At 62.2% G+C, this 56286-nt stretch carries 54 protein-coding genes, 1 pseudogene and 1 riboswitch (2 of these 56 cut by a window edge); of the genes and pseudogenes, 28 read left to right on the plus strand and 27 right to left on the minus strand.

Going from position 1 to position 56286, the window contains the following annotated elements:
• Positions 1–987: the 3' portion of a methionine adenosyltransferase gene (metK, locus tag EPZ47_RS27790; RefSeq protein WP_135847579.1), read on the plus strand. The gene continues 204 nt to the left of window position 1, outside the view; 987 of the gene's 1191 nt are visible here — the last part of the coding sequence; the start codon falls outside the window, past its left edge; its stop codon occupies positions 985–987.
• 81 nt (positions 988–1068) lie between these two features.
• On the opposite strand, the gene EPZ47_RS27795 is transcribed toward metK, so the two are convergent.
• Complete coding sequence (locus tag EPZ47_RS27795; protein ID WP_135847580.1) at positions 1069–1689, minus strand: LysE family translocator; 621 nt, start codon at positions 1687–1689, stop codon at positions 1069–1071.
• A 207-nt stretch (positions 1690–1896) separates the two neighbouring features.
• Here EPZ47_RS27795 and ligB point away from each other — a divergent pair, with 207 nt between their 5' ends.
• Together ligB and EPZ47_RS27805 are read left to right on the plus strand one after the other, a co-directional pair.
• Positions 1897–3570: an NAD-dependent DNA ligase LigB gene (gene ligB / locus EPZ47_RS27800; protein WP_135847581.1), complete on the plus strand. Its 1674-nt coding sequence runs from the start codon at positions 1897–1899 to the stop codon at positions 3568–3570.
• A 92-nt stretch (positions 3571–3662) separates the two neighbouring features.
• Positions 3663–4058, plus strand: coding sequence for a DUF1090 domain-containing protein (locus EPZ47_RS27805; protein WP_135847582.1), 396 nt, complete (start codon positions 3663–3665; stop codon positions 4056–4058).
• Positions 4059–4149: 91 nt separating this feature from the next.
• On the opposite strand, the gene EPZ47_RS27810 is transcribed toward EPZ47_RS27805, so the two are convergent.
• On the minus strand, positions 4150–4599 hold the full coding sequence (locus EPZ47_RS27810) for a c-type cytochrome (protein WP_135847583.1): 450 nt from the start codon (positions 4597–4599) through the stop codon (positions 4150–4152).
• 125 nt (positions 4600–4724) lie between these two features.
• Here EPZ47_RS27810 and mltA point away from each other — a divergent pair, with 125 nt between their 5' ends.
• Complete coding sequence (gene mltA, locus EPZ47_RS27815) at positions 4725–5912, plus strand: murein transglycosylase A (protein ID WP_135847584.1); 1188 nt, start codon at positions 4725–4727, stop codon at positions 5910–5912.
• Positions 5913–6064: 152 nt separating this feature from the next.
• On the opposite strand, the gene EPZ47_RS27820 is transcribed toward mltA, so the two are convergent.
• Both EPZ47_RS27820 and EPZ47_RS27825 read right to left on the minus strand, forming a co-directional pair.
• Positions 6065–6448: an MAPEG family protein gene (locus tag EPZ47_RS27820; protein WP_135847585.1), complete on the minus strand. Its 384-nt coding sequence runs from the start codon at positions 6446–6448 to the stop codon at positions 6065–6067.
• Positions 6449–6499: 51 nt separating this feature from the next.
• Complete coding sequence (locus tag EPZ47_RS27825; RefSeq protein ID WP_135847586.1) at positions 6500–7333, minus strand: EamA family transporter; 834 nt, start codon at positions 7331–7333, stop codon at positions 6500–6502.
• A 197-nt stretch (positions 7334–7530) separates the two neighbouring features.
• Between EPZ47_RS27825 and EPZ47_RS27830 the strand changes: the two genes are divergently transcribed.
• Entirely contained in the window at positions 7531–8700 is a 1170-nt protein-coding gene (locus EPZ47_RS27830) for an MFS transporter (protein WP_135847587.1), read from the plus strand.
• Here the strand turns inward: EPZ47_RS27830 and EPZ47_RS27835 are convergent.
• Positions 8651–9532, minus strand: coding sequence for a formate/nitrite transporter family protein (locus EPZ47_RS27835; protein ID WP_135847588.1), 882 nt, complete (start codon positions 9530–9532; stop codon positions 8651–8653). The two genes, EPZ47_RS27830 and EPZ47_RS27835, sit on opposite strands and share 50 nt — an antisense overlap.
• A gap of 143 nt (positions 9533–9675) precedes the next feature.
• Positions 9676–10080, minus strand: a complete 405-nt coding sequence (locus tag EPZ47_RS27840) for an acyl-CoA thioesterase (RefSeq protein ID WP_135847589.1) — start codon at positions 10078–10080, stop codon at positions 9676–9678.
• Between the two features lie 191 nt (positions 10081–10271).
• A riboswitch (S-adenosyl-L-homocysteine riboswitch) is annotated at positions 10272–10378 on the plus strand.
• Between the two features lie 23 nt (positions 10379–10401).
• Here EPZ47_RS27840 and ahcY point away from each other — a divergent pair.
• The 4 genes and pseudogenes from ahcY (at position 10402) to EPZ47_RS27865 (ending at position 15935) form a co-directional block, all read left to right on the plus strand.
• Positions 10402–11811 carry an adenosylhomocysteinase gene (gene ahcY / locus EPZ47_RS27845; protein ID WP_135847590.1) on the plus strand — a complete coding sequence of 470 codons (1410 nt, stop codon included), beginning with the start codon at positions 10402–10404 and terminating at the stop codon, positions 11809–11811.
• A 161-nt stretch (positions 11812–11972) separates the two neighbouring features.
• Positions 11973–12818: a methylenetetrahydrofolate reductase [NAD(P)H] gene (gene metF, locus EPZ47_RS27855; RefSeq protein ID WP_135847592.1), complete on the plus strand. Its 846-nt coding sequence runs from the start codon at positions 11973–11975 to the stop codon at positions 12816–12818.
• A 210-nt stretch (positions 12819–13028) separates the two neighbouring features.
• Positions 13029–13839, plus strand: a pseudogene (locus EPZ47_RS27860) (substrate-binding periplasmic protein); the annotation flags it as partial.
• 233 nt (positions 13840–14072) lie between these two features.
• Positions 14073–15935: an RNA helicase RhlE2 gene (locus tag EPZ47_RS27865; protein ID WP_135847594.1), complete on the plus strand. Its 1863-nt coding sequence runs from the start codon at positions 14073–14075 to the stop codon at positions 15933–15935.
• A gap of 254 nt (positions 15936–16189) precedes the next feature.
• On the opposite strand, the gene EPZ47_RS27870 is transcribed toward EPZ47_RS27865, so the two are convergent.
• From EPZ47_RS27870 to EPZ47_RS27880, 3 genes are all read right to left on the minus strand, one after another.
• A complete protein-coding gene (locus tag EPZ47_RS27870) occupies positions 16190–16786 on the minus strand; it encodes a YceI family protein (RefSeq protein ID WP_135847595.1) in 597 nt (198 codons plus the stop codon).
• Positions 16787–16818: 32 nt separating this feature from the next.
• Positions 16819–17370: a cytochrome b gene (locus EPZ47_RS27875; protein ID WP_135847596.1), complete on the minus strand. Its 552-nt coding sequence runs from the start codon at positions 17368–17370 to the stop codon at positions 16819–16821.
• Positions 17371–18038: 668 nt separating this feature from the next.
• Positions 18039–19796, minus strand: a complete 1758-nt coding sequence (locus EPZ47_RS27880) for a flavin monoamine oxidase family protein (protein ID WP_135847597.1) — start codon at positions 19794–19796, stop codon at positions 18039–18041.
• Between the two features lie 245 nt (positions 19797–20041).
• Between EPZ47_RS27880 and EPZ47_RS27885 the strand changes: the two genes are divergently transcribed.
• The gene (locus EPZ47_RS27885) at positions 20042–21448 is read left to right on the plus strand and encodes an adenosylmethionine--8-amino-7-oxononanoate transaminase (RefSeq protein ID WP_135847598.1); all 1407 of its coding nucleotides are present in this window, start codon (positions 20042–20044) and stop codon (positions 21446–21448) included.
• 74 nt (positions 21449–21522) lie between these two features.
• A complete protein-coding gene (locus EPZ47_RS27890; RefSeq protein ID WP_135847599.1) occupies positions 21523–22242 on the plus strand; it encodes a 16S rRNA (uracil(1498)-N(3))-methyltransferase in 720 nt (239 codons plus the stop codon).
• A gap of 158 nt (positions 22243–22400) precedes the next feature.
• On the opposite strand, the gene trhA is transcribed toward EPZ47_RS27890, so the two are convergent.
• On the minus strand, positions 22401–23018 hold the full coding sequence (gene trhA / locus EPZ47_RS27895; RefSeq protein WP_135847600.1) for a PAQR family membrane homeostasis protein TrhA: 618 nt from the start codon (positions 23016–23018) through the stop codon (positions 22401–22403).
• A 285-nt stretch (positions 23019–23303) separates the two neighbouring features.
• On the opposite strand from trhA, the gene EPZ47_RS27900 reads away from it, so the two are divergent.
• Positions 23304–24218 carry a LysR family transcriptional regulator gene (locus tag EPZ47_RS27900; RefSeq protein WP_135847601.1) on the plus strand — a complete coding sequence of 305 codons (915 nt, stop codon included), beginning with the start codon at positions 23304–23306 and terminating at the stop codon, positions 24216–24218.
• A 111-nt stretch (positions 24219–24329) separates the two neighbouring features.
• Here EPZ47_RS27900 and madM read toward each other — a convergent pair whose 3' ends face one another.
• The 15 genes from madM to EPZ47_RS27980 all read right to left on the minus strand — a co-directional run bounded on the left by madM (position 24330) and on the right by EPZ47_RS27980 (position 42095).
• Positions 24330–25094 (minus strand): malonate transporter subunit MadM, encoded by a 765-nt coding sequence (madM, locus tag EPZ47_RS27905; protein WP_135847602.1) that lies wholly within the window; start codon positions 25092–25094, stop codon positions 24330–24332.
• Between the two features lie 5 nt (positions 25095–25099).
• The gene (gene madL / locus EPZ47_RS27910) at positions 25100–25492 is read right to left on the minus strand and encodes a malonate transporter subunit MadL (RefSeq protein ID WP_135847603.1); all 393 of its coding nucleotides are present in this window, start codon (positions 25490–25492) and stop codon (positions 25100–25102) included.
• Between the two features lie 67 nt (positions 25493–25559).
• Complete coding sequence (gene mdcH / locus EPZ47_RS27915; RefSeq protein WP_135847604.1) at positions 25560–26480, minus strand: malonate decarboxylase subunit epsilon; 921 nt, start codon at positions 26478–26480, stop codon at positions 25560–25562.
• The gene (locus tag EPZ47_RS27920; RefSeq protein ID WP_238346690.1) at positions 26477–27100 is read right to left on the minus strand and encodes a malonate decarboxylase holo-ACP synthase; all 624 of its coding nucleotides are present in this window, start codon (positions 27098–27100) and stop codon (positions 26477–26479) included. The genes mdcH and EPZ47_RS27920 overlap by 4 nt, the downstream gene beginning before the upstream one ends.
• Positions 27094–27897 carry a biotin-independent malonate decarboxylase subunit gamma gene (gene mdcE, locus EPZ47_RS27925; protein WP_135847606.1) on the minus strand — a complete coding sequence of 268 codons (804 nt, stop codon included), beginning with the start codon at positions 27895–27897 and terminating at the stop codon, positions 27094–27096. Before mdcE ends, EPZ47_RS27920 begins: the two co-directional genes overlap by 7 nt.
• Positions 27894–28745, minus strand: coding sequence for a biotin-independent malonate decarboxylase subunit beta (locus tag EPZ47_RS27930; RefSeq protein ID WP_135847607.1), 852 nt, complete (start codon positions 28743–28745; stop codon positions 27894–27896). The genes mdcE and EPZ47_RS27930 overlap by 4 nt, the downstream gene beginning before the upstream one ends.
• Complete coding sequence (locus EPZ47_RS27935) at positions 28738–29037, minus strand: malonate decarboxylase subunit delta (protein WP_003206454.1); 300 nt, start codon at positions 29035–29037, stop codon at positions 28738–28740. The genes EPZ47_RS27930 and EPZ47_RS27935 overlap by 8 nt, the downstream gene beginning before the upstream one ends.
• Positions 29037–29912, minus strand: a complete 876-nt coding sequence (locus EPZ47_RS27940) for a triphosphoribosyl-dephospho-CoA synthase (protein WP_135847608.1) — start codon at positions 29910–29912, stop codon at positions 29037–29039. Before EPZ47_RS27940 ends, EPZ47_RS27935 begins: the two co-directional genes overlap by 1 nt.
• Positions 29913–31583: a malonate decarboxylase subunit alpha gene (mdcA, locus tag EPZ47_RS27945; RefSeq protein WP_135847609.1), complete on the minus strand. Its 1671-nt coding sequence runs from the start codon at positions 31581–31583 to the stop codon at positions 29913–29915.
• 322 nt (positions 31584–31905) lie between these two features.
• Complete coding sequence (locus EPZ47_RS27955; RefSeq protein ID WP_135847610.1) at positions 31906–32376, minus strand: chemotaxis protein CheW; 471 nt, start codon at positions 32374–32376, stop codon at positions 31906–31908.
• Positions 32369–38302 (minus strand): Hpt domain-containing protein, encoded by a 5934-nt coding sequence (locus EPZ47_RS27960; RefSeq protein ID WP_135847611.1) that lies wholly within the window; start codon positions 38300–38302, stop codon positions 32369–32371. The genes EPZ47_RS27955 and EPZ47_RS27960 overlap by 8 nt, the downstream gene beginning before the upstream one ends.
• 185 nt (positions 38303–38487) lie before the next feature.
• The gene (locus EPZ47_RS27965; protein ID WP_135847612.1) at positions 38488–40548 is read right to left on the minus strand and encodes a methyl-accepting chemotaxis protein; all 2061 of its coding nucleotides are present in this window, start codon (positions 40546–40548) and stop codon (positions 38488–38490) included.
• A 156-nt stretch (positions 40549–40704) separates the two neighbouring features.
• The gene (locus EPZ47_RS27970; RefSeq protein WP_135847613.1) at positions 40705–41244 is read right to left on the minus strand and encodes a chemotaxis protein CheW; all 540 of its coding nucleotides are present in this window, start codon (positions 41242–41244) and stop codon (positions 40705–40707) included.
• A 10-nt stretch (positions 41245–41254) separates the two neighbouring features.
• A complete protein-coding gene (pilH, locus tag EPZ47_RS27975) occupies positions 41255–41620 on the minus strand; it encodes a twitching motility response regulator PilH (RefSeq protein WP_058544375.1) in 366 nt (121 codons plus the stop codon).
• A 46-nt stretch (positions 41621–41666) separates the two neighbouring features.
• The gene (locus EPZ47_RS27980; protein ID WP_135847614.1) at positions 41667–42095 is read right to left on the minus strand and encodes a response regulator; all 429 of its coding nucleotides are present in this window, start codon (positions 42093–42095) and stop codon (positions 41667–41669) included.
• Positions 42096–42319: 224 nt separating this feature from the next.
• On the opposite strand from EPZ47_RS27980, the gene gshB reads away from it, so the two are divergent.
• From gshB to EPZ47_RS28015, 7 genes are all read left to right on the plus strand, one after another.
• Positions 42320–43273: a glutathione synthase gene (gshB, locus tag EPZ47_RS27985; RefSeq protein WP_135847615.1), complete on the plus strand. Its 954-nt coding sequence runs from the start codon at positions 42320–42322 to the stop codon at positions 43271–43273.
• A 77-nt stretch (positions 43274–43350) separates the two neighbouring features.
• The gene (locus EPZ47_RS27990; protein WP_135847616.1) at positions 43351–44247 is read left to right on the plus strand and encodes an energy transducer TonB; all 897 of its coding nucleotides are present in this window, start codon (positions 43351–43353) and stop codon (positions 44245–44247) included.
• Positions 44248–44481: 234 nt separating this feature from the next.
• Positions 44482–45051, plus strand: coding sequence for a YqgE/AlgH family protein (locus EPZ47_RS27995; RefSeq protein WP_135847617.1), 570 nt, complete (start codon positions 44482–44484; stop codon positions 45049–45051).
• Entirely contained in the window at positions 45051–45488 is a 438-nt protein-coding gene (gene ruvX / locus EPZ47_RS28000) for a Holliday junction resolvase RuvX (protein WP_030137904.1), read from the plus strand. The genes EPZ47_RS27995 and ruvX overlap by 1 nt, the downstream gene beginning before the upstream one ends.
• Before the next feature lie 86 nt (positions 45489–45574).
• On the plus strand, positions 45575–46081 hold the full coding sequence (pyrR, locus tag EPZ47_RS28005; protein ID WP_135847618.1) for a bifunctional pyr operon transcriptional regulator/uracil phosphoribosyltransferase PyrR: 507 nt from the start codon (positions 45575–45577) through the stop codon (positions 46079–46081).
• Between the two features lie 24 nt (positions 46082–46105).
• A complete protein-coding gene (locus EPZ47_RS28010; protein ID WP_003177495.1) occupies positions 46106–47110 on the plus strand; it encodes an aspartate carbamoyltransferase catalytic subunit in 1005 nt (334 codons plus the stop codon).
• Complete coding sequence (locus EPZ47_RS28015) at positions 47107–48378, plus strand: dihydroorotase (protein ID WP_135847619.1); 1272 nt, start codon at positions 47107–47109, stop codon at positions 48376–48378. The genes EPZ47_RS28010 and EPZ47_RS28015 overlap by 4 nt, the downstream gene beginning before the upstream one ends.
• A gap of 132 nt (positions 48379–48510) precedes the next feature.
• On the opposite strand, the gene EPZ47_RS28020 is transcribed toward EPZ47_RS28015, so the two are convergent.
• Positions 48511–48939: an NINE protein gene (locus EPZ47_RS28020; RefSeq protein WP_135847620.1), complete on the minus strand. Its 429-nt coding sequence runs from the start codon at positions 48937–48939 to the stop codon at positions 48511–48513.
• 250 nt (positions 48940–49189) lie between these two features.
• Here EPZ47_RS28020 and EPZ47_RS28025 point away from each other — a divergent pair, with 250 nt between their 5' ends.
• Positions 49190–49801, plus strand: a complete 612-nt coding sequence (locus tag EPZ47_RS28025) for a C40 family peptidase (RefSeq protein ID WP_135847621.1) — start codon at positions 49190–49192, stop codon at positions 49799–49801.
• A gap of 146 nt (positions 49802–49947) precedes the next feature.
• On the opposite strand, the gene EPZ47_RS28035 is transcribed toward EPZ47_RS28025, so the two are convergent.
• Positions 49948–50982 (minus strand): type IV pilus twitching motility protein PilT, encoded by a 1035-nt coding sequence (locus tag EPZ47_RS28035; RefSeq protein ID WP_135847622.1) that lies wholly within the window; start codon positions 50980–50982, stop codon positions 49948–49950.
• Positions 50983–51035: 53 nt separating this feature from the next.
• Here EPZ47_RS28035 and EPZ47_RS28040 point away from each other — a divergent pair, with 53 nt between their 5' ends.
• From EPZ47_RS28040 to hemW, 8 genes are all read left to right on the plus strand, one after another.
• A complete protein-coding gene (locus EPZ47_RS28040) occupies positions 51036–51716 on the plus strand; it encodes a YggS family pyridoxal phosphate-dependent enzyme (protein WP_135847623.1) in 681 nt (226 codons plus the stop codon).
• 36 nt (positions 51717–51752) lie between these two features.
• Positions 51753–52571, plus strand: a complete 819-nt coding sequence (gene proC / locus EPZ47_RS28045) for a pyrroline-5-carboxylate reductase (RefSeq protein WP_135847624.1) — start codon at positions 51753–51755, stop codon at positions 52569–52571.
• Positions 52572–52581: 10 nt separating this feature from the next.
• Positions 52582–53172, plus strand: coding sequence for a YggT family protein (locus EPZ47_RS28050; protein WP_135847625.1), 591 nt, complete (start codon positions 52582–52584; stop codon positions 53170–53172).
• Positions 53173–53389: 217 nt separating this feature from the next.
• Entirely contained in the window at positions 53390–54529 is a 1140-nt protein-coding gene (gene metX, locus EPZ47_RS28060) for a homoserine O-succinyltransferase MetX (protein ID WP_135847626.1), read from the plus strand.
• Between the two features lie 7 nt (positions 54530–54536).
• Complete coding sequence (metW, locus tag EPZ47_RS28065; protein ID WP_122567402.1) at positions 54537–55157, plus strand: methionine biosynthesis protein MetW; 621 nt, start codon at positions 54537–54539, stop codon at positions 55155–55157.
• Positions 55158–55182: 25 nt separating this feature from the next.
• The gene (locus EPZ47_RS28070) at positions 55183–55617 is read left to right on the plus strand and encodes a DUF4426 domain-containing protein (protein ID WP_135847627.1); all 435 of its coding nucleotides are present in this window, start codon (positions 55183–55185) and stop codon (positions 55615–55617) included.
• A complete protein-coding gene (gene rdgB, locus EPZ47_RS28075; protein ID WP_135847628.1) occupies positions 55614–56210 on the plus strand; it encodes an RdgB/HAM1 family non-canonical purine NTP pyrophosphatase in 597 nt (198 codons plus the stop codon). The genes EPZ47_RS28070 and rdgB overlap by 4 nt, the downstream gene beginning before the upstream one ends.
• Positions 56207–56286, plus strand: the 5' end (the start) of a protein-coding gene (hemW, locus tag EPZ47_RS28080) for a radical SAM family heme chaperone HemW (protein ID WP_135847629.1). It continues 1120 nt past the right edge of the window; the window shows 80 of its 1200 coding nt (coding positions 1–80); it begins with the start codon at positions 56207–56209; its stop codon lies beyond the right edge, outside the window. The genes rdgB and hemW overlap by 4 nt, the downstream gene beginning before the upstream one ends.

Here is a 56286-nt window from a genome sequence, read left to right on the forward strand (position 1 = left end):
ATCGTTCGCGACGTCATCCTGGGCATCGGCTACAACAGCTCCGACGTCGGTTTCGATGGCGCGACCTGCGGCGTGATGAACATCATCGGCAAGCAGTCGCCCGACATCAACCAAGGTGTTGATCGTGCCAAGCCTGAAGATCAGGGCGCCGGCGACCAGGGCCTGATGTTCGGCTACGCCAGCAACGAAACCGACGTGCTGATGCCAGCCCCGATCACCTTCTCGCACCAACTGGTTCAACGCCAGGCCGAAGCCCGTAAATCCGGTCTGTTGCCTTGGCTGCGCCCGGACGCCAAGTCCCAAGTGACCTGCCGTTACGAAGGCGGCAAGGTGGTCGGTATCGACGCCGTTGTACTGTCGACCCAGCACAACCCGGAAGTGTCCTACAAAGATCTGCGCGAAGGCGTGATGGAGCTGATCGTCAAGCACGTACTGCCTGCCGAGTTGCTGTCCAAGGACACTCAGTTCCACATCAACCCGACCGGCCAGTTCATCATCGGCGGCCCGGTGGGCGACTGCGGCCTGACCGGTCGCAAGATCATCGTCGACAGCTACGGCGGCATGGCCCGTCACGGCGGCGGCGCGTTCTCCGGCAAGGATCCATCGAAGGTTGACCGCTCGGCGGCCTATGCAGGTCGTTATGTCGCCAAGAACATCGTGGCTGCCGGCCTGGCCGAGCGCTGCGAGATTCAGGTGTCCTACGCCATTGGCGTCGCCCAGCCTACGTCGATCTCGCTGAACACCTTCGGCACCGGCAAGATCAGCGATGACAAGATCGTCAAGCTGGTTCGTGATGTGTTCGACCTGCGTCCATACGCCATCACCACCATGCTCGACCTGCTGCACCCGATGTACCAGGACACAGCAGCCTACGGTCACTTTGGCCGCACGCCGCAAACCAAGACGGTCGGTGACGATACCTTCACCACCTTCACCTGGGAAAAAACCGACCGCGCCGACGCCCTGCGCGCCGCTGCCGGCCTGTAAGGCCTGCTGTACGAAAAGCCCCTGGCGACCTCGTTGCCAGGGGCTTTTTCATGCCCGTGTTGTGGCGAGGGACCATCGAACTCAAGATCGGCGGGCCACCAGCAAAAACGAAGCCGCACTGGCCAGCAACCCCGCGCACATCCGATTGAACAGACGCTTGCCACTGGGCCGGGCAAACAGCCGCCGCGCATAAATGCCCATGTAGCAATACAACCCGATGGCGATGCACTCCAGCGCCAGGAACAGACCACCCAGCACGGCGAACTGCTGGGTAACGGTGCCCGCACGGTCGACGAACTGTGGCAGGAACGCAGTAAACAACAGGATCGCCTTCGGATTGCCGATCGCCACCAGGAATTCCTGGCGCGCCAGGCTGGTCATGCTCATCGACGTGACCGTTGCCTCGCCGCCCGCCTCGGGCTGCGCCCGCCACAACTGCACGGCGAGGTAGAACAGATAGCCGGCACCGACGAACTTGATCCCCAGGAACAACAGCTCCGAGGTGTGCAGCACAGCGGTCAGCCCTACTGCAGCCAAGGCAATCATGATTGCAAATGCCAATAGCCGACCGATGCCGCCGCTGCACGCCCGGACGAAGCCATAACGCGAGGCGTTACTGATGGACAGCAGGTTGTTCGGCCCTGGCGCCATGTTCAGCGCGAAGCAGGCCGGAATGAAAACGGCGAGGGTTGTCAGGTCCATCGGGGGCGCTCCTGGCAGAGGCGAATCGAAGGTCCATTCTGCACCGGCCTTTGATCGGTTCAAGGGACAGTTGCACGGCTAAATCACGCCGCACTGTACCGCCGCACCTTCGCCATCAGACGTTGCAAAATCCGGTAACGCTCCAGGCCTCGCACCTTGCGCCACAGTGGCTAGCCTTCAAGCACACCACCAAGCAAGGATGCTTCGATGCTGCCGTTACTCCGTACAATCGCCTGTTTCATGTTCATCGTTTCCCCCGTCCTCGCCACGCCCTGCCCCGATTGGCCCACCGAACGCGCCCAGGCGGAGATCATCGCGCTGCAGCAGCAAATCGACGCCTGGGATGACACGTATCACCGTCTCGGCCGCTCACTGGTAGCCGACGAACTGTACGATCAGTCCCGCCTGCAATTGGGCCAATGGCGCAGTTGTTTCGGTCTTGACGCACCAGGCAACCCTTTACGCTCGGCGGGTGGGAAGGTGCCGCACCCTGTCCTTCATACCGGCCTGGACAAACTGAAAGATGCCGATGCCGTGAAGGCCTGGTTGCACGGCCGGGCGGACGTCTGGGCCCAACCGAAAGTCGATGGTGTAGCGGTGACCCTGATTTATCGGGAGGGTCGCCTGCACCAGGCGATCAGCCGCGGCGATGGCGTCCAAGGGCAAGACTGGACCTGGGCGGTGCACAAGATCAGCAGCATCCCCCAACGGCTGCGCCAGCCTTTGGACCTGCTCGTTCAGGGCGAGCTGTACTGGCGACTGAACGCCCATGTCCAGGCCGCCAACGGTAGCCTCAACGCCCGGGCGACCGTGGCGGGCCTGATGGCGCGCACAAACCTGACCGCGCAAGAGGGCACGGACATCGGCCTGTTTGTCTGGGACTGGCCCGAAGGACCGGACACCTTGCCCGAGAGGATGGCCGCGCTAAGTGAGCTGGGCTTCGCTGACACCCTCGACTACAACCAGCCCGTCCAGACATTGACCGAGGCCCAACACTGGCGCGACCACTGGTATCGCACACCGCTGCCATTCGCCAGCGACGGGATCGTCCTGCGCCAGAGCCGCCGCCCACCCGCCGACCGCTGGCAGGCCAGGGCGCCGTTCTGGAGCATGGCCTGGAAATACCCGTACGCCCAAGTCCTGGCCGAGGTGCGCAAGGTGCGTTTCAACGTCGGCCGTACCGGGCGCATCACGCCCGTGCTGGAGTTGGAGCCCGTCATGCTCGACGACCGGCGAATCCGCCGGGTGAGTGTCAGTTCCCTCAAGCGCTGGGAGGAGATGGACATCCGCCCGGGCGATCGAGTCGCCATCAGCCTGGCCGGGCTGACCATTCCACGCCTCGACAGCGTCGTGCTGCGCAGCGTCGAGCGCCGGGACCTCAACGCCCCGACGGCAGCCGATTATCACTTCTTGAGTTGCTGGCAACCCACACCCGGTTGCGAAAGCCAGTTCCTCGCGCGCTTGAATTGGCTTAGCGGCAAGCACGGACTAGCCCTGCCCCATATAGGCCCGGGTACCTGGGAAAAACTCCTGGCCGCCGGCCAACTCGACGGATTACTCGATTGGTTGACCCTCGATGCCGCCGAGCTTGCTAACATTGCCGGCTTCGGCGAGCGCAGCAGCGCCCGCCTGCTCGCCAGCTTGCACAGTGCTCGGCAACGCCCTTTCGAGCAATGGCTCAAGGCCCTTGGCCTGCCGCCTGTCGGTCAAGCCCGACTGGAAGGGCCGTGGCAGAAGCTGGCCGAGCGCAACACCGAGCAATGGCAAGCCGAAGCCGGCATCGGGCCGGGACGCGCCGAGCAATTGAGCGCTTTCTTCCGCGACCCGCAGGTGTTGGCTTTGAGTGAAGTATTACGCACTGCCGGGGTCGACGGTTTTTGACTCAAACTCCGCGCAGTTGAACCCAAGGGGCAAACGTGCGTTCCAACAGCGCATCTGTACCGACCGCTCGCGAGCTTTTTTACGGAGTTGCTATGAATTTCCTGTCCCCCGTAGCCCTGCTGGTCTTATGCAGCGCCATGGCCGCCCCTTTACTGGCGGACGAGCAGACGCCGGAGCTCACTGGCTGTGCGGCCAAGCGCCAGGGCATCATCAATCAGATCGAACTGGCCAAATCCCGTGGCAACAACGACCAGCAGGCCGGGTTGGAAACAGCGCTGAATGAAGTCACCACCCATTGCACCGACGCTTCCTTGCGCAAGGAGCGTGAAAACAAAGTGCTCGACGCCAAACATGAAGTCAGTCGGCGTCAGGCCGACCTGGAAAAAGCCATGAAAAAAGGCGACTCGGAGCGGATCAACAAACGCAAGGAAAAGCTGGCGGCCTCTCGCAAGGAACTGCAGGAAGCGGTGGATGAGCTGGATAAGTGAACATTGAAAAGATCGCAGGCTTCGCCAGCGCCTACAGGTTGAATGCAATCCCCTGTAGGCGCTGGCAAGGCCTGCGATCTTTCAAGGGATATCAATGATCCCGAAATTCTTTATGACAGGCACTGCACGCATCTTCGACCTTCTGCACCGCTGGCCCGAGGTAGCTGGCCTTGTAGGGCTGGACTTTGCTGGCGACCACCAATTCACCGGTGGCGGTTTCAAGACTGCGGGCCAGGTCCTGGAAACGCGTCTGTTGTTGCCAGACCGCATCCCTGGCACTGGTGTGGTCTTCCTCGCGTACTTGCGGGAAGTGTTTCCACGGTTCGCGGGAGAGTTGATCCAGTTGCGCCGCGCCCTCGGCGAAGCGCGCGCCGTCGAACGGAACGCGACCGCGCAGCATGCCGCCCAACTCTTCGTTGGTCTTGAGCATCTGCTTGAAAATCGCCTTGCGCTGGCCCAGGGGAGAATTGGGATCGACGCCACCACAGGCGGACAGCATCAGGCAGGCCAGTACTGCCATGGAAAATCGTTTTACAAACATCTTGGCCTCGGGACAGGGAACGGCGGTTAGTATCCTCGGGTCATCGGTAAAGACCAATGACCCTATCAACAATACGGGTTGTTTGAGTGCCTGACAGCGCTCGAATGACTGCAAAGGAAATCTTCATGAACAGCCGCTTCAAGACCTGGCACAAAGGCCTGGCATTGACCCTACCGTTGATCGCAGTGCTGGCCGGCTGCAATCGCGGTGACAAGGTCGAAGAGCCTCAAACCCACGCCCTCGCCACGTATGTCAGCGCGCCGTGGGAAGCCTTGCCGTCGGTGTCCGATGAAGACCTGCTGGCCGGTTTCGGCTCCTGGCGCAGCGCTTGCACCCGGCTCAAGGCTGATGCGACCTGGGGTCCGACCTGCGCGGCAGCGGCCAATGTGCCGCAGACCGCCCCGGATGTGCGCAATTTCCTGAAACAGAACCTGGACGTCTATGGCCTGCGCTCAGGAGACAACAGCCCCAACGGCCTGATTACCGGCTACTACGAGCCGGTCTACCCCGGCAGCCTCACCCAGACAGCCACCGCGAATATTCCGGTCTACGGCGTGCCGGACGACATGATCATTGTGTCGCTGGACAGCATCTACCCCGAACTCAAGGGCAAACGCCTGCGCGGTCGCCTCGAAGGCCGGGTACTCAAGCCCTACGACGACGCGGCCACCATCGAAACCAACGGGGTGAAAGCACCGGTGATTGCCTGGCTGACCGACCCGATGAACCTGCAGTTCCTGCAAATCCAAGGCTCGGGTCGCATCCGCCTCAATGACGGCCGCCAGTTGCGCATCGGCTATGCCGACCAGAACGGCCACCCTTACCGGCCCATCGGGCGCTGGCTGGTCGAACAGGGCGAACTGAAGAAAGAAGACGTGACCATGGGTACCATCAGTGCCTGGGCCAAGGCCAACCCGAACCGGATTCCCGAATTGCTGGGCAGCAATCCCAGCTACGTGTTTTTCAACCGCAACCCCGACAGCAACGAAGGCCCGCGGGGCTCATTGAATGTGCCACTGACCGCTGGCTACAGCGTGGCGGTGGATCGCAAGGTGATTCCACTGGGCAGCCTGTTGTGGCTATCGACCACGCGCCCCGATGGCAGCGCATTGAACCGGCCGGTCGCCGCCCAGGACACCGGCGGCGCAATTGCCGGCGAGGTGCGCGCGGACCTGTTCTGGGGCACGGGCGAAGCGGCGGGGCAATTGGCCGGGGACATGAAGCAACAGGGGCAGATCTGGATGTTGTGGCCCAAGGGCGCGGCGTTGCCGCAAGTGCCGCAGGTGGCGAATGCGGTTAGCGCCAATCCCTGAAGATGGGCTGACTGTACCGGCCCCCATCGCGAGCAAGCTCGCTCCCACAGGGAATCTCAGTGAACACCTGTTTTGTGTACACAGCCGATCCAATGTGTGGCCAGCTTGCTCGCGGTGGGGCCAGCACAGACACAGGGATTCAACCGTCAGGCTCAGACCGAAACGAAGAAGAAACTCAGTACCAACCCCACCCCCACGAACCACACCAGCGACCGCAAGATGTCCCAATCCGCCAGATAACAAATGATGTAAAGCAGGCGACTGGTGATGAACAGCACCGCCAGCACGTTGATGGTCACCAGCTCGGCATTGCCGGCCAAGTGCGCGACGATCACCGCGGCGGCGAAAAACGGGCTGATTTCAAAGCTGTTCAGTTGCGCGGCGTAAGCGCGCCGGGGAGCGCCTTCGAGTGTTTCCAGGAAGTCCCGAGGGTCGTGGTTATCTGCCAGCCTGTATTTGCCGCCGATCTTGGCGATAGCAATGCACAGGTAAGGCAGGAGAAAGGCAATCAAAATACACCACAGGGCAACCGTCATGACGCAGTTCCTTCTTTGAGTTTTATAGAGAATCGAGAATGGGGGCTTCGGTCAAAGTTTCATCACCAGCATGCCAACCAGCACCAAGGCGCAAGCTAAGAGCCGCGGCCGTCCAAAAGGTTCTTTCAAGTAGCGCATGCCAAACAGTACAACCAGTATCACGCTGATCTCCCGCAGCGCCGCTGCTTCGGCGATCGACCCCAGTTGCATGGCCCACAGCACCAGAGCGTAGCTGAACAATACGCAGAATCCGACCGCCAACCCCAACCGCCACTGCTCGCGCCAAAACAGCAAGAACGCCGGTCGCTTGCCCACCAACGCCAGCAACGGAAACGGCCAGGCGCTGAGCAGCGTGACCCAGACCAGGTAATCCAGCGGATGGGGCCAGCGCCGCAGGGCGTGACCGTCGATAAAAGTGTAGCAACCGATGCACAGGCCGATCAGTGCCACCACCGGTAGCATCGACCAGGGCAGCCGCTCGCCACCACCGCCCTGCCACAACAGGCATAGCATGCCGAACGGGATCAACAGAATGCCGATGATCTGCTGGCTCGTCAGCACTTCCCCGGCGAAGATCAACGTCAGGGCCAACACCACCAACGGCGACAGGCCGCGCATCAGCGGATAGACCAGCCCCAGGTCACCGACCCGATAAGCCTGGATCAGCAAATAGCGATACAGCAGCTCAAACGCCGCCGACGCCAGGATCCACGGCCAGATCTCCAACGGCGGCAGTGCCACGAAGCCCAGGGCCAACGCTCCAAACAGCAGCGCGACGCTGTCCATGCACGCCACCACCAGCAAACGCTCGGCGCTGAACTTGATCAGCGTATTCCACGCCGCATGCAACAGCGCCGCAACCAACACCAGGGCCGTTGCAAGCACGGCACGCTCCTTATTCCATCCAGAGAATTGATTCGCCATCCATCCGCAGCCGTTTATACTGCAAACCGACCACGCCGCACTCAGTTGCGCATACACCTATTCCAATAATTTCGCCGTTGCCCCGTTCACTCGAACCGGTGGTGCCGGCATGCGTATGCCTGATCAGAGCGTCAAGACTACAGACAGAGACCCTGCGCATGCCACTCGCCTTGCTTGCTTTGGCCGTCGCCGCTTTTGGCATCGGCACGACTGAATTCGTCATCATGGGCCTGTTGCCCGATGTCGCCCGAGACCTGGCCGTGAGTATTCCCCAGGCCGGGCTACTGATCACCGGCTATGCCCTGGGGGTGGTGTTCGGCGCGCCGATCCTGGCGGTCGGCACCGCCAACATGCCGCGCAAGGCGACGCTGCTGGGCATGACGCTGATGTTCATCCTCGGCAACGTGCTCTGCGCTCTGGCACCGAATTACGCCACGCTGATGGCCGCGCGCGTCATCACCGCGTTGTGCCATGGGGCATTCTTCGGCATCGGCTCGGTGGTAGCGGCCGGGCTGGTAGCGCCGAACAAACGGGCCCAGGCCATTGCAATGATGTTCACCGGCCTGACCCTGGCCAACGTGTTGGGCGTGCCGTTGGGCACGGCCTTGGGCCAATACGCCGGCTGGCGCTCGACCTTCTGGGCCGTGTCGGTGATCGGGGTGATCGCGGCCATCGCCCAATGGGTCTGGCTGCCCAAGGAAATCCCCATGGACAAGGCCAACCTGGCCAGCGAGTTCAAGGTGCTGGGCAAGGCCAACGTACTGCTGGCCCTGGGCATGAGTGTGCTGGCCTCCACCAGCCTGTTCAGCGTGTTCACCTACATCGCGCCGATCCTGCAGGACATTACCGGTGTCAGCCCCCACGGCATCACTATCATGCTGCTGTTGTTCGGCGTCGGCCTGACGGCGGGCAGTTTCCTCGGTGGGCGCTTGGCCGACCGACGCCTGCTGCCCTCACTGGTGGGCATGGCCCTGGCTGTGGTGCTGGTGCTGGCCGCGTTCAGCCAGACCAGTCAATCGGTGATTCCGGCGGCGATTACCCTGGTGCTATGGGGCATCTTCGCCTTCGCCCTGTGCCCGATCCTGCAATTGCTGATCATCGACCAGGCCTTTGAGGCGCCGAACCTCGGCTCGACCCTGAACCAGAGCGCGTTCAATCTCGGCAACGCGGCCGGGGCGTGGATTGGCGGGTTGGTGGTGGCCAGTGGTGCGGATCTGGCAGATTTGCCGTGGACCGGTGCCTTCGTCGGCATGCTGACCGTACTGACGGCGCTGTACTTTATTTATCGTCAGCGTCGTCATGGCGTCCTGGTGGGTGCGGCCGACTAGGCGAGCCGCTCTCGCTACGCACCTGGGCATGGCTGAGCAATGCGAAGATGAAGCTGCCACCGATGATGTTCCCCGCCAGGGTCGGCGCGGCGAACACCATCCAGAAGTCCTCCCACGACAGCTGGCCGGCGAATACCAGGTAAGACACCTCGGCCGAGCCAACGACAATGTGGGTGAAATCCCCGAGCGCCATCAGGTAGGTAATCAGGATGATGATCCACATCTTGGCGCTTTCCATGGACGGGATCATCCAGACCATGGTGGCGATCATCCAGCCAGAAATGATGCCTTTGGCGAACATCTGGCCGGTGTCGTTTTCCATGACCTTGCGACCGATTTCCAGAAAGGCCTGGTCAGTGCGCTGGTCGAAAATCGGCAGGTGCAGCATCACGTACGCCACCAGCAAGGTGCCGCACAGGTTGCCCACCAGCACCACGCCCCATAGCCGAAACAACCGACCGAAATTGCCCAGCGTGGGCTTGCTCATGATTGGCAACACCGCGGTCAGCGTATTTTCGGTGAACAACTGCTGGCGGGCGAGGATCACCGCGAGAAAACCGGCGCAGTAGCCGAAACTGGCGATCACTTTAAAGCCTTCGTGGTCCGGCAGCCGGGAATTGAGCAACCCCATCGCCATCAGCGACAGGCCCATGGTCAACCCGGCCGCCAGGGCCGACCACCACAGCGCGGCGACACTGCGCTCCAGTTCCTGGTTGCCCTGGGTGCGGATGATCTCATGCAGCACCGCCGCTCGTGGCGGCTGGTTGCGGTCAACTTCGTGCTTTTCCTGTGCCGAAAGATCAGGGGTCTTACCGTCTTTTTGAGTGTCCATGGAGCTCCTGAACCGGTGGCGTGATGTACCTACGACACGCGGCGTTCGGAGCTGTTCAGTCTCCCACAGGGGATGGATGCCCCATGCCCCAGCCGAATTCATTGTGGGAGCGAGCCTGCTCGCGACTGGAGACACCGCCAATCTCACTGACCGGCAATGTCATCCTGGAACTGATCCTTGACGTACCTGATCTCGGTCCGGCCATGGGGCGCTGGCAAGCCGTCTTCACCAAGATTGACGAAAACCATCTTCTCCACGGTCAGGATGCTCTTGCGGGTGATTTTGTTGCGCACCTCGCAGGTCAGGGTGATGGAGGTGCGACCAAATTCGGTGGCGGTGATGCCCAGCTCGATGATATCGCCCTGGCGCGAGGCGCTGACGAAGTTGATTTCCGAGATGTACTTGGTGACCACGCGCTGGTTGCCGAGCTGGACGATGGCGTAGATCGCCGCTTCTTCGTCGATCCAGCGCAACAGGCTGCCGCCGAACAGCGTGCCGTTGGGGTTGAGGTCTTCGGGCTTGACCCATTTGCGGGTGTGGAAATTCATGTTCACTCCTGAGCGTCTGGCCAATGAATGGCTGCATCATGGCAGACCGGGCAGCCAGGCTCTACGTCGCGGCCCCTATAACGATCATCGGCAATTTTGATTTGCCGACAGAAACCCTTTTGGAAGATCCGATTAGCCCGTTATAATCGCCCCCGTTTTATCCGGTCCACGCTTTGGACCGTTCCCGCCACCTGTCCGAGGGGCGCTGCAGCAGGCTCGACCTGTCAGGCTCGGATGGGGCGTTGTTCGTACGGGGCTCCCCGCACGGACACTAAACGCACAACGGCGCCCATTCGCATACATTACGAATGGAGGCTCTTCATGAGCGCTGTTATTACGCCTGCAGATTTTACCGATTACAAAGTCGCCGACATGTCCCTGGCCGCCTGGGGCCGTCGCGAAATCATCATCGCCGAATCCGAAATGCCAGCCCTGATGGGCCTGCGTCGCAAATACGCCGGCGAGCAACCGCTCAAGGGTGCCAAGATCCTCGGCTGCATCCACATGACCATCCAGACTGCCGTGCTGATCGAAACCCTGGTTGCCCTGGGTGCCGAAGTGCGCTGGTCGTCCTGCAACATCTTCTCGACTCAAGACCAGGCCGCTGCCGCCATCGCCGCCGCGGGTGTTCCGGTATTCGCCTGGAAAGGCGAGACCGAGCAAGAGTACGAGTGGTGCCTGGAGCAAACCATCCTCAAGGATGGCCAGCCATGGGACACCAACATGATCCTCGACGACGGCGGCGACCTGACCGAGCTGCTGCACAAGAAATACCCGGCCGTGCTGGACAAAGTCCACGGCGTGACCGAAGAGACCACCACCGGCGTACACCGCCTGCTGGACATGCTGGCCAAGGGCGAACTGAAGATCCCGGCCATCAACGTCAACGACTCGGTGACCAAGAGCAAGAACGACAACAAGTACGGCTGCCGTCACAGCCTCAACGACGCCATCAAGCGCGGCACCGACCACCTGTTGTCGGGCAAGCAGGCGTTGGTGATCGGCTACGGTGACGTGGGCAAGGGTTCGGCCCAGTCCCTGCGCCAGGAAGGCATGATCGTCAAGGTGTCGGAAGTCGACCCGATCTGCGCCATGCAAGCCTGCATGGACGGTTTCGAGCTTGTTTCGCCATTCATCGACGGGATCAACGACGGCACCGAAGCGAGCATCGACAAAGCCCTGCTGGGCAAGATCGACCTGATCGTGACCACCACCGGCAACGTCAATGTCTGCGACGCCAACATGCTCAAGGCCCTGAAGAAACGCGCCGTGGTGTGCAACATCGGTCACTTCGACAATGAAATCGACACCGCTTTCATGCGCAAGAACTGGGCATGGGAAGAAGTGAAGCCACAGGTGCACAAGGTTCACCGCACCGGCACCGGTAGCTTCGACCCACAGAACGACGACTACCTGATCCTGCTGGCCGAAGGCCGCCTGGTTAACCTGGGCAACGCCACTGGCCACCCAAGCCGCATCATGGACGGTTCGTTCGCCAACCAGGTCCTGGCCCAGATCTTCCTGTTCGGCCAGAAGTACGCCGACCTGTCGCCAGCCCAGAAAGCCGAGCGCCTGACCGTGGAAGTACTGCCCAAGAAACTCGACGAAGAAGTGGCCCTGGAAATGGTCCGCGGTTTCGGCGGCGTGGTCACTAAGCTGACCAAGCAACAGGCTGACTACATCGGCGTCACCGTCGAAGGTCCGTTCAAGCCACACGCTTACCGCTACTGATCGGCTCTATTGCCTGCTCTCCCTGTGGGAGCGGGCTTGCTCGCGAAGGCGGTTCATCATTCAACATCGATGTCGCCTGATCCTCCGTCTTCGCGAGCAAGCCCGCTCCCACATTGGAATGCGCCAGGCTTCCAGCCCTACGAGTTTCCAAGGATATGACCATGTCCCAAGAACGTCGCTACAGCTTCGAGTTCTTCCCGACGAAGACCGATGCTGGGCATGAAAAACTGATCGCCACTGCCCGTCAGTTGGCCAGCTACAACCCCGACTTCTTCTCCTGCACCTATGGCGCCGGCGGTTCGACCCGTGACCGCACGATGAACACCGTGTTGCAGCTCGAAAGCGAAGTCAAAGTCCCGGCTGCCCCGCATCTGTCCTGCGTAGGCGACAGCAAGGACGACCTGCGTGGCCTGCTGACCCGATACAAGGCCGCAGGCATCAAGCGCATCGTTGCCCTGCGCGGTGACTTGCCCTCGGGCATGGGCATGGCCAGCGGCGAGCTGCGTCACGCCAATGACCTGGTTGAATTCATTCGTGAAGAGACCGGCGATCATTTCCACATCGAAGTTGCCGCTTACCCAGAGATGCACCCCCAGGCGCGCAATTTCGAGGACGATCTGCTCAACTTCGTGCGCAAGGCCAACGCCGGTGCCAACAGTGCGATCACCCAGTACTTCTTCAACGCCGACAGCTATTTTTACTTCGTCGAGCGTATCCGCAAGATGGGCGTCGACATTCCTGTCGTACCGGGGATCATGCCGATCACCAACTACAGCAAGTTGGCGCGCTTCTCCGACGCCTGCGGTGCGGAAATCCCGCGCTGGATCCGCAAGCAACTGGAAGCTTATGGTGACGACACGTCCAGCATCCAAAGCTTCGGCGAGGAAGTCATCACACAAATGTGCGAGCGTTTGTTGCAAGGTGGAGCCCCGGGGCTGCACTTCTATACCCTGAACCAGGCCGAAGCCAGCCTGGCGGTATGGAACAACCTCAAGCTGCCGCGTTAACAGCAAATACCGTGGTACAAAAGGCCCTGGTGAAAACCAGGGCCTTTTTTTATTCAGTTGTCGTGAGGGTCTTCGAGCCCGAATGGATATGTTTGCCTCGGGACGAATACCGCGAAGCCATCGATCTGCACCGACTGCAGGCAAAAGGCAACTAAGGCGCGAGCCAGAGCGCTCTAGCTATTTGAGGAGTTCTCGTCGTAACCTCAGGCCATGCCCGTTATTGCCCGGTTACTGACAGCCCTTCTCCTCTTGTGCCTGAGCATGACTGCCCGGGCCGAGAAGTTGCGCATTGTCACCGAAGCCTGGGCGCCGTATGTCTACGAAGAGAACGGCAAAATCCTCGGACTGGACTACGAAACCACGGCCATTGTGTTCAAGCGCCTGGGCATCGACGTGGAATGGCAGCTCCTGCCCTGGAAGCGTTGCCTGGCGATGCTGGAACAGGGATTGGCGGACGGCGCGCTGGACATTTTTCATAGCAATGAACGCGACACCATGCTGCTTTATCCCAGCGAACCGCTGTCAGACGTGGAGTTCGTGATGTTCTACGCCAACGCCCGCCCCCATCCGTTTCGCACGCTCGATGACCTGGGCGGCCTGACCATCGGCACGTCACCCGGTTATCTGTACAGCCAGGCGTTCAGTGAATCGCCCCTGTTCAAGCGTGAAACAGCGCCTACCCACGAAGCCAACTTCGGCAAGTTGCAACTGGGCCGGATCGACCTGCTCATCACTGACCGTCGGGTCGGCCGGCATGTGCTCGAGCAAATGCAGTTGGGCGACCAGATTACTGAAAACCCGACGGTCGTGAGCCGTCAAAGCCAATACCTGGCGGTACGGCGTAGCGCCGGGATGGATTTGCTGGTGCAACGCTTCGGCGCCGAACTCAAGCGCTTCAAACGCGAACCGGCCTATGCCGAGCTCAGTGCCCGCTATGGCGCCAGCCCGCTTGCCAAGGCTACGCGGCCCGACCCGGTCAACGCTGAAATAAACCGTTGAGCAGCAGGAAAGCGGCGCACGGCGTTTGCTCTGTTATACTCCGGCCTTCCCGCCAGGCTTACGCCCGGACGCCCGGTCTTGCAAAAGGCATCCCGACACCGCTACAGCGCAGCTTCCAGCCCGCGCGAGCCCTGTCCGGACCCGCCTTTGAGACTCGGCAGGACCGGACGGGATGACGTCTTTCATTATTGAACGTCGTTCGCGCCAGGCAAGACTATCCCATTGGGCCAGGCCCTCACTAAAACAGGATTACTCATGTCCTTTGCTTCCCTCGGTCTCTCCGAGGCTTTAGTCCGCGCCATCGAGGCCGCCGGCTACACCGAGCCTACCCCGGTGCAACAGCGGGCCATTCCCGCCGTGTTGCAAGGTCGCGATCTGATGGTCGCGGCGCAGACAGGCACTGGTAAAACCGGTGGTTTCGCCCTCCCGATCCTGGAGCGGTTGTTCCCCAACGGTCACCCAGACAAATCCCAGCGTCACGGCCCGCGTCAACCGCGCGTACTGGTCCTGACCCCAACCCGCGAACTGGCCGCCCAGGTACACGAGAGCTTCAAGGTCTACGCTCGCGACCTGAAATTCGTCAGCGCCTGCATTTTCGGCGGCGTGGGCATGAACCCTCAGGTCCAGGCCATGTCCCGTGGCGTCGACGTGCTCGTGGCCTGCCCCGGCCGCCTGCTGGATCTGGCCGGCCAAGGCAGTGTCGATCTGTCCCACGTGGAAATCCTCGTGCTGGACGAAGCCGACCGCATGCTCGACATGGGCTTCGTCCATGACGTGAAGAAAGTCCTCGCCCGCCTGCCCGCCAAACGCCAGAACCTGCTGTTTTCGGCGACGTTCTCCAAGGACATCACCGACCTGGCCGGCAAGCTGCTGCACAACCCGGAACGCATCGAAGTCACGCCGCCGAACACCACGGTCGAGCGCATCGAACAACGCGTATTCCGCCTGGCGGCCAGCCACAAGCGTGCCTTGCTCGCGCACCTGATCACCGCTGGCGCCTGGGAACAGGTCCTGGTGTTCACCCGTACCAAGCACGGCGCCAACCGCCTGGCCGAATACCTGGACAAGCATGGCCTGCCGGCCGTGGCGATCCACGGTAACAAGAGCCAGAATGCCCGCACCAAGGCCCTGGCCGATTTCAAGGCCGGCGAAGTGCGCATCCTGGTCGCCACCGACATCGCGGCCCGTGGCCTGGATATCGACCAGTTGCCCCACGTGGTCAACTTCGAGCTGCCGAACGTCGATGAAGACTACGTGCACCGTATCGGCCGTACCGGCCGGGCCGGTCGTTCGGGCGAAGCGATCTCGCTGGTCGCGCCGGACGAAGAAAAGCTGCTCAAGAGCATTGAGCGCATGACCAAGCAGAAAATTGCCGATGGCGACCTGATGGGCTTCGATGCCAGCACCATCGAGGCCGAGAAGCCTGAAGTGCGCGAACGTCCGGACGTGCGCAACCCGCGCAATGCCCGTGGCCCACGCGGCGACGGTCCGAATGGCGGCGGCGGTGGCGGCGGTCGTAAAGACAAAGGCAAGGACAAGGGCAAGGAAAAACCGGCCAGCAACAGCCGCGGTGAACGCCCGGCCCGCGAGCAGAAGCCTCGCGAAGGTACGCCAGCCCGTGAACAGCAGCGCCCGGCTCCCCGCGCCGCAGCTGATCGTGCCCCGGACGAGTTCCTGGACGACGATGTAGATAATTTCGGTAACCGCGTCGACTACGTGCCGCAGCAGAAACCGGCCCAAGGTCGCGGCCGTCGTCCAGGCGCCCCGGCACAGGGCGCGGGTGCAGCCGCTCCGCGTACTGGCCAGCCACAGGGTCGCCAGAACGGTCCACGCAACAGCAACGGCTCGTCCACCGGCACCCCACCGGCCAAGCGCAGCGGCCCACGCAACGGTGCTCCCCGTGACGGTCAGGCCCGTCGCGAAGACACCCGCCCGCGCCGCCCGGCCCGTGACGACCAACCTCGTCAGGAACCGGCCGTGCAGGCCCCCCGTGGCAACCAGCCGAAGATCATGCACAAGGAATCGAAAGCCGATCGCTTCCCGACGCCTGAGCAACTGGATCAACTGCCAAGCCGCCCACGGGGCGAGAAGCCGGCATTGCTGACCCGCAATCGCTGAGTTTTTCCAAGCTGTAAAAAAATGCCCCTGATCTCGCGATCCGGGGCATTTTTTTGAACGCCACAAATCTGCATGTGGGAGCGGGCTTGCTCGCGAAGAAGGTGTATCAGCCAGCATCGAATCGACTGACCCACCGCCTTCGCGAGCAAGCCCGCTCCCACAAGAGTTCTGTGTTGGCTGTTCGAGCTGAGACATGGCAATAAAAAACGCCCCTGATCGCGAGATCAGAGGCGTTTTTTTATCAGGCGCGAAGCTTACTTCGCTTTGACACCTTCAAACGTGACGTACAGCTCGACCGCGTCAGACGCTGGGCCCAGGTCTTTCTGCTTGCCGAAGTCGGAACGCTTGATGCTGGTGGTGCCTTCGAAGCCAGCACGGTAGCCGCCCCATGGGTCCTTGCCTTCACCCAGGAACGTGGCCTTGACCACCACTGGCTTGGTCACGCCCAGCAGGGTCAGGTCACCGGTCACGTCCGCAGTTTCTTTGCCATCGGCGTTTTTACCGGTGGATTTGACGCTGGTGGAAACGAAGGTGGCCTTGCCGAACTTGCTCACGTTCAGGAAGTCGCCGCTGGCAATGTGCTTGTCACGTTCAGCGTGATTGGTGAATACGCTGGCGGTATTGACGTTGAACTCGATCTTGCTGGCTTCAGGCTTGGCGGCATCGAAGCTGAACTTGCCGTCGATATCCTTGAAGGTACCGGTGATGTAGCTATAGCCCAGGTGGCTGATCTTGAAGTCGACGAAGGCGTGCTGGCCTTCTTTGTCGACCACGTAGTCGGCAGCCATGGCCTGGCCGGCCGACAGCAGTGCAGAACCGATTGCCAGGGCGGCGAGCGTCTTTTTCAACATGCTTTCTATTCCTTTGGAGTCGAGGTTGAACATCAGGCTTGGCGCCCCAGCATGCGCTTGAGGGTCGCGTCACGATCGATAAAGTGGTGTTTCAATGCTGCCAACGCGTGAAGGCCGGAAAAAATGACCAGCGCCCACGCCAGGTACAGGTGAATCTGGCCAGCGACGTCTGCCTGATCGGGCAGTCCGGACACCAGCGCGGGTACTTCGAACAAACCAAACACCGGGATCCCGACACCGTCTGCGGTGGAAATCAGGTAACCGGCAATCATCACGGCGAACAACCCGAGATACAGGGCACGATGACCGAGCTTGGCGCCTGCACGGGTGAGGCGTCCGTAGGTTGGCAGGGTCGGCGGTGGCGGGCTGACAAAACGCCAGATCACCCGCAGCAACATGACCGCCAGCAGCACCAGGCCAATGCTCTTGTGCAGGTCCGGTGCGTCTTTACGCCAGGTGCTGTAGTAATCCAGGCCGACCATCCACAGGCCCAGCGCGAACAGTCCATACACCGCCAATGCAACGCCCCAGTGCAGAGCGATACTGACCCAGCCATAGCGAGAAGAAGAGTTGCGTAGCTGCATTGCTCATATCCTGTAAAAACTGCGACCAAGACTAGCGAGTTATCTATCGATTTAAAGCGGAAATTTTCGCTTTGAAATATCGAGAAATACGATCATCAGTCTGGAGGGGGTGGGTTAAGGAAAGATTAAATCGAATACGCTACGTAATGGCGGGGGTGGGCACCGATCGCGTGCTTGAGTAGGGCCTCATCGCGAGCGGGCTGCTTACGACGGTTTTATGTCATGAAATATCTGCGCTGGGCCCTATCCGTCTCTAATACTCAGGAAATCCTGATAGTTTGAAGTGCTAATTTACCGAGCACTCGGGCTTAAAGGGGTCGATCGTGCACTTGTACGCTAGCTGCGGATCTCTCTTTGGGATCATCGGAATTGTTAAAGGGTCCCTGCATTCGCCAGATACACACCCTGACAGTGCTACCAATATGATCATCGCTATTAGAGTTTTCATAAACGCTCCAGTTTTTTGAGGAGCCTAGGGCCTATGACCGGGTGCGCTCTATCACTTCCATCCTGTTAGCTGGTGGGAAGTTTCCGATATATCGCCGAAGCGTGTAGGACGATAGCGCTCGTTGCGCAACGCCGGGCTCTGGGCCGCAGCGTCAGTGCACGCCTAATGCTGGATAAAAAAAAGCGCGACCCGTGGGTCGCGCTTTTTTTGCGCCTGAACGTTACTGAACCTGGGTCTCAGGGGGCGTCGCCGGTTTGGCCACTGGCTTCTTCGCCGGCTCAGCCTTTTTTACCGGCGCCTTGGCCGGGGCTTTTTTGGCCGGGGTCTTGGCTGCCGGTTTCTTCGCTGGTGCTTTCTTGGCAGGCTGGGCTTTTACTGGGGCCACGGGCTTCGGCGCTTCTACCGGTGCAGGTGCCGGGGTTGGCGCTGGAGCAGGCGTCGGTGCTGGCGGCGCTACCGGCTCTGGTGCCTTCACCGGCTCCGGCTTCTTGTCGTCGTCCGAGCCACCAAACAGGTTGGTAAAGAAGTTGCCCTTCTTCGCCGCCACCGCACCGGCCGCTGCTGCCGTTGCAGCCGGAACGACCTTGGCCGGTTCAAACGACTTGCCCGCCGCCAGGTCTTCGACTTGGCTGGCTGCGCGTTGACCGCTGCGCAATGCGCCTTCCAGGGTGCCCGGGTACAAGGTGTCGGTGTGTTCGCCGGCAAAGGCTATGCGCTGCAATGGTTTTTCCCACAGGCGCCAGTATTTGCTGATCTGGCCCGGACCAAAGGCCAGGTATGCGCCGCCCATGGATGGGTCGGTGCTATAGCGGCGGATTTCATAACCGGTGAATGCCCCACGTGCCTGTGGGTAAAACGCGTGCAGGCGGATCAGCACCTGATCGACCATCTGCTTGTCGCCGAAGGCCTGCATCACCCGGGCGTTGTCGCCGGACAGGTTGATGACCACGTTGGCGCCGCCCTTCATGGCCGGCTCGATCCACATCATGCCCAGGCCGGTGTTGCTGTAGATCTCGCCCGACATGCGCGCCTTGCTGTCCCAGACCGGGGTCTTGAATTTGAGCATGATCTGGTCGCGCCAGCCGTAGTTGGTCCCCTTGATCGCGCCTTGATGCTGGGCGTCCAGGGCCGGGGTCAGCTGGATCTTGTTCAGCGCGCGCAACGGCACGGCCAGCACCACGTAATCCGCCTGATAACCAACGCTGCCGACCTTGACGGTGACGCCGTCCTTGTCCTGGGAGATGGCCGATACCGGCGAGCTGGTCTTGATGATTTTCAGCTGTTTGACGAAGGCCTGGGCCAGCACCGGACTGCCGCCCAGCAGGCGCGAAGCCCGCAGGTCACGGTCGGACACACCGCGATAGACCCGGTTCTGTTGTGCGAAGTACAGCAGTGACAGGCGCGAAGGTTCATCGTAGCGGGTGCGAATTTCCTGGTTCACCAACTGACGCGCGGTGGCCGGCAGTTGCAGGCGGTCGAGCCAGTTGGACACGGTAATCTGGTCCAGCGAGTGCAACGTGCTGTTGGCCGCCGGGTTCTGCGGGTCTTCAATCGAGCGCGCCAGGTCGTCCACAGTGGTTTCATAGCGCTTGAGGGCTTCGGCCGTTGCCGGCTGCTTGGTCGCCAGGTCAGCGGCCGTGTAGTAGGTACCGTCGATCAGGTAGCTGGGGGTGCGCACGAATTCCGGGGCCGGCGTAGTGCTCAGCTTGAAGGTCGAGACGTACTTGTTCAGCACCGGCTGAGTCTTCTCGTTGCCGATCCACTCGCTGGTGGCCATGCCCGACCGACCGCCCAGGCTCGGCTTGGCTTCCAGCAGGGTCACGGCCCAGCCTTTGTTCTGCAGCTCATAGGCCGCCGTGAGTCCCGCCAGGCCGCCGCCAACGACGATAGCCGTCGGTTGCTTGTCCTTGGCCAGCGCCGAAACGCTGAACAGCCCTATCATCACCAGCGCACAGGCGCGCAGCCAACCAGCAGACATTCAACGAACTCCGGATTAACGTAGGAAATTTCAGTTTTCGAGCCAGGCGGCTCTCGGTTTTTCGAGCCCGGCGGCTCAGGGAACGGCGAAGAATACGTCAGCCATCAAAGCGCCGCCAGCGGCGTCTATCGCCTCGTTCAAAGTAGCGTGAAAGACACAATGGGTTGTCCCCAGGGCCGCCATTGCATAGGCTTGCGCGATTGTTTTGCCCGCGCTCGCCGCGAGCCGCCTCGAGGAGACTGTAAATGGGCCTGAATAACCAGTGGATGCAACGCGACCTCGCGGTGCTGTGGCATCCCTGCACCCAAATGAAAGACCACGAACAGCTGCCACTGATCCCCATCAAGCGCGGTGAAGGCGTGTGGCTGGAAGATTTCGAAGGCAAGCGCTACCTCGACGCCGTCAGTTCCTGGTGGGTCAACGTGTTCGGCCACGCCAACCCACGTATCAATCAGCGGATCAAGGATCAGGTCGATCAACTGGAGCATGTGATCCTCGCCGGCTTCAGCCATCAACCGGTGATTGAACTGTCCGAGCGCCTGGTGAAGATGACACCCGAGGGCCTGACCCGGTGCTTCTACGCCGATAACGGCTCGTCCTGCATCGAAGTGTCGATGAAAATGAGCTTTCATTACTGGATCAATCGCGGCCGGCCGGACAAAAAACGCTTCGTCACCCTGAGCAACAGTTACCACGGCGAGACCATCGCGGCGATGTCTGTGGGCGATGTACCACTGTTCACTGAAACCTACAAAGCGCTGCTGCTGGACACGATCAAGGTGCCCAGCCCCGACTGCTACCACCGCCCTGAAGGCATGGGTTGGGAGGAGCATTCACGCAACATGTTCGCCGCCATGGAGCAGACCCTCGCCGAGCACCACGACACCGTTGCGGCGGTGATCGTCGAGCCGCTGATCCAGGGCGCCGGCGGCATGCGCATGTATCACCCGGTGTACCTGAAACTGCTGCGCGAGGCCTGCGACCGCTACGGCGTGCACCTGATCCACGACGAAATCGCCGTCGGCTTCGGGCGCACCGGGACGATGTTCGCCTGCGAGCAGGCCGGTATCACCCCGGACTTCCTCTGTCTGTCCAAGGCGCTGACTGGCGGCTACTTGCCACTGGCGGCGTGCGTGACCACCGACGAGGTCTACAGCGCGTTCTACGACGACTATCCGACCCTGCGAGCCTTCCTGCATTCCCACAGCTACACGGGCAATCCACTGGCCTGCGCGGCGGCCCTGGCGACGCTGGATATATTCGAAGAAGACAACGTCATCGAAAACAACCAGGCCCTGGCCCAGCGCATGGCGAGCGCCACCGCGCACCTGGCAGACCACCCGAACGTCGCCGAGGTGCGCCAGACCGGTATGGTGCTGGCGATCGAGATGGTCAAGGACAAGGCCAGCAAAACCGCCTACCCATGGCAGGAGCGTCGCGGCCTGGCGGTGTTCCAGCATGCCCTGGAACGCGGCGCGTTGCTGCGCCCGCTGGGTAGCGTGGTGTATTTCCTGCCGCCGTATGTGATCACCCCGGAGCAGATCGATTTCCTGGCGGAAGTGGCCAGCGAAGGCATCGACATCGCCACCCGGGACAAGGTCAGTGTGGCGGTACCGAAGGATTTCCATCCCGGCTTCCGTGATCCGGGCTGACGACAACTTTCCCTCGCCACAACGACACTCCATCAGGCTGCAATGTCGAATTCAGATTCAGTAGAGAACAAAGCATGAGACTGTCCCGCTTCTTCATCGACACCCCCCTGAGCCTCGGCGACCACGAATTGCCCGAAGCCCAGGCCCACTACATCGGCCGTGTGCTGCGCATGGCTGAGGGCGATGCGGTGCAGGTGTTCGACGGCTCCGGCCAGGAGTTTCGCGGCACGTTGGCCGAAGTCGGCAAGAAACGTGTGCGGGTGCAGTTGGACGAGCAATTCACCGGGCAGGTTGAATCGCCCTTGCGTATCCACCTCGGCCAAGGTTTGTCCCGGGGCGAGCGCATGGATTGGGCGATTCAGAAAGCCACGGAACTGGGTGTCAGCGAAATCACGCCGATTTTCAGCGAGCGCTGTGAAGTACGCCTCAAGGATGAACGCGCCGACAAACGCCTGATGCACTGGCGCCAGGTGGCGATCAGCGCCTGCGAGCAATGTGGGCGTTCGAGCGTGCCAGTGATCCATCCGCCGCTGCTGCTGGCTGACTGGCTGAAGCAGACCGAAGCCGAGCTCAAGCTGGTGCTGCACCCGGTGGCCGAGCCAATAGTTAGCCATGCCAAGCCGCAGGCATTGGCGTTCCTGATCGGCCCCGAGGGTGGCTTGTCGGACGCTGAAGTCGAGCAGGCCAAGACCGCCGGCTACCACGCAGCCCGCCTCGGCCCCCGGGTGCTGCGCACCGAAACCGCGCCGGTGGTGGCGCTGGCCGTGGCGCAGCAGTTGTGGGGGGATTTCTAATCGCCTGCGGCCACTGAGGAACCATGGTGGGAGCGGGCTTGCTCGCGAATGCAATTGGTCAGTGACATCGATGTTGGCTGACCCACCGCTTTCGCGAGCAAGCCCGCTCCCACAGTAAAACAGTGGTGTTCATGAATTCGGCGGTATGGGTTCATGAGTCAGAGCACATAAAACAAAATCGCCACGAAGTGCAGCAAACTGCCGGCGATCACAAACAGATGCCAGATCCCATGGGCATGCCGCAGCCGGTGATCCAACGCAAAAAAGATAATGCCCACGGTGTACAGCACGCCGCCCGAGGCCAGCCAGGCAAACCCGGCGCTGCCCAGGGCCGCCAACAGCGGCTTGACCGCCACCAGCACGATCCAACCCATCACCGCATAGATCACAATCGATAAGATGCGCGCTTCGGAACGTGGCTTGATCTCCTGCAGGATCCCGATCAGCGCCAGTCCCCAGACGATCCCGAACAACGTCCAGCCCCACGGCCCACGCAGGGTCACCAGGCAGAACGGCGTGTAACTGCCAGCGATCAGCAGGTAGATCGAAAAGTGATCGACCTTTTGCATGATTTGTTTTTTGCGCCCGCGCACGCTGTGGTAAACCGTCGAAGCGCTGTAGAGCACCAGCAAGGTAAAACCGTAGATCGCCACGCTGACGATCTTCCAAGGATCGCCGGCCATCCCGGCAATCACCAACAACCACACCGCCCCGATGAAAGCCGCCACCGCTCCGACCAGGTGCGTCCAGGCGTTGAGTCGTTCGCCGTGATACATCCCATCCCACCTCACATTCCAGAACAGACGCCAAGGCTCAGGCTTGGCGTCTCAAAGTGCAATGTTTTGCTTCAAGCCAGCCAAATACAAAACCTGTGGCGAGGGAGCTTGCTCCTGCTTGAGTGCGCAGCGCTCACAAAATCTTGGGGCGGCTACGCCACCCAGCGGGAGCAAGCTCCCTCGCCACAATTGAAGGTCCTTCAACAGATATTCGCCACGGTTGAATTTCCTCATCACAAAGGCCTATTGGGGCACAATCAGGTCATACGAAAAAGAGTCCGCCCCATGCTGATCGACGAAGAATTGACCCTGAAGAAACTCGAGGTGTTCCTGGCTTTCATGCGCACCGGCAACCTGGCGCGGGCGGCGGCCGAGTTGCAGACCAGCAACGTCAGCGTGCACCGGGCCATTCATTCATTGGAAAGCGCCCTGCGTTGTCCGTTGTTCAAGCACGAAGGCCGCAACCTCACACCGTTGGAAAGCGCCTACGTACTGGAAGAGCGGGCGCAGAAACTGATCCAGGATGTGGTCGAAAGTGTGCGCCTGACCCGTGAGGCCGCCGGTTTCTCTGCCGAACGCTTCAAGCTGGGCTCGCTGTACTCGCTGACGGTCAAGACCGTGCCGCAGTTGATCATGGGCCTGAAAATTCGCCGCAGCGAACTCAATATCGACCTGATCCTGGGCTCGAACATCGACTTGCTGTACAAGCTCAAAAATATGGAAGTGGACGCGATCCTGATCTCCCTGGACGACAGCGTGAACGACCCGGATTGCGAGCATATCGCGCTATTTTCCGATGACATCTTCCTCGCCACGCCAGCTGATTCGCCCTTTGCCCAACGTGCCGAAGTGGATCTGGCCGAGGTGCGCGACGAGACGTTCATCACCTTGACCCAGGGTTTTGCCACGCATCAAGACGGTATTCGGGTGTTCAAGCAGGCGGGGTTCGAGCCGAAGGTGGCGATGCAGGTCAACGACATCTTCACCCTGCTGAGCATGGTCAGTTCCGGGGTGGGTTATGCGTTGCTGCCGGGCAGGATTGCGGCGGTGTATGAAAATCGGGTGAAACTGATCCCTTTGCAGGAAAAATACCGGTTGCAACAGCACATTGGCGTGGTGTTCCTGAAGGCCAAGGAACGCGATCCGAATTTGCTGGCGCTGTTGGCTGAATGCCGGATGTATGCCAATCGCCAGGCTTGAAACCGAGTCGCGGCCTTCGCGAGCAAGCCCGCTCCCACAGGGACACTCGGTCGACTGTGGGGGCGGGCTTGCTCGCGATGAGGCCAGTCCTGTCAGCAAAAAGACTAAGCCCTACCCCATCAACCCCCGCATGATCAGAAACAACAACGAAGGCCCCAACAAGCATCCAAGCGCCGTATAGAACGCCGCCGTCAGGCAGCCATAGGGCACCAGCTTCGGATCGGTGGCCGCCAGGCCACCGGCGACACCGCTGGAAGTACCCATCAAGCCACCGAAGATCACCGCGCTTCGCGGATTGTTGAGGCCAATCAGCGGTGCCACGAAGGGTGTCGCGACCATCACCAGGATTGCCTTGATCAACCCTGCGGCAATGGACAGCGCCATGACCTCGGAACTGGCGCCAATCGCCGCGCCGGTGACCGGCCCGACGATGTAGGTCACCGCCCCGGCGCCGATGGTGGTCAGGCTCACCGCATCGGTGTAACCGAAGGCCATTGCGACTCCGACACCGGCAATGAACGAGGTACCCACCCCGACAAACAGCGCCAGCACCCCGACGAAACCGGCGCGCTTGAGTTCTTCGACACTCACGCCAAACGCCGTGGCGACAATGGCAAAGTCCCGCAGCATGGCACCGCCGAGCAAACCGATCCCGGACAGCAACGGAATGTCCACCACGCCTTTCTGCCCGCCGGTCATCGCACCGCCGATGTACGACAGCACCAAGCCCAACAGAATGGCGATGGCCGAACCGTGCAAGCGGCCTTTAGTGAACGTGTTGCTGATCCAGTAAGACACCCACATGGTGATGCCGACAATCGCAAAACCACTGATCAGGCCGTAGCCGGTAATCACTTTCATCATCGATTCGTACATGGCGATCACCCGACCGTCTTCACGGAAACATCGGCTTCAGGCCCTTTGTTGCCGATACGCACCAACACAGGCACCAACGCAAAGGCAATCACCACCGCCAGGGTCCCGGCCAGAATCGCCATCGGCCCGCCCTTGAGCGCACCGTAGACGTTTTGCTGGGCCGCCATCGCCACCACGATGGGAATGTAGACCGCACTCCAGAATTCCACGCCGGCCTCGGACTTGCCCTTGAACAGGCCGCGCTTGCTCAGGTAACTGCCCAGGCCGATCAACAACAGCATCGCAATGCCGACGCCACCGACGTTGGCCGGCACCCCGATCAATTTGCCCAGCAGCTCACCGATGAAAATACCCGCCAGGGTACAAAAGGCCAGAAACGCCACACCGTAGATAATCATTGTTGTAGTCCTCAAAATGCATCGTCGAAGTTGTTGTTTTTGTGCTTCGCCAGCTTGAGTCGGTGGTTTAGGGGTAGCGGTTTCCCTCCTCTCTGAGCAGCGCCTGCAAGGTGTCCAGGCGGGCACCGTCGAAAGCCATGACGGTACCCTGCTCGAACACCCGGCGCGCCAGCCCGGTCAGCACCGCACCGGGTGGCAGTTCGATCTGTAGCCGCACGCCACGCTCGTAGGCGCTTTGCACCGTGCCACGCCAATCGACGATGCGGCACATGTTGAACGCCAGGTCGTCGCGCAAGGCCTCGCTGCTGATCACCGGCCGGGCTCGGCTGCCGCTGAGATAACCCAAGGCAGGTACTTTCAACGCCACTTCGGCGAACGCTTGGGCCAATGCCTGCGCCGGGGTCTGAAGCAATGGGCAATGGGACGGCACGCTCACCGCCAGCCGGCACGCCTTCCCGGCACCCAGGCTTCGCGCCTGTCTGGCAACGTTGCTCATGGCCTCGTCGCTGCCGGCAATGACCACCTGATTATCGGCATTGATGTTGGCCAGGTAGACCGGTGTGCGGTCGCTGTGCACCTGCGCCAGCAAGGCTTCCACTGCCGCGAGGTCCAGGCCGATGATCGCGGTCATGCCGTAGCCTTGCGGATACGCCTGCTGCATCAAGTCACCCCGCAGGCTGACCAACCGCAACGCATCGTCAAACCCCAGCGCACCGGCCACCACCGCCGCCGGATAGGCGCCGATGGACAGCCCCGCCACGTAGTCCGGCGCGGGCGCCTGTTCCAGCAACCGACGGGATGCCGCCACGCCGGCGATCAACAAACACAGCTGCACCGCACGGGTCGATTGCAGCGCCTCGGCACTGTCCAACTGCAGGACGTCCTCACCGAGCACGTCGTTCGCCTCGCCCAGAATTTGCGGCGCCAGGCCATGGAGCATGCCTGCTCGCTGCGCACCCTGGCCGGGGAACACCAAGAGGCTGCTCACGCGACCTGCTCCAGCGACGGCTGCCAAGGATCGCTCACCAACCTTGCCTGGACATCATCCTTGAGCAAGACCCGGCGCGCTGAACCCGCCCACTCGCGCAAGGCGACGGCGCCAAAAGGGGTCTGCAATTGCATGTCCACCGCACAAACCGACGTATCCAGTTGCCTCAGCAAATCCCTGGCCCGGAGGCGATCCAACGGCTGCGGCGTGCGCAGGATCAGGTCGAGGTCGCTGCGCTCATGCAACGCCTCGATACCACTGGCGAGCTCGAATCCCGCGCTACCGCTGACACCCCAGCTCCAGCCACTGGCGTCGAGCAGCGGGCGCAGGTGGGATAGCGCTTGCAGGGCCGGCAAGTCGCGGTGGGGCTCGACGTAGCACAAGTCCTCCGGACGCACCCGACGCTGGATGGCGGCCACCGGCATTGAGGTGGCATAACGTTGCTCCCGTGATGCACCTCGCACGCCCACCGCGACGTGCCCCGGTGTCGTCATTGCGCGCCGAATGACCACCGGTTGCCCGAGGCTGATGGATTCGACGGCCCACGCCGGCGTATCCGCAGACAACTGCGCCGGGGTCAGCCCCCAGAGCAAGTCATGGGCAAGCAAGACGTTCACCACTGCGCTCTCAGTAATTGGCGAACAGTGCTGGAGGCGGCGCGATGGGTCGCCCCCAGGCGACTGCGCAAGTCCCGAGGCGCCCCGGCAACATCGTTGATCGCCTGTTGCAGGCAATCGGTGACCCGCGCCAGATCCCTGGCCAGCGGCTGTTCGATTTGCTCAACCGACAAGGTTTCCCAGAGCAAACCCAGGCTGGCGAAGCTATCGATGTCATAAGCCATCGGCGGCACGCTGGCGGCCAACACCTCAAGCTCTTCGACACTGCGCAGGGTGACCCGCGCCGCCGAGGCCTTGCCCATGGCGTGGACCATCACCCCCGGGTCGCGTAGGGCAATCAGTCGGTTGGCCTGATAACCGTGGGCGAGGAACGCCCCGGACATCGCCTTGCCCACCAGCAAACCGATCACCGGATGCCCAGCCAGCCGCGCACGGGCATAGCTGTCCGCCGCGCCGGCCAGCGCCTGGTGAATGCCAAGCGCTTCTTCGCGCCGGCCATAAGCCTGGCTCGGCACATCGACAATGGCGATCAGCGCACGCTTGTGGGGGGCATTGCGGTCGGCGTCGATGGCGTCATCCACCGCCTTGGCCAGGCCCCAGCCTTCCAGCAGGCCAACTTCACCATTACGAGCGCGGGGAAAACGACTGTCGGGATCAGCGACCACCGCCAGCAGGCGCACATTGTGCTCACCCAGCTTGGTATCGGCGACTTTCAACGAAGCGGGCAATCCTTCCAACGGTTTGGCGCCGTCACTCAATGCCTCGAACCAGCGCAAGCCTCTTAATGAATACGCACTCATGGGCGTTCTCCCTGATACAACTGGCGAACCGCTGCCGGTTCGATTTGCACTTGCGTGTCCAATCGAGCCAGGCGCTGCAGGAACAGCTCGGCCTGGCCGCTGCGGTGTTCGGCGGGAACGCCCAGGTGCAGCAACTGGCTGACCTGTTGGCGGATCTGCGTGACATCATCGGCCGCATAACGGTCCACCAGTCCCGTGGCGAAACGCTGTTCACCGCCGGTCAGGCTCCAGATGAACGGCCGGTCGCGGGAGTCGTATTCGTCGATCCCGGCTTCCTGCTCGATCACTTGCGGGCCGTTCAGGCCCAGCCGCGCTTCCTGGGTCACCAGCAGATAACTGCACAGCCCGGCGGCGATGGACATGCCGCCAAAGCAACCAACGCTGCCGGCCACCACGCCGACCACCGGCTGATACTGACGCAGGTCGACGATCGCCGAATGAATCTCGGCAATCGCCGCCAACCCGAGGTTGGCCTCCTGCAAGCGCACGCCGCCGGTTTCCAGCAGCAATACGGCGCGGGTCGGGATGCCCTTGCGGTTGTCCTCGGCGGCCAGCTCCAGCGCGCCGGCAATCTTCGCCCCGCCGACTTCACCAAGGCTGCCACCCTGGAACGCCCCTTCAATGGCGGCGATCACCACCGGCAGGCCATCGAGCGAACCCTTGGCGATCACCACGCCGTCGTCGCTTTGCGGCACCACGCCTTGGCGCAACAGCCAGGGCGACATGATCCGCTGGAACGGGTCGAGCAGTTCACGAAAGGTACCGTCATCGAGCAAGGCTTTCGCCCGTTGCCGGGCGCCAAGTTCGACGAAGCTGTGCTTGTTGAGCAACGCTGCGCTGTCAGTCATGGCCGATCTCCTCGAAGCCCTGTTCCAGGCGCAAGCGCACCACGCCGGGGGTGGCACCAAAGTCGTGGATGTCGATAGACAGGGCTGGCGGCGTCTGGCCGTCGAACATGCGGGCGAACAGGTGCTGCCAGCGTTGTTCGCTGCCATTGACCGAGGTCTGCACCTGGATGGTCAGTTTGCCCGCCAGGCCCGGTTCGATCAGCACTTCCAGGTCGCCCGAGCCGACGCAGCCCACCAGCGCCCGGCCCCGTGGCGGCTGCCCGGCGGGAAATTCAAAGGATAAGGTTTCCATCAGCACACTCCAGGGAAGAGGCCATCGCCGCGTTCGATACGGTCGAGGAACAGGCAGGCGGCGAGCAAGTCGGCAGCGCCACCAGGCGAGGCGTTCAAGGCAATCAGTTGTTGGTCCAGTGCGTGCAACTGGCGGCGACCGCCCAGGCTCGCACTGCCACCGGCATCGAGTACCGCTTTGGCACCCTGTTGCATGGCCTGTAAACCCGGCTCGCCAGCGCGATAGAGCACACAGGTATCGGACAGGGTGGTCATGATCGCCAGCAAGGCATCGAGCCGCGCGTTCTGCTCACCGGCGCCCGCCGCGCGACTGCGCTTGAGTTGCGGCAAGCCCAGACCGGTAACGGCCGGGAACGCCAATTGCGCTTCTTCCCGGGCACCGCGCACGCCGTAGCGTTGGGCGACCTGGGCGCCGTGGCTCAAGGGCTGGGGCGCGTAGCGGTCGTTGAGCAAGGCCAGGCGGGCGGCACGTAAAGTGACGGAGCTGGCGACACTGGCTTCAGGCTCCAACGCTGTCGCGGCCACCAACAGGCCCAAGGCCCAGATCGCCCCCCGGTGGGTGTTCACGCCGTTGGTGGTCGCGAGCATCGCCGCTTCCCCCTCACGGCCGATCCGCCCAAGGGCTTCGCGCAACGGCAAGCCGATCTCACCACAGTCAAGGGCAGCGTCGGCCATTTCCTTGAATGCTGGCCACAGCGACAGCGCCGAGGCGTGCATCAGCCCCAGGTGCAGATCGGTATGAGCGCCATTGCCGCGACGATCCACCAGGGCCGGTTTCGGCGACAGGTCGGCTTCGTCGATCAGCGCATCCACCGCGATATCGGCCAGACGCTCGGCCAAGGACAATCTTTCAGATTGCAGGTTAAAGGCGTGCATTTACCAGCTCCTGAACTTGGCGGGCGGGTTGTAGAGGCCACCGGACCACTCCACCAGATCGGCCACGCTCTTGGCGGCCAGCAACTCACGGGTGGCGTCGGTGCGACGGATACCGAGGTCTTCGGGCAAGGCGATCAGCCCTTCGCGGCGCATGCGCGCGGTGTCTTTCGGGTCGTGACGCAGGCCGATGGCGGTGACCCCGGCCACGGCGGCGATCATCGCCTGGCGCTCCTCCAGGGAGCGGGCCTTATACAGGTAGGCAATGCCTTCCTCGGTCAGCAGATGGGTGACGTCGTCGCCATAGATCATGATCGGCGCCAGGGGCATGCCGGCCTTCTTCGCCACGTCCACCGCGTCGAGGGTCTCGACGAAGGTCGGTTTGCCGCCCTCCTGGAACGTCTCGACCATCTGCACCACCAGTTTCTTGCCACGCTCAAGCAGCGGCGCCTCGCCGTCGCCGTGGCGCATGTCGAGCCAGGCTGGCGTGCCGTGACGGCGACCACGGGGATCGTGGCCCATGTTCGGCGCACCACCAAAACCGGCCAGGCGACCACGGGTAACCGTCGAGGAATGTCCGTCGCCGTCCACCTGCAAGGTGGCGCCGATGAACAGGTCCACCGCGTACTGCCCGGCCAGTTGGCAGACCATGCGGTTGGAACGCAGCGAGCCGTCGCGTCCGGTGAAGAACACGTCGGGGCGGGCGGCGATGTAGTTTTCCATGCCCAGCTCGGTGCCGAAGCAATGCACGCTTTCGACCCAACCGCTTTCAATGGCCGGGATCAGGGTTGGGTGCGGATTGAGGGTCCAATTGCGGCAGATCTTGCCCTTCAGGCCGAGGGATTCGCCATAGGTGGGCAGGATCAGTTCAATGGCGGCGGTGTTGAAACCGATGCCGTGATTGAGGGACTGGACGTTGTGTTTTTCGTAGATCCCGCGGATCGCCATCATCGCCATCAGCACGTGCACAGGCTTGATGTGGCGCGGGTCGCGGGTGAACAGCGGCTCGATATAGAACGGCTTGTCGGCCACCACCACGAAATCGACCCAGGACGCCGGGATATCGACCCGTGGCAAGTCGCTGACGTCGTCCACCAACTGGTTGACCTGGACGATGACGATACCGTCACTGAACGCCGCCGGCTCGATCAGCGCCGGCGTGTCTTCAGTACTGGGGCCGGTGTAGATATTGCCGGCGCGGTCGGCCATGAAACCGGCCGAGAGCACCACGTTGGGAATCAGGTCCACCACCAATCGGGCATAGAGCTCGATGTAGGTGTGAATCGCGCCGATCTCCAGCAAACCGTCTTCGAGCAACTGGCTGATGCGCAGGCTCTGGGTGCCGGCGAAGGAGAAATCGAGCTTGCGGGCGATGCCGCGTTCGAACAGGTCCAGGTGCTCGGACCGGCCGACACTGGGCATGATCATGTGCAGATCGTGCAGCTTCGCCGGGTCGACTTTGGCCAGTGAGCGCGAGAGAAAATCCGCCTGCTTCTGGTTATTCCCCTCCAACACCACACGGTCGCCGGGCAGAATCAACGCCTCCAACGCCGCCACGATCTTGTCGGTGGGCAACACCACACCGTCGGCAAGCCCCTTCACCAGCTCGAGACGCCGCTGCTTTTCGCCGCGCCGCCGCGTCCAGCGCGAGTCGGGGGATATTGTTGTTGTCATGACCACTCCACGGGTTCGCTGTCGTGGGGGTCACATTAGGAGTGTTGGGGCGAGGGTATCAATCAAGCTTAGCGGCGGATCGTTACGGTTGGAGTAATGGTTTGCGATGAACACAAGTCAAAATGTGGGAGCGAGCTTGCTCGCGATAGCGGTGGGTCTGCTTGCATCAATGCTGAATGTACCGCCGCCTTCGCGAGCAAGCTTTGCTCAAACAGGTCCAGCCCAAACAGGTCTGATGGGTGTACACCGCCCGCAAGAGCCAGGCCGGCTGTCAGGCCGCCATCGCGAGCAAGCTCGCTCCCACAGTGGAGACGTGCATGGCTCAGGGTTTGTGGTGCTGAACCAATCCCGCGGCCACCACCAATTCTTCCAACGCCAACAAATCCGGCACCTTCGCCACATGCTCGCCCACCTGTACCGCTGCCTGCTCCAACCCACACAGCGGCACATCGACATAGCTCAACTGGGTATCGAGCTTGCAGGAGCGTGGGATGCCTTGCACCAGCAGCGCGATGAAACGCAACTCCGGGCGCCCGCCCAGGGCGTTGAGGATGACGATGCGCACCCGCTCGCCAATCACGGTTTTCTGGCCGCAGGCCGATTCGAAGCTCAGCAGCGGGATTTGCCGTTCGCGCCAACTCACCCACCCCAGGAACCACGGCGGGGTGTCCATATCGAAGGCGCTGCTCTGATAGTCGATCAGTTCGGCCACGGCCACGTTGGGCAGGATCAGGTGGCGGTCAGCCAGGGGCAGCAGCAGCCCGGTGAGGTGGTGGGTGCGATGCTCATGCATGGGTCTTGCTCCAGTGGGCGATGCTGTCGAGCAGCACCGATTCCTGGTACGGCTTGCCCAGGTAGTCGTTGACGCCGATGGCCATGGCGCGGTCGCGGTGTTTCTGGCCGGTGCGGGAGGTGATCATGATGATCGGCAGGTGCGCCAGGCGCGGGTCGTTGCGTACTTGCGTGGCCACTTCGAAGCCGTCCATGCGCGGCATCTCGATGTCCAGCAGCATCAGGTCCGGGGAGTGCTCGGCCAGCAGCGCCATGGCGTCCACGCCGTCCTTGGCGGTAAGGACGTGCATGCCATGGCGCTCCAGCAGGCGGCTGGTGACCTTGCGCACCGTCACCGAGTCGTCCACCACCAGCACCAGCAGCGGCCGCTGATGTTCGCCCTCGCCTTGCGTCGCTGCCGGCCGGCGCGGGACCTGATGGGGCAAGGCGCGGATCGGCGCCAGCAGGTCGAGGATCAATACCACCCGACCGTCGCCCAGGATGGTCGCCCCAGACAGGCCCTGCACCGCCGAGAACTGCGGGCCGAGGCTCTTGACCACGATCTCCCGGGTACCGGCGGTCGCGTCCACTTGCACCGCGATATGTCGCTCATTGCACTGCATCAGCAGCACTGGCAAGGGTTGGCTCTGGCCCAGCAATTTCGGGCGCGCGCCGGTTTTCAGCAGCTCACCCAGGTAGCACAGCTCATAACGCTGCCCAGCGTAGGTGTAGGTCGGCGGATCGCGCTGGTAATAGCCATCCAGTTCGGCGGGCAACACCCGGACGATGCTTTCGATGGTGTTCAGCGGAATCGCGTACTGATCTTCATGACACTGCACCATCAGTGCCCGGTTGACCGCCACGGTAAACGGCAAGCGAATGCGGAAATGCACGCCCTGCCCCGGCGTGGAGTCGATGACCATGCTGCCGCCCAGCTGTCGCACCTCTTCATGGACCACGTCCATGCCGACACCGCGCCCGGAGATCTGGGTGATTTTTTCCGCGGTGGAAAACCCCGGCTGCAGAATGAACTGCAGTACGTCGCGGTCGTTCATCTCGCTGTCAGGGGCGAGCAAGCCACGTTTGATCGCCTTGCGCCGCACGGCATCCAGCGGTACGCCAGCGCCATCGTCGCGGATGTCGAAAATGATGTCGCCGCCTTCCCGGGACAAGTCGAGGCTGATGCGCCCCCGGGCAGGTTTACCAGCGGCAATGCGTACATCAGCCGGCTCCAGGCCGTGGTCGACGGCGTTGCGCAGCATGTGCTCCAGAGGAGCAGCCATGCGCTCCAACACGTTGCGATCCATCTCACCGTCGGCATTGCCGACCACGAATTCCACGTCCTTGCCCAGCTCCTGGGCCACTTGCCGGACGATGCGTTTGAGGCGCGGCAACATGCGCTCGAACGGCACCATGCGCGTACGCATCAGGCCTTCCTGGAGTTCGGTGTTGATGCGCCCCTGCTGTTGCAGCAAATTCTCGGCATCGTGGTTACTGCGGTCGAGGGTTTCCTTGAGGTCGAGCAGGTCCGAGGCGGATTCGAACAGCGCCCGGGACAACTGCTGCAACTGGGAATGGCGATCCATCTCCAGCGGGTCGAACTCTTCGTACCCCAGACGTTCGGCCTCCACCTGCTGGCGGCTGAGAATCCGCCCCTGAGTTTCAGTGTCGAGGCGGCGCAATTGGTCGCGCATCCGTTCGATGGTGGTTTCCATCTCGCTCAACGCCACGCGCGCGTCGTTGACCTGCTGTTCGATGCGCCCACGGAAAATCGAGGTTTCCCCGGCCAGGTTCACCAAGTCATCGAGCAGTTCGGCAGAGACCTTGACCATGTCCGCACCGTCGCCCGGGGCCGCAGGCTCGGTTCTGGCGGGCACAGGCGGTGGGGCTACAGAGGGGACCGGTACCGGTTCTGGAATAGAGACGACTTCTGGCGCCTCGTGTTCCTGCGGATGATTCACCGCCTGGATCTGCTCGATCAGCCGGTCCGCCAACGGGCACGGGTGGCCGGCGCGCACCGCATCGAGCATCTGTGCGATTCGGTCATGGCTGCTTTGCAACAAGGCGAACAGCGCCGGGGTCGGTTGAAGCAGACCCGCCGACAGACCCTCATAAAGGTTTTCCAGCTCATGGGCCAGGTCGCCGATGGGTACGATTTCCACCATCCGCGCACCGCCCTTGAGGGTGTGCAAATCCCGCAGCAGGGTTTCCACGGCCTGGCGGTTCGAGGGTTCTTCCTGCCAGCGCAGCAACGCCGCACCCGAGCTGTCGAGGATGTCGAAGCCCTCTTCGAGGAAGATTTCCAACAGTTCCGGATCATGCCCGGCCCCGTCGCCCTGGGTCGGCCCGCCCGTCTCTATTGCGTTCGGTTTATCCTGACGGAAGCGGCGAATGGCATCGATCAGTGCCACCGGATCACCCAACGGCTGCCCCTGCTGCAACTGCCCGAGCAACAGGTCGAGGCGTTCGTGGCTGCTGTTGAGCAATTGCTCCAGCTCCTCACTGTGGCTGTAGCGGCGATCCACCAGCCCTTCGTACAGGTTTTCCAGTTCCTGGGCCAGGTCGGTCACCGGCCGCACGTCCGCCATCTTCGCGCCGCCCTTGAGGGTATGCAGGTCACGTTGCAGCGAGGACAGCGGCGCCCCATTCTCCGGATCGGCCAACCAGCGTTGCAGGGCCTGGGCGGCGCTTTCGAGAATGTCCTGGGCCTCTTCGAGAAAGATCGCGGCAATATCGTCGTCCACGGTGGTAGACGCCGGCGCACTGCGTTCAAGTTCAGCCGTCGCATTGCCCAATTCACGAATGCTCAGGGTGCGGCTGCCGTCGCTGCGGATCAGCCCGGTGGCCGATGGATCGAGGCTGGCCTCGAGCAGGCTGCGCAGCGCCTGCACCCGCTCGGGCTGCGGATGCACATGCTGCCCGGCCGCGAGTTCATCGAGCATGTCGATCAGCGCTTCATGGGCGCGCTGCGCCTCCTGGAAAAATCCGTCGCTGACCGCCAGGCTGCTTTCTTCCACCGCCCCATAGAGGTCAAGCAAGGCTTCACAGAGTTCGTCCACCGGGTGCAAATCGGCCAGGTGCGCGCCTTCGCCGAGGGTGGTCAACTCATCCAGCAACGCACTCAGCTCCTGGCCTTCGCCCGGGTGCTGCTGCCAGCGTTGCAACAGGCTTTCGGCGTCCAGCAGGATGTCCATGCCCTGGGCGAGGAAGTTGTTGATCAGTTGCGGATCACGCTTGGTTCGCAGCCCTTTGTCCGGTGCGCTGAGGGCTGTTTGCAGACGCTCGGCCAACAGGGCCTGGACGCGCTGAATCAGCGACTCGGCGCCGGGAATCGCGGCCAGCGGTTCGCTGTGCAACCGGCGCAGGCCCTGGCGCAGCAGGCCTTCGGCCTCCAGCAGCAGTTCGACCTCATCCAGGTCGAGGGCGATCAAGTGCGCCTTGTATTCCCGGGCCAGCTCGTCCATCGCGCCGGCCAGCTCGGCGATCGGCAGCACACCGGCCATGGATGCACTGCCCTTGAGAGTGTGCAAAGCCCGCTGCAGCTCATCGCTGGCCTGCAATGGCAGGTGGTCGGCAGTCTGGTCGAGAAATCGATTGAGGCTGGCGAGGTGACCCTGGGCTTCGGTGTCGAAGATCTTCAGCAGCAACGGATCAAGGGCGGCCACATCCTGCTCGTCTTCGTCTGCCTCGTCGCTGCCTTTGGCCAGGGCGTGGGCGCGAGCAGCCAGGCGGTCGACATCGTCGCGCTGGCGCTGGTGATTGGCAGCGAACTCGCTGACCAGGGTCGGCAACAACTGCACCGTTTCCTCGATCAATTGGCGAGCTGAAGCACTCGGTTCGACGCTGTGCTCCAGCACCCGGTTAAGCAGGTTTTCCACGGCCCAGGCCAGCTCTCCCAGCACCAACGCCCGGACCATCCGGCCGCTGCCCTTGAGGGTATGGAAGGCTCGGCGCAGCTCACTCAGGGCGCCATGGTCGTCGGGATGAGCGTTCCAACGCGGCAGGTATTCGCGCAGGACATCCAGCACTTCGCCAGTTTCCTCAAGAAAGACCTCACGCAACTCATCGTCCACCGGGTGTTCATCCACCGGCGGCGGTAGCAGGCTGCCAGGGGTGTTCCTGGCCGGAGGGTTGACCGCCAGGACCGGGCTGGCGAGCACTTCGGCCAGGGACTGCACAGTCTGCGGGTCATCCAGCTCCTGCAAGTCCTGCATCAACTGGGCTTCGTTGGGGCTCAGCACATCATCGAGCAATGGCACACGGGCTTCGTCGGGGAAATAGCCGAGCACAGCCAAGCTCTTTTCAACCACATCCAGCAAGGGCTCGCCAGGGGTTTGCGGGTCTTCGCTCAAACGCTCCAGGTAGTATTCGAGGCCAGTGATGGCATCGGCCAGGTGATCGAGTTCTTCCCAACCCGGCTGGGCATGGTCCAGCAGCAGGTGTTCGCGGATAAAACCGTTGCAAGCCTCCACCAGGCTGGCAGCGCGACTCAGGGGGATCATCGCCAGCGCGCCACGCACCTGGGTCAGCAGCGCCGGCAAGGGTTGCAATTGCTCGCTGTTCCAGTCGGCGTCGATGTAGTCGACGATCATGTCCTTGGCCTGTTGCAGGCAGGTGTGGGCTTCCTTGATGACGATCTGGTGAATCTGGGTCAGGTCGGTGGTGGGCAGGTGGGTCTCTTCGCGACTCTCCGGCTCGACGGTGCCGACCATGCCGGCCAGGGTCGCTTCGACATAGAGCAAGGCTCCAGCGACGTCCATGAGCGTTGCGTCATCCGGCTCGCGCTGGCCTTGGGCAAGGCTCAACACCACCGCCAATTGATCGATGATGACCTTGCGCGGCTGACCGAAGCCGAGCACCGCCAAGGTATCGGCGATCTGCCGCAGGGGCGCCAACAGGCTGTCCAGTTCAGAGGCGTGCTGGCGGTCGCTGCGTACGAACAGGTCAAGGCGCTCCTTGACCCGCACCAGCTCTTCGCAGAGCGCGGTGAGCACCGAGCGCATGGCATCGCGGTCGGGCCCGGCCAGACGCGCGCGTTCCTCGTCGACCATGGCGCTGTCGGGCAGCGCGTCGTCCAGTGAGTAGCGTTCTTTCATGATCTGCATCTGCCCGCTGGGATGTTCGGCCTTGGCAATATAGAACAACAAGCTCTTGAGCAAGTGTGGCGGTGCCGGTTGATTGATGCCAAGCATGCCCTGGTCCAGCAGGCGCTTGAGCTCCTTGTCGGTTTCCTTGAACAGGCTGCGCAACGCCGGGCTATTGGCGATGCGTCCGTCGCGAATGCCTTCGACCAGCGCCGAAGCCACCTGCCACAAGGCATTGAGTGGCGCCCCGGCACACAGCCCTTCCAGGCGAAGGAAAACTTTGGCCAGATACCCGAGGTGGGTGGCGTCATCCTGTTCACGCAACAGGCCCACCAGGGCCATTTGCAGGGTCTGGCGCAATTTGCGCAAGGTGTGTGGCAGGTCCGCCGGCTCGAGCCGCTTCAATGCCTCGTCGCTGAGCGCCGCGATGTCCGGCAGCTCGGGACTGAACAGGCTGGTCTCCGACAACAGGCTCTCGCCCCGGGCGCTGCGCAAGTCGTTGATCAGCGGCAGCACCACCAGCGGCAGGTCGCGTCGGGCGCCCTGGATGCGCTCCAGGTAGATCGGCAACTGGCCCAGGGACTGGCTCAACAGGCTGATGGCTTCGTCGCGATGGGCGATGCGGTTGTCCAGCAGGGCGGCGCACAGCTGCTCCATCTCCTCGGCCAGCAGCGCCGCACCATAGAACTCGACCATCAGCAGGCCGCCGTGGACCTGGTGAATGCAGGCCAGGCATTGCCCGAGGGCGTCCGACGCCTGCGGATCATCCACCAGCCGGTTGAGGGCCAGATGGGCCTGCTTCAGCGTTTCGGCAATCTCGCCCTTGACCCATTCGAGGGCCACATAGTCGTGCCGATCACCCATAACCACTCCAAATCAACAGTCGTATGCCTGTGGTACGGCCCAGAACCCCGTGGCGAGGGAGCTTGCTCGCGCTTGAGCGCGCAGCGCTCACAAAATCCCTGGGGCGGCTACGCCCCCCAGCGGGAGCAAGCTCCCTCGCCACAAAAGCACCCATGCCACAGGTAGATCCCCTCCCAGCAGACCAGTCACCCCTTGTCATCCTCAACCACCGGCCCCGCCGGCAAGGTAAACCCCGACACCGAACGACGCAGCTGGCTGGCCATTTTCGCCAGGTTGCCGATGCTCTCGGCGGTGGCGGTGGAGCCGGACGAGGTTTGCGTAGTGATCTGCTGGATCACGTTCATGGTCAAGGAAATCTGCCCCGCCGAGGTGGTCTGTTGCTGAGCCGCGTTGGAAATGCTCTGGATCAGCGCCGCCAGGGTCTTGGACACGCCTTCGATTTCCTCCAGCGCGACGCCGGCATCCTGGGCCAGCCGCGCGCCGCGCACCACTTCGGTGGTGGTCTGCTCCATGGAAATCACCGCCTCGTTGGTGTCGGCCTGGATCGCCCGCACCAGGGTCTCGATTTGCCGGGTCGCCGCCGAAGAGCGTTCCGCCAGGCGCTGCACTTCATCGGCCACCACCGCGAACCCGCGCCCGGCATCACCGGCCATGGACGCCTGGATCGCGGCGTTGAGCGCCAGGATGTTGGTCTGGTCGGCGATGTCGTCGATCAGGCTGACAATGTCGCCAATTTCCTGGGATGACTCACCCAGGCGCTTGATGCGCTTGGCGGTGTCCTGGATCTGCTCGCGAATGTTGTCCATGCCATGAATGGTGTTGTGCACCACCTCGTTGCCCTTGTTGGCGATTTCCACCGAGCGCTCGGCCACCGCCGACGATTCGGCGGCATTGGCCGAGACCTGGTCGATGGACTGGGCCATTTCATTAATTGAAGTCGAAGCTTCGCTGATCTGCTGGGCCTGATGCTCGGAAGCCTGGGCCAGGTGCATGGCCGTGGCCTGGGTCTCCTGCACCGCAGCGGCGACCTGGCCGGCGGTGAGGTTGATGGTGGCGACCAGGTCCCGCAGTTGATCCACCGAGTAATTGATGGAGTCAGCGATGGTGCCGGTGAAGTCTTCAGTGACCGACGCGGTGACGGTCAAATCGCCGTCGGCCAGGTCTTCGATTTCGTCCAGAAGACGCATGATCGCGTTCTGGTTGCGCTCGTTCTTTTCCGCGGTTTCGCGCAGTTGGCGGTTGGTTTCACGGACCATCACCAGCCCGATCAGGATGATCGACATCAGCGCCAGCAAGCCGAGCACATAGCCGCCAATGCTATTAACGGAGCGTCCGCCGGCCAGGTTCTCGAAGGCCGTGGCCAGGTGCGAGGCTTCGTCGAGCAGGGTTTGCGACAGGTTGAAGATGTTGCCGGCCGATTCACGAACCTTGAATAGCTCCGGGGAGGTTTCGAGGATTTCGTCCACCGAACCCGAGACAAACTCGAAGAGTTCACTGATTTCAGCCAGCCGTGCCCGGGCGTCGCGGTCCTGGACCTGGGAGATCTTCAAGGTCGGGTCGCCTTGCAACATGCCATTGAGCACCTGGCCGAAGCGTGCGGCGTCGCGACCAAAGGTGTCGGCGGCCTGGCTGGCGTTTTCGTCCCCGGCCAGCACGGTATTCACCGCGCCGAGAATCCGCTCGGCCAGCAGCGACTGACGCTGGGCCATGGCCACCTGGGCGGCGGGCGCGCCGCGCTGGAGCAGGATTTCGACGACTTTTTCGTACTCGACCTGCAACTGCGGCACGGTTTCGGCCAGGGTCGCCGCCACCTGATGCAGCGACAATACGGTCTGCTCGCTGGAGAGAATGGCGTCGGCGTTCTTCAGCAGGTGCTCCCAGTCCAGCTGCACGGCACGCATCTGCGGACGCAGAGTGGCGGGCGCCGGTGGCAGGCCGGTCACTGGATCACCCTGTTTCAGATAACCCCAGCGCTGGGCGAAATCATTGCGCGCGTCACTCAACAACTTGAACGCCGCAGGTTTGCCGGCGGCGGCTTCGGTGGCGTTCTTGGCGATGCGTTGGGACAGCACGCGCAATTCACCGGCGTGGCCGATGTACTGTTTGTCGTAGGTCGATTGAGTGTTGAGGTAAGCGAAATTGGCGAACAGCAGCATGATGAAGACAATCAGCGCGACGAACAGCACGATGATCTGCGAACGACTGCGCGACGCTTCCAGTGGCTTGCCTGTTTTTGCTTTGATCATCGGTTCTCGCCTGTACTGCCCAAGACCCCACCCCACCGCCACCCCATTGTGGGAGCGAGCTTGCTCGCGATGGCGCCAGCACAGTCAATATTGACGCAAGCTGTACCGCCGCTATCGCGAGCAAGCTCGCTCCCACAGGGGCCGCATTACGGCCTGTTAAATTGCCACATCCATGAACCCCGGCGAGCGCGTCAACGCAAACGGGCTGAACACTCGCCACTGGCGCTCGCCGCGAAAACGACCTTTGACGAAGGCCGCCTCCGGGCCGTCGAGATCGTCCGCAAGCGTCGTTTCCAAGCTGTCCTGGGCGAAATGCTGCAGCCCGAGGACCTCGTCCACCAACAACCCGGTGAACACCTCGTCGTGATCGACCACCAACACCCGCCGCTGCTTGCGCACCGACGAGAGCTCATGCCCGAAGAAACCGCACAGGTCCATCAGTGGCAACAATCGCCCACGCAGGTTAGCCACACCACGAACCCATGGCTTGACCCCGGGCAAGTGCGTGTAACGCGGCTCATGCAGCACTTCACTGACTTCGCCCATGGGCGCCACGTACCAGTGTTCACCCAAGCGAAAGCCGATGCCGCTCCAACCGGCGCGATGGGTCGGCTGGGAAGGCAGGTCCGCCCCCAGCAGCCGGCAGCGCCGATCGATCTGCAGTAGCAGCTCGAATGCCGTCAGGGATTGGCTCATGGCCGAGCCATCAACCCGCCAGCACTTTGTTCAAGGTCGCGATCAGGGTTTCTTCGTCCACCGGCTTGGTCAGGTAATCCTTCGCCCCTTGGCGCGTGCCCCAGACCTTGTCGGTGTCCTGGTCCTTGGTGGTGATGATGATCACCGGGATGTGCCCGGTGTCCGGGTCCTTGGTCAACTGGCGCGTGGCCTGGAAACCGTTGAGGCCGGGCATGACGATGTCCATCAGCACGGCATCGGGTTTTTCCTGGCGGGCCAGGGCCACGCCGTCGGCGCCGTTTTCGGCCTTCAGGACCTGATGGCCGTGCTTTTCCAGCATACCGGTCAGTTTGTACATTTCGGTCGGCGAATCATCGACGATCAGAATACGTGCCATGGTCTTCCCCATTTTTGTCGACCCCAGGCCCGTTGGCCGAGCGTCATTAATGTGCCTGGTGCGGCTGGACAGCGATAAAGCCCGGAACATGGGCCTGTATTGCCCCCAACAGTTCTTCCTTGCTGAACGGTTTGGTCAAAAACTGATCGGAACCGACGATGCGCCCCTTGGCCTTGTCGAACAACCCGTCCCGGGACGACAGCATGATCACCGGCGTGGCCTTGAACGCGCTGTTGTTCTTGATCAGGGCGCAGGTCTGGTAACCGTCCAGGCGCGGCATCATGATGTCGACAAAGATGATGCCCGGATGATGGTCGGCGATCTTGGCCAGGGCGTCGAAGCCGTCGATGGCCGTGATTACCTCGCACCCCACGTTGCGCAGCAGGGTTTCGGCGGTGCGGCGGATGGTCTTCGAGTCGTCGATGACCATGACCTTCAAGGCACTGGGTTGCTGCTGCGTAAGATGCTCTGCCATTGCCACTGCTGACCGGTTTTTAACGCTTAAGAGTGAACGACAGCGCAAACCCTTGATGTTCAAGGCCCGCACGTCACATGGCAGCCTTTTTAGCACAGTCTCCATCGCCGATCTATCGGCCGCTCGGCGCGGTGGTTTTTCCTTGACCGCCAAACTTCCGGGCGCCACTCTGACGCCACTTTTTCACGCCATTTGTGCCCATCAAATTTTCGAGGAACCAAGCCATGAGCGTACGCGTCGGCATTGTCATGGACCCTATCGCCAGCATTTCCTATAAAAAGGATAGCTCGCTGGCCATGCTGCTGGCCGCTCAAAAGCGCGGCTGGGAGCTGTTCTACATGGAGCAGCGTGACCTCTACCAGGCCGAAGGCCAGGCGCGGGCGCGGATGAAGCCGCTGAAAGTCTTCGCCAACCCCGAAAAATGGTTTGAGCTGGGCACCGAAAGCGATGCGCTGCTGAGCGACCTGGACGTGATCCTGATGCGCAAGGATCCGCCATTCGACATGGAGTTCGTCTACTCCACCTACCTGCTTGAGCAAGCCGAAAACGCCGGTGTACTGGTGGTCAACAAGCCCCAGAGCCTGCGCGACTGCAACGAAAAACTGTTCGCCACGCTGTTCCCGCAGTGCACGCCGCCGACCATCGTCAGCCGGCGCCCGGATGTGCTGCGTGAATTTGCCGATCATCACGGCGACGTGATCCTCAAGCCCCTGGACGGCATGGGCGGCTCCTCGATCTTCCGACACACCGCCGGCCACCCGAACCTCTCGGTGATCCTGGAAACCCTGACCTTGCACGGCAAGCAGCAGATCATGATCCAGGGTTACCTGCCGGCCATCATCGACGGCGACAAACGCATCCTGATGATCGACGGCGAACCAGTGGATTATTGCCTGGCGCGCATCCCGGCAGCCGGCGAAACCCGCGGTAACCTGGCGGCCGGCGGTCGGGGCGAAGCCCGTCCGTTGACCGAGAAGGACCGCTGGATCGCGGCCCAGGTCGGCCCGACCCTGCGCGAGAAAGGCCTGTTGTTCGTGGGCCTGGACGTGATTGGCGAGCATTTGACGGAAATCAACGTCACCAGCCCGACCTGCATCCGCGAAATCGACAACGCCTTTGGCACTGACATCGGCGGGATGCTGATGGATGCCATCGATCAGAAGCTCAAGGCTCGTTGATCCAGATCCTGCTGAAGGAAACCCACATTGCGTTATCATGCCCGGCCTGAAAAAAACGCGATGTTGGTTTCCTTGTCATGACTCTCCCGTCCGATCTGCCCCAAGAGCTCGCCCATCGTGGCGTGCGCCCGGCTGATCGCCTCGGTTTTACCCTGTTCCTGGCAGCGCTGATCCACCTGGCCCTGCTGCTGGGCGTCGGCTTTGCCACGGTCGAACCCAAACAGATCAGCCAGACCCTGGAAATCACCCTGGCCACCTTCAAGAGCGAGATCAAGCCCAAGAAGGCCGATTTCCTGGCCCAGGAAAACCAGCAAGGCAGCGGCACCCTGGAAAAAAAGGCGATCCCCAAGACCACCGAGATCGCGCCATTCCAGGACAACACGGTGCAGAAAGTCACCCCGCCGCCGTCGGCCAAGCCCGAGGTGCAGGAGACCGCGCCCAAGGCCGCCGTGACCACTGTGGCACCGAAGCCGAAAAAAGCCCCGGTCAAGGAAGAGGTCAAGCCCGATCCCAAGCCCAAGGTCCCGGCACCGACTTTCGACAGTTCCCAACTGTCCAGTGACATCGCCAGCCTGGAAGCCGAACTGGCCCAGGAACAGCAGCTGTACGCCAAACGCCCGCGCATCCACCGCCTGAGCGCCGCCTCGACCATGCGCGACAAGGGCGCCTGGTATAAGGACGAATGGCGCAAGAAGGTCGAGCGCATCGGCAACCTCAACTACCCCGACGAAGCCCGGCGCAAACAGATCTACGGCAACCTGCGGCTAATGGTCTCGATCAACCGCGACGGTTCGTTGTATGAAGTGCTGGTGCTGGAATCCTCCGGCCAGCCGCTGCTGGACCAGGCGGCCCAGCGGATCGTGCGCCTGGCCGCGCCGTTCGCGCCGTTTACCGGGGATTTGTCGGACATCGACCGCCTGGAAATCATCCGCACCTGGAAATTCGCCCGGGGCGACCGCCTTTCCAGCAACTGAACTGCCGCCAATCCCTTGTGGGAGCGGGCTTGCTCGCGAAGACGGCAGTCCTGCCCCAAGAGCGCTGTCGGATGTACCGGCCCCTTCGCGAGCAAGCCCGCTCCCACAGTGGAGATGTGCATGGCTCGGGGTTTCTGGTGCTCCCACATTTGATCGGTGTCGCCAGCCAGTTCGAGGTATTTCCTGCACATCCCCAGCTTGTCAGTTCGCCCCTGCGCCGCCACACTAGCGCCTATGAAAAACGTCAGCCCCACCTACCTCAAGCATCACTTCCTGATCGCCATGCCGCACATGGCCGATCCGAACTTTGCCCATACCTTGACCTACATCGTCGAGCACACGGCCAATGGGGCCATGGGGCTGGTGATCAATCGCCCGCAGGAACTGAACCTGGCGGACATTCTTGAGCAGTTGCGTCCCGACATCGAGCCGCCACTCCTGTGCCAGCATGTGCCGATTTTCATCGGCGGCCCGGTGCAGACCGACCGCGGTTTCGTGCTCCATCCGTCGGGGCCGAGCTACCAGGCCACCGTGGACCTGGACGGCATCTCGCTGTCCACCTCCCAGGACGTGCTGTTCGCCATCGCCGATGGCGTCGGTCCGGCAAAAAGCCTGATCGCCCTCGGCTATGCCGGTTGGGAAGCCGGGCAACTGGAAGCCGAGCTGGCCGATAACGCCTGGCTGACCTGCCCGTTCGACGCCGACATCCTGTTCAACACCAGCAGCGAACTGCGCCTGGAAGCGGCGGCCAGCCGGTTGGGGGTCAACCTCAGCCTGCTCACCAGCCAGGCAGGACACGCCTGATGGCCCTGCGCTTGCTGCTGGGCTTCGACTACGGCACCAAACAGATCGGCGTGGCGGTCGGCCAGGTCATTACCGGCCAGGCCCGCGAGCTGTGCACGCTGAAGGCGCAGAATGGCGTTCCGGACTGGAACCAGGTCGAAGCGCTGATCAAGGAATGGAAGCCCGACGCCGTGGTGGTCGGCCTGCCGCTGAACATGGATGGCACGCCCAGCGATATGTGTCTGCGCGCCGAAAAATTCGCCCGCAGGCTCAATGGCCGCTTCAACTTGCCCTTCTATACCCATGACGAACGCCTGACCACCTTCGAAGCCAAGGGCGAGCGCCTGGTGCGTGGTGGGCAGAAAGGCAGTTACCGCGACAACCCGGTGGACGCCATCGCGGCCGCCCTGCTGCTGCAAGGCTGGCTCGACGCCAACACCGCTCTGTTTGAAACCTGATTTTTTTACAAAGCGCCGCCAAGGCGCTTTCTTTTAGCGATAAGCCGCGCCACTCACCACCGGCCCGGGAACCTGAAGGAGCCAGCATGAGCCTGCCCAATCCTGCCGAACTGATCAGCCAGATGGCGATTCGTCTCACGGCGCACCTGGAACACCGCGGCATCAGCGAACCGCGCTACATCGGTATTCGCACCGGTGGCGTCTGGGTCGCCCAGGCCTTGCTCGATGAACTGGGCAGCCAATCGCCCTTGGGCACCCTGGATGTGTCGTTCTACCGCGACGACTTCAGCCAGAACGGCCTGCACCCGCAAGTGCGCCCTTCGGCCCTGCCGTTCGAGATCGAAGGCCAGCATCTGGTATTGATCGACGACGTGCTGATGAGTGGCCGGACCATCCGCGCCGCCATGAACGAACTGTTCGACTATGGCCGCCCGGCCAGTGTGACCCTGGTGTGCCTGCTGGACCTGGACGCCGGCGAGCTGCCGATTCGCCCGAACGTGGTCGGCGCGACGCTGACGCTGGCGGCCCACGAGCGGGTCAAGCTCTCCGGCCCCTCGCCGCTGCAACTCGAACTGCAAGACCTTGCCCTTTAACTGCCCTTGTAAGAGTCCATCGCGATGACGCCTCTCGAAACCAAGCGCCCGCTGCAGCTCAACGATCAGGGCCAGCTGCGCCACTTCCTGTCCCTCGACGGCCTGCGCCGCGAGCTGCTGACGGAAATCCTCGACACTGCCGACTCGTTCCTCGAAGTCGGCGCCCGGGCGGTGAAGAAAGTCCCGTTGCTGCGCGGCAAGACCGTGTGCAACGTGTTCTTCGAAAACTCCACCCGCACCCGCACCACCTTCGAACTGGCGGCCCAGCGGCTGTCGGCGGACGTGATCACGCTAAACGTGTCCACGTCCTCGGCGAGCAAGGGCGAAACCCTGCTCGACACCTTGCGCAACCTTGAAGCCATGGCCGCCGACATGTTCGTCGTGCGTCACGGTGATTCCGGCGCGGCGCACTTCATTGCCGAACACGTGTGCCCGCAAGTGGCGATCATCAACGGCGGCGACGGCCGTCATGCCCACCCGACCCAGGGCATGCTGGACATGCTGACCATCCGTCGGCACAAGGGCAGCTTCGAAAACCTGTCGGTGGCCATCGTCGGCGACATCCTGCACTCGCGAGTGGCCCGTTCGAACATGCTGGCCCTCAAGACCCTCGGCTGCCCGGACATTCGCGTGATCGCGCCCAAGACCCTGCTGCCCATCGGCGTCGAGCAGTACGGCGTGAAGGTCTACACCGACATGACCGAAGGCCTCAAGGATGTCGACGTGGTGATCATGCTGCGTCTGCAGCGCGAACGCATGACCGGCGGCCTGCTGCCCAGCGAAGGCGAGTTCTACCGCCTGTTCGGCCTGACCACCGCCCGTTTGGCCGGGGCCAAGCCGGACGCCATCGTCATGCACCCGGGGCCGATCAACCGCGGTGTGGAAATCGAATCAGCGGTGGCTGACGGGCCGCACTCGGTGATTCTCAACCAAGTGACCTACGGCATCGCCATCCGCATGGCCGTGCTGTCCATGGCCATGAGCGGGCAAACGGCCCAGCGCCAATTCGACCAGGAGAACGCCCAGTGAAGCTCAGCATTCTCGGCGCACGCGTGATCGATCCAGCCAGTGGCCTGGATCAAGTGACTGATATCCATATCGATGCCTGCAAGATCGTCGCCTTGGGCGCCGCACCGGCCGGTTTCGTCGCGGTCGAGACCCTCGACGCCCAAGGCCTGGTGGCCGCCCCTGGCCTGGTGGACCTGAACGTCGCCCTGCGCGAACCCGGTTACAGCCGCAAAGGCAGCATCGTCAGCGAGACCCGGGCCGCCGCCGCCGGTGGCGTGACCAGCCTGTGCTGCCCGCCGCAGACCAAACCGGTGCTGGACACCTCGGCCGTGGCCGAACTGATCCTCGACCGCGCCCGCGAGGCCGGAAATGCCAAGGTGTTCCCCATCGGCGCGCTGAGCAAAGGCCTCGACGGCGAGCAACTGGCAGAACTCATTGCCCTGCGCGACGCCGGCTGCGTGGCGTTCGGCAACGGCCTGAACAGTTTCCGCAACACCCGCACCCTGTGCCGCGCCCTGGAATACGCGGCGACCTTCGACCTGACGGTGATTTTCAACTCTCAGGATCACGACCTGGCCGAAGGCGGCCTGGCCCACGAAGGGCCGACCGCCAGCTTCCTCGGCCTGCCGGGCATTCCGGAAACCGCCGAGACCGTGGCCCTGGCCCGGGACCTGCTGTTGGTAGAGCAAAGCGGCGTGCGCGGGCACTTCAGCCAACTGACCAGTGCCCGCGGCGCGGCGCTGATCGCCCAGGCCCAGGCTCGCGGCCTGCCGGTGACCGCCGATGTGGCGCTGTATCAACTGATCCTGACCGACGAAGCGTTGATCGACTTTAACAGCGTCTATCACGTCCAGCCGCCGCTGCGCACCCGCGCCGACCGCGATGGCTTGCGCGAAGCGCTGAAGTCCGGGGTGATCTCGGCCATCTCCAGCCATCACCAACCCCACGAGCGCGATGCCAAGCTGGCACCGTTTGGCGCCACCGAGCCGGGCATCAGCAGCGTCGAACTGCTGCTGCCGCTGGCCCTGACATTGGTCGAAGACGGCTTGCTCGACCTGCCAACCTTGCTGGCACGCCTGAGCGCCGGCCCGGCCCAGGCGTTGCAATTGCCGGCCGGGAAACTGGCAGTTGGCGCGGCGGCGGATTTGGTGCTGTTCGACCCCGCCGCGTCCACCGTGGCCGGTGAAGCCTGGCGTTCCAAGGGTGACAATTGCCCGTTCCTCGGTCACAGCCTGCCGGGTGTGGTGCGTTACACCCTGATGGATGGGCGGATTACTCACCAGGCCTGATGCCGCGTCGCCTGCTTCGCGAGCAAGCCCGCTCCCACATTGGATCCGCCGTGAACACATGATGTGTGAACACCCCAGATCCAATGTGGGAGCGGGCTTGCTCGCGAATGCAGGCGACTCGGTCTAGCTGACTTAGTGAAAAGCCCCCCGCTTCTGCGCATTACGAATCGAAACCTGATCGTTCAGCGTCCAGAAGTCATACAACACCCCCAGGAAAAACACCCCGCCAGTCAGCAGGTAAAGGATCCCACTGAGCCATTTACCCTGATACATGCGATGCACGCCCAGCACACCGAGAAACGTCAGCAAGATCCACGCAACGGTGTATTCAATAGGGCCAGGGGTAAAACGCAGGTCCGCTTCGCGATCCATGGCCGGGATCAGGAACAGGTCGATCAGCCAGCCGATACCCAACAGGCCGAAGGTGAAGAACCAGATCGTACCGGTGACTGGCTTGCCGTAATAGAAGCGGTGAGCCCCGGTAAAACCGAAAATCCACAGCAAGTAGCCAATGAATTTGCTGTGGGTATCGCGGGTTACGTCCTGCTGATAGCTGTTCATGAATGGCCTCTTTTGCCTCGATAGATAAATTTGTTCAGATTTTTTGTGACTTTTTTGTATCTCGCCGACAAGCGGTCCTGAGCGGCTTTGAACCAAGCAAACCCCCGTGGGGTCGGGGTTCTGTCGGACAATCGGAGCAATTTGTCGCAATTATGCTGGGTTGGCGCCGGGTTTCGAATCGACAAACGGCCTCAGGAACGCGAAAAAAGCTGTTATAAAGTTGCGCGCTAACCTTTAAGAGCCCTGCCTAATGCGTCCATTTTTCAAGACATGGCTGACCATTTGCCTATTAATGCCACTGGCCGCCCACGCCACTAATCGTGAGCAACGTCTTCCTAACGTCAACGGCTACACCCCCAAATCCCATGTTTCTGCTCCTGCGAGCAAGAACAAGCAAAACGTCCAGCGCTTGAGCACGACTAACAGCAAGCTGGTTCCGCCCATGGCGACCAAAGCGAGCAGCAACGTGCTGAGCCGTGCCGTGAATGTACTCGGCACACCTTATCGTTGGGGCGGCAGTAGCCCAAGTAAAGGTTTCGATTGCAGCGGATTGGTGAAGTACGCCTTCAACGACGCCACATTCGACCTGCCACGCACTTCCAATGCGATGGCCTCCGGTCACGGCGAGAAAGTCGATCGCAAGGACCTCAAGCCCGGCGACCTGATTTTCTTCAAGCTCAAGAGCCGCCGGGTCAACCATGTGGCTATTTACCTGGGCAACGACCGCTTCATCCACGCCCCGCGCCGTGGCAAGTCGGTGAGCATCGACACCTTGAACAAACCGTACTGGAACACCCATTACGTGGTTGCCAAGCGGGTTCTGCCGAAAGAACCGGGTGGGCTGCGGGTGGTTCAGCGCTGATCCGGTATTTGTGTCGCTGCTGAGTGCCTCATCGCGAGCAAGCTCGCTCCCACATTTTATTTGCGGCGAACACAATTTCTGTGGTCACTGAAGATCGAGTGTGGGAGCGAGCTTGCTCGCGATGAGGCCTGCAAAAGCACCACCCTCTAGAAGTTATCCGGCGTACGCGCCCGCTCCCGGGCATGTTCGCGGCTGATCAAGCCTTTGGTCAGCAAATCCTTCAAACACATATCCAGCGTCTGCATCCCCAGCGAGCCGCCGGTCTGGATCGACGAGTACATCTGCGCCACTTTGTCTTCGCGGATCAGGTTCCGGATCGCCGAGGTCCCCAGCATGATTTCATGGGCCGCGATTCGGCCGCCGCCGATCTTCTTGACCAGCGTCTGGGAAATCACCGCCTGCAGCGATTCCGACAACATCGAGCGAACCATGGACTTCTCGTCACCCGGGAACACGTCCACCACCCGGTCGATGGTCTTGGCCGCCGACGTGGTGTGCAGGGTGCCGAACACCAGGTGGCCGGTTTCGGCGGCGGTCAGGGCCAGGCGGATCGTCTCCAGGTCGCGCATCTCCCCCACCAGAATCACGTCCGGGTCTTCCCGCAAGGCCGAGCGCAGGGCCGTGGAGAAGCTTTGGGTGTCGCGGTGCACTTCGCGCTGGTTGATCAGGCATTTGCGCGGTTCGTGAACGAATTCGATGGGGTCTTCGATGGTGAGGATGTGATGGTGCTTGTGGCTGTTCAAGTGGTCGATCATGGCCGCCAGGGTCGTGGACTTGCCTGACCCGGTCGGTCCGGTCACCAACACCAGCCCGCGGGGCGCTTCGGTCACTTTGCGAAACACTTCGCCCATCCCCAGGTCTTCCATGGTCAGGACTTTTGACGGGATGGTGCGAAACACCGCCCCGGCACCGCGATTCTGATTGAAGGCGTTGACCCGGAATCGCGCCACGCCCGGCACATCGAAGGAAAAATCGGTTTCCAGAAACTTCTCGTAATCCACCCGTTGCCGGTCGTTCATGATGTCGTAGATCAGCTCATGAACCTGCTTGTGATCCAGCGCCGGCAGGTTGATGCGCCGTACATCGCCATCGACACGGATCATCGGCGGCAACCCGGCGGACAGGTGCAGGTCCGACGCGCCCTGCTTGGCGCTGAACGCCAGTAACTCAGTGATATCCATAGCGCTCCTCAATTCCAGTAGAATGCCGCGAACCTCACCGCTGGCGCTTCTTTATGTCCACGATAGCAGACAACATCGCTCAGGTTAGTTCGCGTATCCACGCTGCGGAGCAGGCCGCCCAGCGCGCTGAACACAGCGTCCAGCTGCTGGCCGTGAGCAAGACCAAGCCCGCCCAGGCCCTGCGCGAAGCCTATGCCGCCGGCCTGCGGGACTTTGGCGAGAACTATCTGCAAGAAGCCCTGGGTAAACAGGTCGAACTCACTGACCTGCCCTTGATCTGGCACTTCATCGGCCCCATTCAATCGAACAAGACGCGCGCTATTGCCGAACATTTCGATTGGGTGCATTCCGTGGATCGCTTGAAAGTTGCACAACGCCTGTCCGAGCAACGCCCCGCCGAACTGCCACCGCTGAACATCTGTATCCAGGTCAATGTCAGCGGCGAAGCCAGCAAGTCCGGTTGCACACCCACGGACCTGCCTGCGCTGGCAAACGCCATCAGCGCTCTGCCACGCCTGAAGCTGCGCGGGTTGATGGCGATTCCCGAGCCGACCGATGATCGTGCGGCCCAGGACGCAGCCTTCGCCGCCGTTCAACAGCTGCAAGCCAGCCTGGAGCTGCCATTGGACACACTGTCCATGGGCATGAGCCATGACCTCGAATCAGCTATTGCCCAGGGTGCCACTTGGGTGCGCATCGGTACGGCCCTGTTTGGCGCGCGCGACTATAGCTAAGCCATGCTGACCCCACTCTCTAATCAAGGACCTGTCATGAGCAACACGCGTATTGCCTTCATTGGCGCCGGCAACATGGCCGCCAGCCTGATCGGCGGCCTGCGGGCCAAAGGCCTGGACGCTGCGCAGATCCGCGCCAGCGATCCGGGTGAAGAGACCCGCACCCGGGTGAGCACCGAGCACGGCATCGAAACCTTCGCCGACAACGCCCAGGCCATCGACGGCGTGGATGTCATCGTGCTGGCGGTCAAGCCACAAGCGATGAAAACCGTGTGCGAAGCTCTGCGCCCGAGCCTCAAGCCCCATCAATTGGTGGTGTCGATTGCCGCTGGCATTACTTGCTCCAGCATGAGCAACTGGCTGGGCGAGCAACCGATCGTGCGCTGCATGCCCAACACCCCGGCGCTGCTGCGCCAGGGCGTCAGCGGGCTGTTCGCCACCGCACAGGTAAGCGCCGCACAACGCCAGCAGGCCGAAGAGTTGCTGTCGGCGGTGGGCCTGGCGCTGTGGCTGGAAACCGAGCAACAACTGGACGCCGTCACCGCCGTCTCCGGCTCCGGTCCAGCGTATTTCTTCCTGCTGATCGAAGCCATGACCGCCGCCGGCGAGAAACTCGGCCTGCCGCGGGACATCGCCGCCAAACTGACGTTGCAGACTGCTCTGGGCGCCGCGCACATGGCGGTGTCCAGCGACGTCGACGCGGCAGAGTTGCGCCGCCGCGTGACCTCGCCGGCCGGCACTACCGAAGCGGCTATCAAATCGTTCCAGGCCGGGGGCTTCGAAGCCCTGGTGGAAAAAGCACTCGGCGCCGCCGCGCACCGCTCGGCCGAAATGGCCGAACAACTGGGCCAATAAGGAGCCATTCATGATTGGATTGAATACTGCAGCGGTCTACGTGCTGCAAACCCTCGGCAGCCTGTACCTGCTGATCGTGCTGCTGCGCTTCGTGCTGCAACTGGTACGCGCCAACTTCTACAACCCGCTCTGCCAGTTCATCGTCAAGGCCACCCAGCCGCTGCTCAAGCCGCTGCGCCGGATCATCCCGAGCCTGTTCGGCCTGGACATGTCGTCGCTGGTATTGGCAATCCTCGTGCAACTGGCGCTGATGGCCCTGACCCTGCTGCTGACCTACGGAACCACCGGCAACCCGCTGCAACTGCTGATCTGGTCGCTCATTGGCGTGACCGCGCTGTTCCTGAAGATTTTCTTCTTCGCCCTGATTGTCAGCGTGATCCTGTCCTGGGTCTCGCCGGGCAGCCATAACCCGGGCGCGGAACTGGTGAACCAGATCTGCGAGCCGGCCCTGGCGCCGTTCCGCCGCATCGTGCCGAACCTCGGCGGCCTGGATATCTCGCCGATCCTGGCGTTCATGGTGCTCAAGCTGATCGACATGCTGGTGATCAACAACCTGGCGGCAATGACCATGATGCCGGAAATCCTGCGCCTGCTGATCTGACCCGACACCGGCCTGATCAGTCAGCACCGATCTCTGTGGGAGCAAAGCTTGCTCGCGAAACAGGCACCTCGGTCCCTGAAAGACCGCATCGTCCTCATCGCGGGCAAGCCTTGCTCCCACGGGGTTTGCGCCGGGCGGACAATCAGCGCCGCCCGTTGCTTGCCGCTAGCCACAGCGGTCTTTAGACTTACGCCTCATTTCAACGCGAGCAGGGTCGATGCCAGCTGCCTTTCCCCCCGATTCCGTTGGTCTGGTGACGCCGCAAATGGCGCATTTCAGCGAGCCCCTGGCCCTGGCCTGCGGCCGTTCGTTGCCAGCCTATGACCTGATCTACGAAACCTACGGTACGCTCAATGCCACGGCGAGCAACGCCGTGCTGATTTGCCACGCCTTGTCGGGGCATCACCACGCCGCCGGCTACCACAGCGTCGACGACCGAAAACCCGGCTGGTGGGACAGTTGCATCGGCCCCGGCAAGCCCATCGACACCAACAAGTTCTTCGTGGTCAGCCTGAACAACCTCGGCGGCTGCAACGGGTCCACCGGTCCCAGCAGCCTCAATCCGGACACCGGCAAGCCCTTCGGCGCCGACTTCCCGGTGCTGACGGTCGAAGACTGGGTCCACAGCCAGGCGCGCCTGGCCGATCGCCTCGGTATCGGCCAATGGGCAGCGGTGATCGGCGGCAGCCTGGGCGGCATGCAGGCCCTGCAATGGACCATCACCTACCCGGACCGCGTGCGCCATTGCCTGGCAATCGCCTCGGCGCCCAAGCTGTCGGCGCAGAACATCGCCTTCAACGAAGTGGCGCGCCAAGCGATTCTCACTGACCCCGAATTCCATGGCGGTTCGTTCCAGGAACACGGCGTCATCCCCAAGCGCGGGCTGATGCTGGCGCGGATGGTCGGGCACATCACCTACCTGTCCGACGACTCCATGGGCGAAAAATTCGGCCGTGGCCTCAAGAGCGAAAAGCTCAACTACGACTTCCACAGCGTCGAGTTCCAGGTCGAGAGCTACCTGCGCTATCAGGGCGAAGAGTTCTCCGGGCGTTTCGACGCCAACACCTACCTGCTGATGACCAAGGCACTGGACTACTTCGATCCGGCAGCGAACTTCGACGATAACCTGGCGAAAACCTTCGCCGGCGCCACGGCCAAGTTCTGCGTGATGTCGTTCACCACCGACTGGCGCTTCTCCCCGGCGCGCTCGCGGGAACTGGTGGATGCACTGATGGCCGCGCGCAAGGACGTCTGCTACCTGGAGATCGACGCGCCCCAGGGCCACGACGCCTTTTTGATCCCGATCCCGCGCTACCTGCAGGCGTTCGGCAACTACATGAACCGTATAACCCTGTGAGGACGCCATGAGAGCCGATCTGGACATCATCCAGGAATGGATCCCCGCTGGCAGCCGCGTGCTCGACCTGGGCTGCGGCAACGGCGAACTGCTGACCTGGCTGCGGGACAACAAGCAAGTCACCGGCTACGGCCTGGAGAACGACCCGGACAACATCGCCGAGTGCGTGGCCAAGGGCATCAACGTGATCGAGCAGGACCTGGACAAGGGCCTGGGCAACTTCGCCAGCAACAGCTTCGACGTCGTGGTCATGACACAGGCGCTGCAAGCGGTGCACTACCCGGACAAGATCCTCGACGAAATGCTGCGGGTCGGGCGCCAGTGCATCATCACCTTCCCCAATTTCGGGCATTGGCGTTGCCGCTGGTACCTGGCGAGCAAGGGCCGCATGCCGGTGTCGGATTTCCTGCCCTACACCTGGTACAACACGCCGAACATCCACTTCTGTACCTTCGAGGATTTCGAAGCGCTGTGCCGCGAACGCGAGGCCAAGGTCATTGATCGCCTGGCGGTGGACCAGCAACACCGCCATGGGTGGGCCAGCAAGCTATGGCCTAATCTGTTAGGTGAAATAGGCATCTATCGGGTCAGCAGCCCAGGCCTTGCCGATCATCAGGTCGCGGTATGAAGCCCGGCCGAACCAGGAGCACGACATGAAACGTCTAGCGTTGTTTCTCATCACCGCCTGCCTGAGCGTTGGCGCCATGGCCGCCGATGTCATCAAGGGCGAACGCAAGGAAGTGTTCGGTGACATCACCGTGCACTACAACACCTTCAATTCCACCTTCCTGACGCCGGACATCGCCAAGGCCGCCGAACTGATCCGCAGCAAGGAACAGGGCGTGATCAACGTCTCGGTACTCAAGGACGGCAAACCGTTGATGGCCCAGGTCAGCGGCACGGTCAAAGACCTCACCAGCCAGAGCGTCCCACTGAAATTCAAGCAAGTGACCGAACAAGGCGCGATCTACTACATCGCCCAGTACCCGGTACCCCAGCAGGAAACCCGGACCTTCGAGATCAAAGTGCAAGTGGGCGACAAGCTCAACACCATCAACTTCAACCAGGAACTGTTCCCGGGCCAATGATCAACTTTACCCAACTCGTATTGGCCAGCCACAACGCCGGCAAGCTCAAGGAACTCCAGGCCATGCTCGGCGGCTCGGTGCAGCTGCGTTCGATTGGTGAGTTCAGCCAGGTGGAACCGGAAGAGACCGGCCTGTCGTTCGTCGAGAACGCCATCCTCAAGGCCCGCAATGCCGCGCGCATCTCCGGCCTGCCGGCGCTGGCCGACGATTCCGGGCTGGCGGTGGATTTTCTCGGCGGCGCGCCGGGCATCTATTCGGCCCGCTACGCGGACGGCAAAGGTGACGCAGCGAACAACACCAAGCTGCTCGAAGCCCTCAAGGACGTGCCGGAAGCCGAGCGCGGCGCGCAGTTCGTTTGCGTCCTGGCCCTGGTCCGTCATGCCGACGATCCGCTGCCGATCCTCTGCGAAGGCTTGTGGCACGGGCGTATTCTCACCGAGGCCAGCGGCGAGCACGGTTTCGGCTATGACCCGCTGTTCTGGGTGCCGGAGCGCAACTGCTCCAGTGCCGAGCTGGGCCCGGTGGAAAAAAACCAGCTGAGCCACCGCGCCCGCGCCATGGTGCTGCTGCGTCAACGCCTGGGCCTGCAATGATCGATGAGTCCCCCGCACCTCTGATTCATGGCGGTGCGCAAACCCCTCGGGCGCCACTACCGGTGCTGCCGCCCCT

Source organism: Pseudomonas viciae (assembly GCF_004786035.1).
GTDB lineage: Bacteria > Pseudomonadota > Gammaproteobacteria > Pseudomonadales > Pseudomonadaceae > Aquipseudomonas > Aquipseudomonas viciae.

Bases quoted from the DNA above. Each gene is read 5' to 3' on its own strand.
- EPZ47_RS27795 (WP_135847580.1), bottom strand. From the start codon at position 1,689: ATGGACCTGACAACCCTCGCCGTTTTCATTCCGGCCTGCTTCGCGCTG.
- ligB (WP_135847581.1), top strand. From the start codon at position 1,897: ATGCTGCCGTTACTCCGTACAATCGCCTGTTTCATGTTCATCGTTTCC.
- EPZ47_RS27805 (WP_135847582.1), top strand. From the start codon at position 3,663: ATGAATTTCCTGTCCCCCGTAGCCCTGCTGGTCTTATGCAGCGCCATG.
- EPZ47_RS27810 (WP_135847583.1), bottom strand. From the start codon at position 4,599: ATGTTTGTAAAACGATTTTCCATGGCAGTACTGGCCTGCCTGATGCTG.
- mltA (WP_135847584.1), top strand. From the start codon at position 4,725: ATGAACAGCCGCTTCAAGACCTGGCACAAAGGCCTGGCATTGACCCTA.
- EPZ47_RS27820 (WP_135847585.1), bottom strand. From the start codon at position 6,448: ATGACGGTTGCCCTGTGGTGTATTTTGATTGCCTTTCTCCTGCCTTAC.
- EPZ47_RS27830 (WP_135847587.1), top strand. From the start codon at position 7,531: ATGCCACTCGCCTTGCTTGCTTTGGCCGTCGCCGCTTTTGGCATCGGC.
- EPZ47_RS27835 (WP_135847588.1), bottom strand. From the start codon at position 9,532: ATGGACACTCAAAAAGACGGTAAGACCCCTGATCTTTCGGCACAGGAA.
- EPZ47_RS27840 (WP_135847589.1), bottom strand. From the start codon at position 10,080: ATGAATTTCCACACCCGCAAATGGGTCAAGCCCGAAGACCTCAACCCC.
- ahcY (WP_135847590.1), top strand. From the start codon at position 10,402: ATGAGCGCTGTTATTACGCCTGCAGATTTTACCGATTACAAAGTCGCC.
- metF (WP_135847592.1), top strand. From the start codon at position 11,973: ATGTCCCAAGAACGTCGCTACAGCTTCGAGTTCTTCCCGACGAAGACC.
- EPZ47_RS27865 (WP_135847594.1), top strand. From the start codon at position 14,073: ATGTCCTTTGCTTCCCTCGGTCTCTCCGAGGCTTTAGTCCGCGCCATC.
- EPZ47_RS27870 (WP_135847595.1), bottom strand. From the start codon at position 16,786: ATGTTGAAAAAGACGCTCGCCGCCCTGGCAATCGGTTCTGCACTGCTG.
- EPZ47_RS27875 (WP_135847596.1), bottom strand. From the start codon at position 17,370: ATGCAGCTACGCAACTCTTCTTCTCGCTATGGCTGGGTCAGTATCGCT.
- EPZ47_RS27880 (WP_135847597.1), bottom strand. From the start codon at position 19,796: ATGTCTGCTGGTTGGCTGCGCGCCTGTGCGCTGGTGATGATAGGGCTG.
- EPZ47_RS27885 (WP_135847598.1), top strand. From the start codon at position 20,042: ATGGGCCTGAATAACCAGTGGATGCAACGCGACCTCGCGGTGCTGTGG.
- EPZ47_RS27890 (WP_135847599.1), top strand. From the start codon at position 21,523: ATGAGACTGTCCCGCTTCTTCATCGACACCCCCCTGAGCCTCGGCGAC.
- trhA (WP_135847600.1), bottom strand. From the start codon at position 23,018: ATGTATCACGGCGAACGACTCAACGCCTGGACGCACCTGGTCGGAGCG.
- EPZ47_RS27900 (WP_135847601.1), top strand. From the start codon at position 23,304: ATGCTGATCGACGAAGAATTGACCCTGAAGAAACTCGAGGTGTTCCTG.
- madM (WP_135847602.1), bottom strand. From the start codon at position 25,094: ATGTACGAATCGATGATGAAAGTGATTACCGGCTACGGCCTGATCAGT.
- madL (WP_135847603.1), bottom strand. From the start codon at position 25,492: ATGATTATCTACGGTGTGGCGTTTCTGGCCTTTTGTACCCTGGCGGGT.
- mdcE (WP_135847606.1), bottom strand. From the start codon at position 27,897: ATGAGTGCGTATTCATTAAGAGGCTTGCGCTGGTTCGAGGCATTGAGT.
- EPZ47_RS27930 (WP_135847607.1), bottom strand. From the start codon at position 28,745: ATGACTGACAGCGCAGCGTTGCTCAACAAGCACAGCTTCGTCGAACTT.
- EPZ47_RS27935 (WP_003206454.1), bottom strand. From the start codon at position 29,037: ATGGAAACCTTATCCTTTGAATTTCCCGCCGGGCAGCCGCCACGGGGC.
- EPZ47_RS27940 (WP_135847608.1), bottom strand. From the start codon at position 29,912: ATGCACGCCTTTAACCTGCAATCTGAAAGATTGTCCTTGGCCGAGCGT.
- mdcA (WP_135847609.1), bottom strand. From the start codon at position 31,583: ATGACAACAACAATATCCCCCGACTCGCGCTGGACGCGGCGGCGCGGC.
- EPZ47_RS27955 (WP_135847610.1), bottom strand. From the start codon at position 32,376: ATGCATGAGCATCGCACCCACCACCTCACCGGGCTGCTGCTGCCCCTG.
- EPZ47_RS27960 (WP_135847611.1), bottom strand. From the start codon at position 38,302: ATGGGTGATCGGCACGACTATGTGGCCCTCGAATGGGTCAAGGGCGAG.
- EPZ47_RS27965 (WP_135847612.1), bottom strand. From the start codon at position 40,548: ATGATCAAAGCAAAAACAGGCAAGCCACTGGAAGCGTCGCGCAGTCGT.
- EPZ47_RS27970 (WP_135847613.1), bottom strand. From the start codon at position 41,244: ATGAGCCAATCCCTGACGGCATTCGAGCTGCTACTGCAGATCGATCGG.
- pilH (WP_058544375.1), bottom strand. From the start codon at position 41,620: ATGGCACGTATTCTGATCGTCGATGATTCGCCGACCGAAATGTACAAA.
- EPZ47_RS27980 (WP_135847614.1), bottom strand. From the start codon at position 42,095: ATGGCAGAGCATCTTACGCAGCAGCAACCCAGTGCCTTGAAGGTCATG.
- gshB (WP_135847615.1), top strand. From the start codon at position 42,320: ATGAGCGTACGCGTCGGCATTGTCATGGACCCTATCGCCAGCATTTCC.
- EPZ47_RS27990 (WP_135847616.1), top strand. From the start codon at position 43,351: ATGACTCTCCCGTCCGATCTGCCCCAAGAGCTCGCCCATCGTGGCGTG.
- EPZ47_RS27995 (WP_135847617.1), top strand. From the start codon at position 44,482: ATGAAAAACGTCAGCCCCACCTACCTCAAGCATCACTTCCTGATCGCC.
- ruvX (WP_030137904.1), top strand. From the start codon at position 45,051: ATGGCCCTGCGCTTGCTGCTGGGCTTCGACTACGGCACCAAACAGATC.
- pyrR (WP_135847618.1), top strand. From the start codon at position 45,575: ATGAGCCTGCCCAATCCTGCCGAACTGATCAGCCAGATGGCGATTCGT.
- EPZ47_RS28010 (WP_003177495.1), top strand. From the start codon at position 46,106: ATGACGCCTCTCGAAACCAAGCGCCCGCTGCAGCTCAACGATCAGGGC.
- EPZ47_RS28020 (WP_135847620.1), bottom strand. From the start codon at position 48,939: ATGAACAGCTATCAGCAGGACGTAACCCGCGATACCCACAGCAAATTC.
- EPZ47_RS28025 (WP_135847621.1), top strand. From the start codon at position 49,190: ATGCGTCCATTTTTCAAGACATGGCTGACCATTTGCCTATTAATGCCA.
- EPZ47_RS28035 (WP_135847622.1), bottom strand. From the start codon at position 50,982: ATGGATATCACTGAGTTACTGGCGTTCAGCGCCAAGCAGGGCGCGTCG.
- EPZ47_RS28040 (WP_135847623.1), top strand. From the start codon at position 51,036: ATGTCCACGATAGCAGACAACATCGCTCAGGTTAGTTCGCGTATCCAC.
- proC (WP_135847624.1), top strand. From the start codon at position 51,753: ATGAGCAACACGCGTATTGCCTTCATTGGCGCCGGCAACATGGCCGCC.
- EPZ47_RS28050 (WP_135847625.1), top strand. From the start codon at position 52,582: ATGATTGGATTGAATACTGCAGCGGTCTACGTGCTGCAAACCCTCGGC.
- metX (WP_135847626.1), top strand. From the start codon at position 53,390: ATGCCAGCTGCCTTTCCCCCCGATTCCGTTGGTCTGGTGACGCCGCAA.
- metW (WP_122567402.1), top strand. From the start codon at position 54,537: ATGAGAGCCGATCTGGACATCATCCAGGAATGGATCCCCGCTGGCAGC.
- EPZ47_RS28070 (WP_135847627.1), top strand. From the start codon at position 55,183: ATGAAACGTCTAGCGTTGTTTCTCATCACCGCCTGCCTGAGCGTTGGC.
- rdgB (WP_135847628.1), top strand. From the start codon at position 55,614: ATGATCAACTTTACCCAACTCGTATTGGCCAGCCACAACGCCGGCAAG.